Origin of the sequence: Microcoleus sp. PH2017_08_TRC_O_A (genome assembly GCF_020738665.1) — a bacterium.
Classification (GTDB): Bacteria; Cyanobacteriota; Cyanobacteriia; order Cyanobacteriales; family Microcoleaceae; genus Microcoleus.
Genome location: NZ_JAEQCE010000036.1, coordinates 1 through 57,671 on the forward strand (window position 1 = coordinate 1; position 57,671 = coordinate 57,671).

Sequence of the window (57,671 nt, forward strand, 5' to 3'; positions counted from 1 at the left end):
GACATCCAGGTAAGTGTCTTTTAAACCAGTAATTGCTGGTGCGGCGTAGGGGTCGATGATTTCTAAGTCTTGAATTGTCGGCTCTGCGTTGTAGAGCATGGCATTCAGGAAGCTAATCAAAACTTCTTTGTGCTGGGGCGATGCAAAGATTTTTTTGAAGCCAAAATCTGTTTTGGGATTGATGAAGTTCATAATTGGTAACGGGTAATTGGGAATTTGTAAACGGTGCTTAATTGTGGAATATTCATTATAATATTCCTTCCATTTCTAAGTCTTCAATAATCTGCAAACCTCGCGGATCGCCGACTCGCAACAGCGAAGATTTAGCATCGTCGCGCACGCCCATGTCTTCATCTTCTTCTAATGATTCAATTAAAGCGTCGATCGCCCCAGCGTACACTACATTATTCGGTAACTCGCGCGCCAGTTGCCCGATCGCCCAAGCGGAATTACTGCGAACGGCAGATACAGAGTCTCTTCGCAATGCTTGAATCAACGGTGGAATCCCCGCAATCACCACATAGTAACCAACTTTTGCCATTTGACCCAGAGAACTCGCCGCCCACAAACGTACCGCCGAAATATCAGTTCTCAGAGCATCAATTAAGGGCGATAAAGCGCGGTGATCTCTGCAATTTCCCAAGGCCCAAACTACCCCTTTGCGAACGTAACCGTTCCAATCGCGGTTGAGTTGCTCGATCAGCGGTTCCACAGCATCGGGACTTGGATTTCGCCCCAAAGCATAGGCCGCACTCACCCGCACCAAGGGACAACCGTCTCTTAACAAATTAATTAAATGCGAAATCGCGCGATCGTCCTGGAGTTCGCAAAAAGCCCGCGCCGCCATCATCCGGTGCTGAGGTTCCGGCGATTCCAGCAAAGGCAGCATTTCCTCTGGATCTGGTAGCGGGGGTTCGGATTCATCAAAATGATCCAAAGGGCTTTCCAGTTCCGTATCAAGATCGAGGGCGTTGGTGTAGTCGTTATTGTTCATAAAAAAACTTTACCGCAGAGAGGATGCTACGGGCGCAACTGATTCAGCGGTCAATATAAATTAGCATTTCCGGCAATAAAAGCATTCCGATTCAACTCTCAAGTCCTCCTATTGTTCGCAGTCAGGAAGAAGAGCTGGTGCATCTGGTTTTTGAAGAGGGCGAAGCATGACCGCATATAAGTTATTAGTTATAATTTTATATTGACTGCGGTCATGCTTCGCCCCTACAAACATATTTGCCTTGCACAAGCCGCTGCACCCCTGACTGCAAACAAATACCTCTGGTTTTTCAAAGAGATTTGATCATCCAGACAGAATGACTCTCATAGCCTAATTTTTGATAGAGATTCATCGCAGGCTGATTGCTCAGAAAAACTTGCAAACCAATTTGCCGATCGCCTCTTGAACGCGCCCAATTTTCTGCCTGAATAACTAAAGCTGCACCTAGTCCCTGACGGCGGTGTTCCGGTGCTATGTAGAGCAGAAAAATGTGACCGTGGCGTTCTCCAGTGGTTTGGTCGATCGCATTTCCCAACCACAAACATCCGACAACTGATGTGGGATTTGCCGGCTGCGAGGGGATCCCGGAAAAACTTTCTCCCTCGAACGGGCTGTTTTTCAGGCACTCTACCCACCAAAGCGGCGTCTGTTTAGAAAAATACTGCTCGACAGTTTGAGCCAAATGTCCCAATTCGCGATCGGGGTAAAGCTCTCGGTAAGTATGGTGCAGGAACTTTAGCAGTTTTGCGCGATCGAGTCCAGAACCCGATCGCAGCCTGTAGCCCGGTATCAACTGAGCAGACATCAGCGAATTTGGACAGGGAGAGAGGAATAATTGAGCCCCAAGAAAATAGGATTCAGAGATACCGCTTGATGGAGCGGGATCGGTTCCTCAATCGGTGCCGGGGCAGCCATGTCAGCCGGCAAAAAGATGCGAGCGCTGACTGCTACCAGAGCCACGAAAAATACTAATATTGCGATCAATGGAGCAATGTATTGACGAATGATAGTCATAACCGCAAAAAATGATTCTTGAGTAGATATTATCAAGTGTACCATACAAATCTTGTCAGTTATAATGGCTGACAGTGGAAAATTAGCTCAAAACCAGAGCGATCGCAAATACCAACAAACACCAAATAAAATATTATGAGTGCCTCGCCTGCTGTTTATGAAGCTCTGGCTAAGTCAATTGTTTTTTTGAATCAAAAGCCGAACGCGCAAAATCAAGTTTCGCGCTTCCTGGACACTAACGGCTACTATATCGATCGCATATTGGACGACAAAGAAACCGGATTTTACGCGATCGGCTTCGGTTCCTCTGACCCCACCAAACCGCCAGTCCTCGTATTTCGAGGTACCGACTTCATCGACGGCGACGCTATGTTTTCTGCCTCCCGCGACATAGGCTTACCAGAATTTGAAAAAAACAAAGATAGTATCAAAAACTGGCTCGCAGAAATCGGTCAAGATACTGCCAAAAACCCCAGCAAATTATTGCCCGATGTCGTCGGGCACAGTTGGGGCGGAGCGATCGCTCAAATTGTAGCCAGCGAATACACATCTCTGAGCGGCGATATCTTGACTTTCAACTCTCCCGGAGTCTCAGCGAGTATCGCCAGCAATTTTCGGAAAAATCTCAGTAGGGCAGGCAACAAAAATGTCAGTCACTACATTGTCAGCGGAGATATTGTCAGTTTGTTTGGCGAAGCATTTATCCAGGGAAAAGTATTTCTCCAAACTTTCACAGACCCGACTATTAATCCCTTAAGTGTTTTAGCCAAACATCGCAGAGAAAACTTGTTAACTGCTCCACCCGCAGATTTTTTCCAGAGGCAATTTTCCCTCGAAAACTTAAACAGTCCCGAATTTACTTATAGTAACAACGACTCAGATTTTAACGAGTTTATTGCTGCACTAAATTTTCCCCTAGCAAATGTGTCAGTGGCAATCAGAAACCGAGCCGGTGCAGAGAGTTTGAGAACAGCCTCAGAATTTTCGTTTGTGGACTTAATCAGACAAATGCAATTCGGTTTAGCTCCCCTGCAAGCAAATTATTTATTAGGCGACGCTCGCAACAATACTGCTAGCGGTGGCCCTGGAGAGGATACAATTATCGGCAACGCCGGTAACGACACTCTCAGAGGCAATCGAGATAATGACAGCCTCAGTGGCGACAGTGGTGACGACTTCTTGTACGGTGGCAGAAACAACGATTTTTTGGATGGTGGCGACGGAAACGACCTCATTTCCGGCGAATTTGGCAACGATTTTTTAATTGGCGGTGCAGGGCGCGATCGCTTTGTATTAGAATCAGGTGGCGGAGCAGATGTGATTGTCGATTTTAAAAAGGGTGAAGATTTAATTGGCCTATCACGGGGTCTAACTTACCCTCAAATTATTGTTACCCCAAGTGCTGACGGAGCTGTAATTACTATCCCGATTACTGGGGAAATTATTGCTACCGTCAGAGGCGTGTCCGCTAACGACCTCACGCGACCGGATTTCGTGCAGATTTAATGGATCAAAATAGTAGTTTGGGTAGCGCAACAACTGCAAGTTATTGCGCGTAAATCTTTTTTTGTGTGTTTTTTGCTATTGCGAAATCCGCTGCCACAAGCCGACTATTGGGTGATTTAGGAACGCGCAATAGGAGAAACAAATATTGTTTATTAACCTAATTTACTGTAAAATGAGTTGACTAGCTTAAAAAGCCAATCCCAATCAAACGACAGGAAATAACAAAAATATGCCATCCTCCCCCGCCGCTTACGAAACTATAGCCAAGCAGCTTGTTTACATAGATAACAACCCCCAGTTACAAACTGTAGTTCAAGCTGGTTTGACGGCTGTCGGCTACCGAATCGATCGCACTTTTGACGATCCCCTAACGGGATTTCACGCGATCGGCTTAATCTCCACCACCCCAGACAAACCGCCAGTTCTAGTATTTCGCGGCACCGACTCCCTCGTAGACGATCTTGCCAACGCAGACAAGCGAAGCGTCGGCTTCAACCAATTTGAAGCCAACAAACAAGCCTTAGGAACTTGGCTGACACAAATCGGTCAAGACACAACAAAAAACCCCCGCCGCTTGCCACCAGACCTTCTCGGGCACAGCTTGGGCGGCGCCATAACGCAACTAGCCGCCACAGAATTCACATCTGCGATCGGAGATATTGTTACCTTTAATTCTCCCGGAATTGCTCAAAGTATAGTCAATACATTTAAGCAGAAAGCGAGTGCAGGCAAAAATGTAACTCACTATATAGTTAGTGGCGATTTTGTTAGTTTGGGAGGAGAAGCTTTTCTTCCCGGAAAAGTAGTTCTTGAAACATTTACTAACCCGATTATTAACCCGCTACTTGTCTTGGACAAGCACACCCAAAGTGGTTTGTTAAGCTCTCCTCCTCCCGGTTTGACCAAGACAGAGATATCTGTAGACCAGTTGAACCGCCCGGATTTCAATTTTACAGATTCAGATTATTTAGAGCTGTTAGCAGGCTTAAACTTTGCGCTGCCACCCTTAGGAAAAGCCCTGGCTTCCCGCAGCAGTTTAGAGCAATTGAGAACCACTCCGGGAACCTCTTTTCTCGGAAACGTTCTTGCAATGAAAACTGCTCTCGACCTCTCCCAAATTAATAATTTAGTAGGCGACGATGCCAACAATACAACCTCAGGTTTGGCCGGGGACGATATTATAACTGGTAATGGGGGAAACGATACTCTCAGCGGCAATAAAGGTAACGATATTATCAGCGGTGGCCTCGGCAACGATCAGTTATTCGGCGGCAAAGGAGATGACAATTTGAGCGGGGGAGACGGCGACGATACCCTCGTTGGCGGAGTGGGTGCGGATCTGTTAATTAGTGGCGCTGGACGCGACGTATTTGTGTTAGGAGCAGGGGCAGGTACAGATACACTTCTAGACTTTCAACAGGGTCAAGATTCAATTGGTTTGACCAGAGGTTTGAGCTTCAACCAACTGAGAATTACTCAAGCCGATATTTCAACAACCATCGAAATTGCCAGCAGTGGTGAAGTTCTTGCCAGTTTCTTCGGCGTACTAAGCAGTCCGCTAACAGCCAGGGATTTTATTTCGATTTAGTTGGCGACTATAGCAATCCTAAAGGTACGTAGTTGCGCTTCAGCGCTCTTAGCTTATATTATGAAGAGCGCACTTTGCCCAACTAAGTACCTAATTTTAGGATTGCTATATGGGGTAGGGATACAACATTGTTGTGTCCTATATTTTGTGGAGTAAATTATAGTATTCCTAAAATATTCATGAAGATTTGTAGGGGTAGTGTCCCGTGCCTACCCCTTATCTATCGGGGCAATCCAGGGTGGAGCAATTGTCAGGATAGGAGATATAAAACTATCAAAAGTATCGATCAAAGGTTGCGTTGCCTCCCTCTAAGGTACGTAGTTGCGCTTCAGCGCTCTTAGCTTATATTCACCAAGAGCGCGCTTTCATCGCAACTACGTACCTAATTACAGATACAATTTAATTAATCTGGATCGTCCAGTCCAGGCCGGGGCATAGATTCTAATTTTTTCTCATCTTCTAGTGGCAAAAAGAAAATCGTCAGCATACCGGGAATCACAGCCAGTGAACTAAACAAGAAATAATTTTGATAGCCCAATGCAGTCTGTAAATAACCGCTAAAAACGCCCGGAATCAGCACTCCTGCGGCCATGAAAGCCGTGGTAATCGCGTAGTGGGATGCTTCGTAATCAGGGCGGACAGTCCGCATTAAGAACACTGTATAGGCAGCTACACCAAGTCCGTAAGTAAATTGCTCGATCGAATTTACAGCATAGGCCCACTCAATCCCCGGTTGATTGATTGCCAACATCCAATACAGCAAGTTAGTTGAATTTTGCATAATCGCCGTCGGCCACATCCATTTTTTCAGTCCTTGTTTCGCAATCAAATAACCGCCCAGCAACCCTCCGATTAACAGAAAAATTATCCCGACAGTACCTGATAGCAAACCCATATCTGACGTAGAAACTGCTAATCCTCCCTTCTCAACTTTATCCATTAAAAATGGAGGAGCCATTTTAAAAGTCAGGGCATCTCCCAATCGAAAAATCAAGACATAAGTCACAATCCAACCAATTTTATCTTGCTGGAAATAGGTTTTAAATGACTCAAAAAAGCTAATTTTTTGTTGGGGTGCGCCTGTTTCCGCAGCAGAATTTCTAGGATAGGGAAGATACCACCGCTGAAACAGATAAATCAGCACAAAAATCAGCGCGCAAATGCCAAAGGCTGTCGCCCATCCGTAGTTAATCGGAGACACATTATAAGACGAACCGAAAAGTGACAGCGGAATCTCCTGATATGTTTTAGTATCGCCTGCATTTACCGGGATTAAATGCTGTTCTGCTAGTTTACCGGCCAAGAAAACCAAGACACCGCTACCGACAATCACGGCACCTCTATAAGCCGTGTTGCGAACACCGACAAATAGTGCTTGTTTGTCTTTATTGAGAGTGTTTAAATAAAATCCGTCAATGGCGATGTCGTGAGTAGCTGAAACAAAGGCGATCGCTGTAAACACAACCAGCGATATAATAATAGCCAGGGGCGTCAACACACCAAAAGCTAGGAAAGCAAACAGAAAAGCACAAATGATTTCCGTTCTTAAAATCCACTTGCGTTTAGTGGAATACATATCAACAACGGGCCCCCACAAACCTTTTAATACCCAAGGAAAAGATAACAGACTTGTCAATCCGATTAGTTCGTTGCTGGTTCCCATCCCTTTCAAAAAAATCACCGACATTAAATTAACGACGGTGTACGGGAGACCCTGAGCGAAGTATAATACTGATACCCACAATCCATCGATCGGTTTTTTTTCCATTGCAGACATATTTTGCCTAACTACTGATTTGGTTTACTGAGTGCGATCGACAATTTCCGGTCAATTCAACCGCTGACATCACAGTATATGTTGTGCTGATGCCAGCACCAGCCATACAAACAGCGTATTTTAGCATCATTCTGGCTCACAAATATTTTCATCTTTTGAATAAGCCTGCAACAGATGTTGTCCGTTAAAATGAACGAAGTCAGCGCGGACATTCTGATCCCAGTCGGAAGTGCCGTAAGTTCGCAAAAGTATGTTGACTTTTCATATAGTTCTCTCAAGAGGTAGCTAACGATGACAAAAACTCAAACAAAGCATTTTCCGCGTAGCCTTGACTTGTTTTGCGGCATTGGAGGGTTAACTCTGGGTTTTAAACGTGCTGGAATTCAAGCAATCGGCGGCATAGATTACTGTCAAAACGCCAAACAAACTTTTGAACGAAACCTATCTCCACTTCCCTGTTTGCTATCTGACTTAACACAGACAACCGTTTCCGAGATAGAGGAGTTCTTTAAAATTTCGGTAGCAGAAATCGACATCATTACTGGGGGAGTACCGTGCCAAGGATTTAGCACCGTTGGCAAGCGAGAGATTACAGATCCTCGCAATTCTTTATGGTGCAATTTTCGCGACTTGGTGGCTGAAATTCGTCCGGCTTATGTGATTATCGAGAATGTTGAAGGAATGTTGGTAATGCAGGGAGGCAAAGTGCGCGATTCAGTCATCGCTAGCTTTGCTGATATCGGCTATCACATGAAATGTCGCCTTTTAAAAGCGGCTGACTACGGCGTACCACAACTGCGAAAGCGTGCTTTTTTTATAGGTTGGCTTGATGGATTGCTGCCGCCTGAGTTTCCACTGCCAAGTTCTCACTATTATGTCAATGTAGCTGATGCAATTTCAGATTTACCGCCATTAAATGCTGGAGAGATTTGTAAATTTTACCAGATTATGCCGCAAACTGAGTATCAAATAGCTAGGCGGAAAACCGCCAATATATTGCTACATCACGAGGCGGCCAATCATTCACAAAAGTTAATTGAAATTCTGAAGTATATCCCAGATGGTGGCAACAGAAAGTCAATTCCCGAGATCCTTCAACCAGCCAGCGGTTTTCACAATAGCTATGCTCGGCTAGCTAGTGATAAACCAGCTATTGCTGTAACATCTAACATGAGAAAACCTTCGTCTGCACGAGCGACTCATCCAAGTCAGCATCGGGGATTGACTGTCCGTGAAGGATTGAGGCTGCAATCTTTTGACGATGATTTTGAGGTGATTGGTTCGAGAACATCACAGTACCTTCAAGTCGGAAATGCCGTACCGCCACTACTCGGATTTGCGGTAGGAAAGGAAGTTATCAAGGCTTATCAAAGCCATTCAGATGATGAAATTGTTATAGCCCGATCGCAAAAAGTAAAGTCACTCAATTCAGAGTTGAATTTTCCGATTCAGCTTGCTCTTGAAATCACAGTTTAACTTTGATAATAAGTAAGAGAGTTGTGTTGGGGATCTCGATCGCGAATAAATGCCAGCAGTCTGCCAACAGCACTAGGATTCTGTTCAACATGAGCAAGATAGTGAAGCATCTCATGCACGGCTGCATCCTGCTTTTGCCAATCCCAGATCCTCACGGATCTAATTAACTCATCTTGTGCGAAGGAAATGATGCCACTGTCGCTAAGTATAGAACTCGCTTCGCCGTCTATGGAGAGTATAAAAGCCACACCAAGGATTTGATTACCTGTTACTTGTTTCTGGAAACTTCCCAATTGTTGCTTGACGTTTTTCATGGAAATGTGGCAGTCTTTTACTTCTATTGATATTTCTAGATCCAAGCCGTAATAACAATCAATATCTCCAAAACGCCGCTGTCTTGACGAACCTGTGCGTACCTTATCAACTACAAAGCTAAGATGAGGTCGATCTGCTTTGAAATAACCGCAAGCAATGGCTTGAAAAACTAAACCTCCATTTTCATCTGGATCGCTGCGCGGGTAATTGCTTACTATCTCGGCAAATAAGCGAATTCGCAAAGATTCTCTCGTAACAAATATGTTCTTTAGCAATCGTTCGAGACCAAAATCAATAAGTTGTTGACATAGTTGAAATCGTCCAGACTCGGATAGACTAAAACAGAGAATCAGTAGGTCTTGAAATTTTTGCCATTGACCTGTATTGTAAACATAAGCACTGGGATATTTAGAACGATTGAGACTGTGAAAAAATTGAACAATAGACTCTTCTATACGTCGGATACCTACTTGAGTTGATTGACCAAATTTTAAAGTTAGTGTATTTGCCTGTTGTTCTCCCCGTTCAGTGACAACTTGATAACGTTGAAATAATTGTTCAATTGTCAGATTTTCTCTTAATCTTTTGGCAGAGTCATCAACATTAGATAGACGCTGTGCGACGATCGCAAAATCAAGGGCAAGACCCAGGATATATTTCATCCGGGTAAATCGGCTACCTACATACTTCAATACCTGTTCGATGATTGTCTGTTCGCTATTTGTCAGTTCGTCAGGCTCAAAACCAGTTCCAAAGTGTGGCGAGAGTAGTTCTTGAATTGCTTCAATCTCACTATCAGTGCGTTCGTACATTGAAAAAATAAAGCGATTGTATAGAAAATACCAGAATCCAGTATAAGCGATCGCTATTCCAGAACACAGTTTCACGCTATCAGTTTTTTAACTCAAAGATGTGCCAAAATGTCAAGCGGACGCTCACACCAAAAGTCCGTAAAGGACAGTTAAACGCTCTCTCACACATTCCTCATGCGAAATACTAAAACACTCTTTTTGTCAAGCCTGTTCGCGATCGGCTTAACAATCAGTTTTCTGCTGACTCCCGGTTGGTTATCCAACTTGTTCCCGAATCGCGCAATCGCCATTATGCCTCCACTAACCCCAACCAGCGAATTTCGCGCCTTCTGGGTGGACGCATTCAACCCCGGTTTCAAAACGCCTCAAGAAGTAACCAAGTTGATTGCTGACGCACAGAGGGCTAATGCCAACGCGATCGTCGCCCAAGTCCGCCGCCGTGGCGATGCCTTTTACACGAGTGCGATCGAACCCCGCACCACCGATCCGAATGTTCCAGCAGGTTTCGATCCCCTCCAAGATTTGATTGACAAAGCCCACGCCGCAGGTATAGAAGTACACGCTTGGATGGTGACGCTACCAGTAGTTTCCGGTGGTAAACTTCCTGCAAATCATGTTTGGCAACAACATGGGCCCAATGCCCCAGGAAAGGACAATTGGGCGATGCTGATTTCGAGTGGCGAAGCGAAAGGTTTCCTCGATCCCGGTAATCCAGACGCCCTAGATTATACTGTTTCTGTCTATTTGGACTTGTTGAAGCGCTACGATGTGGACGGCGTACAGCTAGATTACGTGCGCTACGGCGGGCCGAATTGGGGCTACAATCCTACTTCGATCGCCCGTTTCAACCAACAAAACGGTCGATCGGGCAAACCGGCAGCCAGCGATCCTCTGTGGATGCAGTGGCGGCGCGATCAGGTGACAAATTTAGTGCGGAAGCTTTATGTAGAAGCCATGGCGATTAAACCGCGCGTTAAAATTACCGCAGCGACGATCGCCTGGGGAGACGGCCCAGCTAACGATGCAGGCTGGTATAAAACGCAGCCCTACAGAGAAGTATTGCAGGATTGGCGCGCTTGGCTGGAAGAAGGTATTCTCGACATGGCGATGCCGATGACTTACCAGCGCGAGTACAAGCCACAGCAAAAGATGGGTTACGACCACTGGATCGAGTACGCTAAAGACCACCAGTACAACCGCCAAATCGCGATCGGGCCTGGCAACTATCTCAACTACATCGAAGACACTCTAGGGCAGATTCGCCGCGCCGAAGCGCCTTCTGCGAAAGGAAATCGCGTTGCTGGTACGGTGCTTTATTCCTACGCTAGCACCAATATTTACAGTAACGTTGAATTGCGATCGGGCGGTAGTGGTGATTTGCCCCGTCAGCCTTGGAAATTCCTGTCGCAGAGTAATGATTGGTTTTATAATGCGCTGTCGCAGCCTAGTCAATACGTTGATGGTGCAACGGGTAAAACTGTTCAAACTCAGCCTGTGTGGGCCACTCCGGCGGGGATTCCTGATATGCCTTGGAAGTCGCGGCCGACTGCTGGGGCGATCGCCGGAAATTTGCAACAGTGCCAAGGAAGCTGCGACGGCGCGGGCTTGACATTGCAGGCAGTTAATGCTGGTGGCAAGGTGCGCCAACTGCGGGCGGATGGTAAAGGATGGTTTGGTGCGATCGAGCTTTCTCCGGGAACTTATCAGTTAAAAGTTGATGGAAGTCAAATTCAACAAACAGTTAATGTTGTCGCAGGTGAAGTCACAAAAGTGAATTTCGCCGCCTCTTAATCAGTCTGTAGGGTGCACAATGTGCACCTTACTTCGCTAGTTTGTAGCCACTTTTTAGGGTGTGCACTGCGCACCTTACTAATTCATGAATTATCTATTTGTAACGATTAATTTATGTAATATAGCCTTTCTCAGAAAGATGAGGTATGACTGACAGCTTATATAACCGCTTAAATCAAGAGGGCCTTCTTCCCAACAACGTCCGCGAATCTTTGTGAGAAAGGCTATAAATTTAATAATTGCAGTCGGTTTTAACCGACTTAAGCTATGAGGCAGGGGTTTAAACCCCTGCCGGACTGGGAGAAAGCGCATTAAGCTGACCGCAGGAAAACAAGTTAAGCTGAAACCCGTGCACCTTACCCAAGCTACAATCAAAACTCGCTCCAAACTAACAGCAGTGCGATCGATCGACACAAAACTAGCTGATTCTGAATTGCGTTGTATCGTTGATATTTAGGTTACTGGGTGCATCTTGAACGATCGCAATCAACTCAAGGGGCTGTAAAAATCCTTTCTTGAAAACTCCCATATCTTGAGCGACACTCCCTCCTCGCAGGGAATTGGTGATGGGTTTGAGCTCATAGCTATTGCGAGGCCCGGACAGTTGAATCAGATCGTCACCGATTCTGAAGTCTATGATGCGAGCAAAATCTCCCGTGCCATCAATGCCATTGAAAAAGTTGAGCGCATCGCCATCTGCAATGATGTTGCCATCATTATAGAAATTGTCCAGCACAAAAGTATCTCGACCTGCGCCGCCGATGAGCACATCGATCTCACCCCGTCCCAGATTGCCACTCTCGGCACCTTTAATTAAATCGTTCCCGTTACCCCCAACAATAACGTCATTTCCTCGATCGCCCGATAGCGAGTCGTTGCCGTTACCGCCGTTCAAAACATCATTACCGTTACCACCACTAGAATCGATGTTTGGCGATACACTGGAGTTCGCATTCAGGCGATCGTTGCCATCCCCCCCCGTGAATTGGATAAATCCGACACCGCTTGCCACGCCTAGATTGCTGACAGTCAAAACATCATCGCCACCTAAACCGTTAATTGCATTAAAACTTTCTATGCCTGTGGTTGTTAAGGTTACGGGGACGAGATTGGTGCGCTGCAATACAATGTTCGATCCCGATTGGGTGAGGTTAATATTATCCCCTTGCGCGATCGAACCGTTGAATAACAAATTATCGCTACCGCTGCCGCCTTGAATCAGATCGCTGCCGTCGCCATCCACCCATTGAAAGTTGTCATCGCCACTGCCGCCGATCATCGTATCGTTACCCTTGTCGCCAGCGAGGAAATCTGCCCCATCTCCACCGTCTAGCAAATCCGTATCGTTGCCACCTCGCAGGTTATCGTTGCCTAATTCTCCCCTTAAAGTATCGAATCCGTCTCCACCAATTAGGCGATCGTCCCCTGCCCGGCCCGAGATGTCGTCATTGCTAAAACTACCATCGATCAGATTGTTAAAAGCGTTGCCAGTCAAGACATCTTGATTGTTACCACCAATTAAGTTTTCAATACCGATGAAAGTTCCGCTACCTCCAAAAAAAGTTGCTTTGTTAGTCTCTAAAGACGCAATTATATTATTACCAAATCCTAGATAGGTCGCTGTATCATTTCCGTTTCCACCATCCAGAAGATCGTCCCCAAAGAAACCGCCAAACAGATTATCGTTTCCGTCCAATCCCCGCAGGGTATCGCTAGCAGCAGTACCGTTCAGATTGTCGTTGCCGTTGGTTCCATTAATTAAAGCCATGTTGGTTGCTCCTAGATATTAAGTGAATTATTGAGGCAAATCAAAACTGTTTGCTTTGGTTTGCTATGTCACAATCTTAGGAAATAAACTCGGTTCAACACATCTGAAAAACGTCTCGATCTGACATCAACGAAATGGATATTCTCGATCGCCCGCTTATCTGCCAAAAGTCGCGATCGCCCATTACTGCCGAGTGCGATGTTCGCGCTGCCTCTCCCGATCGGCTATAACTTTAGTCATAGTTCCCAGGGGTAGCATCAGCGAAAGTTAGAAAATTGCCGAGTTTTATAGACATTCAGTCTGACTTGCAGTATTTTTTGGGAATACTGAGAGCCACAACTACTGGAGGCCCCTGCCATGACTGCGATCGCATCCCTACTAAAAACCCAACCCCAACCGTTTCGCTTTTTGCTGTACACCGAATGGATCATGTTAGCCAGTTGTGGAGTGATGGCAGGCATCGAAGCGTGGCAGCGTCAAAGTATTCCCGTACAGCACATTCTGATCCTGGTATCCCTGGCCTTGATGGGATGGATCTTGCCGGCAGGCAAAACTTCGTTTCGCTATCTCTATACGGCGATCGAAATGGGTCTGATCTTCTACGGAACAACCTTGGGATACCTGCATATCCTACCGACGCTGTATTTGATCGTGTTAATTCGCAGTTGTTTTTTATTTGAATCTCCCGGTCGGTGGATAGTGGCAGGTCTTTCGCTGGTAATGTATATGTTTCATCAAGTTCAGTATCTTCAAAGAGTGATACCCCTGATGTTGCCTAATGTCGAGCAACAACAAATTTGGATGCACCAGACGGCAGAATTGTTGATGTTTGGATTGGGGCTATTTTTCGTGTCGCAGTTGGTCAGTACCTTACTAGCAGAACGTAGAACTCAGGAACAACTATCGCAAGCCCACGCGCAGCTACGAGAATATGCCCTGCAAATAGAAGATTTAGCAGCGGTTCAGGAACGCAATCGCATTGCTAGAGAGATTCACGATTCGCTGGGTCACGCCTTGACTTCGCTCAACATTCAACTGCAAACCGCCATGAAACTCTGGCAGCATGACCCAACAGAGGCACAACCGTTTTTGGAACAAGCACACCGACTCGGTAAGGTGGCGATGAAAGAAGTTCGACAATCGGTAAATGCGCTGAGGGCTGACGCAGAAGCAGAAGAAACCTTGGAACAGGGGATTTCCTCGCTGATGGAAGACTTTCGCCAGAGTATGGGCATTACTGTTACCAGCAGCATTTGCGTGGAAGTTGTATTACCACCTCAAGTTGTCAAAACGCTGTATCGCATCGTGCAAGAAGCCTTGACCAACATTTGCAAATACGCCCAAGCTACCGAGGTGCACCTGCAATTACAAACAACGCGCGATCGAGTGCACCTGACTGTTGAGGATAACGGGCGGGGGTTCAAATTAGAAAGTGGTACTGGCGGGTTTGGATTGCGAGGAATGCAAGAGCGAATTGCTTCTCTCAACGGAGAGTTTCACCTGGAAACATCACCCGCAGCGGGATGTAGAATCGATGTTAGCCTGCCGTTAAGTAGGTAGGCGAAAATAAATTACTTCATGTAACAAAATGTAAAATTAACGTAACCTCTTTTGGCGTTTTTTCTTTGTCTGTGCAATTAAGAACTATTATGGGATAAGAGATTTAGGAATTTCCCCATGATTCGTCTATTGCTAGTTGACGATCAGCAGCTTATCTGCCAAGGGCTCAAGGCTATGTTAAGCCTAGAATCAGATTTAGAAGTGATTGGAATTGCCCACAACGGTAAAGCTGCTCTAGAGCAAGTCGAAGCTCTCCAACCCGATGTTGTATTAATGGATTTAAAAATGCCCGTGATGGATGGTAGAGAAGCAACTCGCCTGATCTGCCAGTCATTTCCAAATACGAGTGTCTTGGTATTAACTACCTTTGATGACGATGGATACATTGTTGATGCGATGCGGGCCGGGGCCAAGGGCTATTTGTTGAAAGATATGCCATCGGAAGAGTTAGCACAGGCAATTCGTTTGGTGCAATCGGGTTATACTCAACTGGCTCCTGGCTTAATGGATAAGCTAATAACAGGATTTTGTGCAGCACCTACTAATTCAGAACCTACTAATCCAGCACCTACCGCTCAACCCTCGAAACTCGCTGCACTGACACAATTAACCCCGCGCGAACAAGAGGTATTGCAGTTGATTGGTAAAGGTTTAACTAACCGAGATATTGCCCAGCAGTTGTTTATTTCTGAGGGAACGGTGAAAACTCATGTTACTCATCTACTGAATCGGTTGAATTTACGAAATCGATCGCAATTGGCAATTTACGCCAATTCGGCGATCGAAACCTGAATCATTTGAATCATTTTATTGTTTTTTTATTAACCGCAGAGGGCGCAGAGGGCGCAGAGAGAGGGAATAGAGAGGCTGCACAATCCCGCTCGGATTACCGCTGCATACTTTACCTAATAAGCTACAATAAAATTATCCTGGATGGAATTGCGATATTTTTGGTGAAGCTATGCTAATAACAGAAGCCCCTTTTACGCTCCGCAAATGGACAGTTAAAGAATATCAGAAGCTGGGAGAGATGGGATTTTTTCACCCAGAGGAACGAGTCGAATTAGTTTCAGGAAATATTATCAGAATGAGTGCAAAAGGAACTGCTCACACCTCCGCTTTAGGGCGTACAGATAGATTGCTGCAAAACCTTTTTGGAAATCTGGCTTGGGTACGAATGCAAGATCCGATCGCCCTCGATGACAATTCCGAACCCGAACCGGATATCGCTGTAGTTAGAATCGATCCCTTTGACTACGCCACTCACCATCCGACGCCATCAGAAGTATATCTAATTATCGAAGTGGCAGACAGCAGCTTAGCTTACGATCGCGAAGTTAAAGCCAACATCTACGCGCGATCGGGAATTGTGGATTATTGGGTATTAAATGTGAATGACAGACAACTGCACGTTTTTCGAGAACCCGCTGATGATGGGTATCAAAGCGAAGTCATTCTTGAGGAAACTGCCAGTATTTCACCGCTGCAATTTCCCGCTTTTAATATTGCAATTGGGGAAATGCTGCCACCTATTATATCAAATTGACAACCGCTATCAAACTAATACAATAATTGCAGTCGGTTTTGATCCAATACGGTTCAGATAAAACGGCGGTTGAAATAACGGAAGACTCAGAATATCGCGTAATTTTAACCGCCTACTCTTCAACCCACGGAGGTGGGTTTTGTCTGTGTAGACGCGGTTTCAACCGCCGTCTTATTTTGAAATAACGGAAGACTCCGAAGATCGCGTAATTTTAACTGCCCACTCTTCAACCCACGGAGGTGGGTTTTGTCTGTGTAGACGCGGTTTCAACCGCCGTCTTAACCGCCGTCTTAACCGCCGTCTTATCTTATTAACCTAATCGCTTTCGAGAATGCTAGCCAGCAAAGCTTGCTGAGCGTGCATCCGATTTTCCGCTTGATCCCAAACGCGCGATCGCGAACCTTCAATCACCGCATCGGTAATCTCTTCATCCCGGTGTGCCGGCAAACAGTGCAGTACGATGGCATTGCGATCGGCCATCCCTACCAGTCGTTCATTTACCTGATAAGGTTCAAACAAAGGAATTCTGAGTTTAGCCTCCTCTTCCTGTCCCATACTTGCCCAAACATCAGTGTAAATCACTTGAGTATTCTTAGCAGCAGCTTCCGCATCAGCCGTCACAGTAACTTCGGTTTTGCCATTAGCAATCGCCTCAGCTTTTGCTACTATTTCAGGATTTGGCAGGAAATCTTTAGGACAAGCAATTCTGACATTCATCCCCATCATTGCACAGCCCAACATCAGCGAATTAGCCATGTTGTTGCCGTCACCAAAATAAGTCAGCGTCAGTCCTTCCAGCTTGCCAAAACACTCTTTAACTGTCATTAAATCCGCCAGCACTTGACATGGATGTTCGTCATCTGTCAGAGCATTAATTACAGGAATTTTGGCATAATTGGCAAAAGTTACTAAATCCTTTTGCTCGAAAGTCCGAATTGCCAAAATATCTAAATATCTGTCTAAAACTCTGGCGGTATCTACCAACGGTTCGCCACGGCTGACTTGTGTTACATTGGGATTGAGGTCGATTACTTGCCCTCCCAATTTATACATTGCCACCGTAAAACTCACCCGCGTTCGTGTCGAAGCTTTGGAAAATAACAAGCCGAGAACTTTGTTGCGTTTCAGCTTGACCATTCCCGATTTTAAACTGGTTGCGAGATCCAGTAAATAATTTAATTCGTCAATGCTTAAATCGGCCAGACTTAATAAATCTCGCCCTTTTAATGAGTCCATGCTTTCCCCTACACACAAATTTTCAACTGTTAATAAAAATGGTTCGTAGTGAGGACTTTAGTCCTCTGAATTAGAGGACTAAAGTCCTCACTACGAACCTTACTTTTTGCGAGCGATTGGACTCGCAACAGCGGGCTTTTGGCGAGTCCCTCTCCCAGGGTTTTAAACTGCTGGCAATTGCTCGATCGCGCGATCGATCGATTCGCAACCTTGCTCAACCGTTTCTACCACAGCCAACACACCCCGCAATTCCGCAGCACCGGGGAAGCCCTTAGCATACCAGGTTAAGTGCTTGCGCGCTTGAGAGACACCGCTTTCACCTTTGTATTCCCACAAAGCCCGCAGATGTTCCTTAGCACATTCGAGAAGTTCAATTGGTGTCGGAGGTATCTTTTCCACACCTGTTTTCAAGAAATAATCGACTTCTCCCACCAAGAATGGATAGCCCAAAGTTCCCCGCGAACACATCACTCCGTCGGCGCCGGTTTCTTCGAGACACCGCATCGCTGCTTCCACTGAAAAAATGTCTCCGTTACCAATCACAGGAATCGATAAAACTTCCTTAACACGGCGAATCCACTCCCATTTTGCCGGGCCGGTGTAACCTTGCGATCGCGTGCGGCCGTGCACGGTAATCATTTTTGCTCCCGCATCTTCCATCCGCTTGGCAAATTCCACAATATTAATTTCTTTGTCAGTCCAACCGATGCGAGTTTTCACTGTCACAGGAACATCTACAGCATCCACAACCGCCCGCACAATTGCCTCTGCTGTTTCGGGATCTCGCAGCAGCGAAGAACCGCCGCCGTTTTTAGTAATTTTGTTAACCGGACAGCCCATATTAATATCAACAGTATCCGCTCCTTCTGCTACAGCTTTTTGTGCCGCTTCCGCCAAAAAATTCGGCCGACAGTCAAACAATTGAATGCTAATCGGGCGCTCGTTTGGATCGATTTCCATAATTCGTGGCAGTTGCTTCACGTAGTGCAAACCCGTAGCATTGACCATTTCGGTGTACATCATCGAATCCGGGGCATAGCGGCGCACCAGGCGGCGAAATACCAAATCGGTTACGCCGGATAAGGGCGATTGCAGGACGCGGCTTTTGACTTCAAAGTCGCCGATTTTCAGCGGAGTTGCTAATCTTTCTTGTAATTCTGGAGATAGAGTAAGCATAGTCGATCGCACTTTAATTATAATATCTGTATATTCCAATACGTTTCTGTTCGCGCTGTTTATTGCCCGGAGATCCCCCTCGCATCCCTTGATAGTCGGGGGACTTTGAAAATACTCTTGTCTCCCCCTGATAGTCGGGGGGCTAGGGGGAGCATTCTTAAGTGAAGCACTATTGCTGTATATTATACTACAATTTTGGTATTTGACAGTTGTTCATTATATTTTTAGCCGATGATTGAGTGACCGCAAAAAGTATATTTAACCAGACTGCAATGCCTATTTTAAAGGGACTTGCCAAAATTTAACTGTTGTCAAACTAAAATCCCAAGCCGAACCCTGACAACATTTAAATCTATCTGTCGCTTTCACTTTACTTTTGATGTATCTATGGGGCCTTGCCACTAATGGGCGTTCTACCTACTCAGACTGTTGGGCTAGTCACATTTTTATTCTCTAATTCTGCCAGACTCTTCTGCCTGTCGGAGGGTTTCGCCTTCAGACGACTAATGCTTAAATTTATTGGGATTCTGCAAAAGCCATACATAACATCGTTTTAAACTACAATTGGTTGATTCCCGACTAGCCCGATCGAACATTATAAGAATCGTAGAGAATTATATGGACGCCGCAGCACTCTGGCAACGCTATCAAGACTGGCTTTACTATCACTCTGGATTGGGACTTTATCTCGATATCAGCCGGATGGGATTCGACGACGATGCGGTAGCAGCACTGAAGCCCAAATTTGACAAAGCTTTCAAAGATATGACAGCTTTGGAAGCAGGCGCGATCGCCAATCCCGACGAAAACCGCATGGTGGGCCACTACTGGCTGCGAAACCCCGATTTAGCTCCCACTCCAGAATTAAAACAAGAAATAGTCGAAGGCATATCACAAGTCGAAGAATTTGTCAAAAAAGTTCAAAGTCGCGATATTAAACCGCCATTTGCTCCGCAATTTACCGATATTATCTCGATCGGCATTGGCGGTTCTGCCCTCGGGCCTCAATTCGTCGCCGAAGCCCTATCCCCAGACATTCCACCCCTAGCAATTCATTTTATTGACAACACAGATCCGGCTGGGATCGATCGCATCCTCAACAAAATCAAAGACAAACTCAGCAGCACCTTAGTAATTACTATCTCCAAATCCGGCGGCACCCCCGAACCCCGCAACGGCATGATCGAAGTTCAAAAAGCCTTCGCAGCCCAAAAACTCGACTTCGCCAAACAGGCAGTTGCCATCACCGGCACAGACAGCCAACTAGACAAATTAGCCAAAGCACAAGGCTGGATAGCCAGCTTCCCCATGTCAGACTGGGTGGGAGGACGCACTTCGGAACTCTCAGCAGTCGGACTTTTACCAGCAGCTTTGCAAGGCATCGACATTCGGGCGATGCTCGATGGCGCTAAAGTCATGGACGAAGCTACCAGAATTCCCGACATTAAAAACAATCCCGCAGCCCTTTTAGCCCTGTCCTGGTATTTTGCCTGCAACGGACGCGGCGAGAAAGACATGGTAGTTTTGCCATACAAAGATTCCCTGCTATTGTTCAGCCGCTATTTGCAGCAATTAGTCATGGAATCGATCGGCAAAGAAAAAGATTTAGACGGCAACACAGTTTATCAAGGAATCTCAGTCTACGGCAACAAAGGCAGCACCGACCAACACGCCTACGTCCAGCAACTCCGAGAAGGCGTGCCGAATTTCTTCCTAACATTTATCGAAGTTTTGGAAGACAGGCAAGGAATTTCTCCAGAAGTAGAACCGGGCGTCACCTCGGGAGATTATTTATCTGGTTTGTTGCAGGGAACTCGACAAGCTTTGTACGAAAATCATCGAGATTCAATCACCGTCACAATTACAAAAGTCAACCCTCGGACAGTAGGAGCATTAATCGCCCTCTACGAAAGAGCCGTAGGTTTTTACGGTTCCTTGGTAAATGTCAATGCCTATCACCAGCCAGGGGTTGAAGCCGGTAAAAAAGCGGCCGCTGCTGTGTTGGATTTGCAGCAACTGGTGCTGCAAGTCATCAAAGACGCTCCAACACCTCTGTCTGTATCAGAAATAGCAAAAAAAGCAGGAAGACCAGAGCAAATCGAGACAATTTACAAAACTCTGCGGCATTTGGCAGCCAACGGGCGCGGCGTAGCTTTGCAGGGAACATTAGCGCAACCTGGTACTTTAACTGCAACTTATCAGAGAGATGGGTCTAAAACCCCTTCTTGAGTGGCCGGCTTTTCGCCATTGTTCAGTAAAATAACAAATCCATCTTCACAAATGAATATGGTAAAATAAACACATCAGACAAGATTAAAAAACCAACCCCCTGCCGGTGGGAAAGTCTACGCCCAAAACATTTTGAGGAGACATGACTACGCACTTAAGCGTGTAAACGTAGTCAGCGAAAGGAACCTTAACAAAAGGGATATTTTGACAGAAATGTCTTAAGAATCCCGGTACCTTGATATTCGGGGAGTGTCAACAACAGAATTAAACAGTAGAATTAAAAATTAAAAGTGAAATTAATCACTTTTAATTTTTAATGTTTAATTTTTAATGTCCGCCCATGCCCTTGACGATTCTGGTTGCTGACGACGATTTCGCGACGCGCTTGTCGATTACCGATTATCTGGAAATTACGGGATACTCTGTAATCGCTGCTGAGAACGGCAAAGATGCTTTAGGCTTGGTAGAGGAATTTCAGCCACATTTGATTGTTACCGACATTACAATGCCCGAGATGGATGGCTACGAATTCGTGCGTCGAGTTCGGACTCGTCCCGCCTTCCGATTGCTACCGGTGATTTTTTTGACGGAACGGACGAGTACGCAGGAACGGATTCGCGGCTATCAGATGGGGTGCGACAATTTTCTGGCTAAGCCTTTTGAACTCCCGGAATTGGGCGCGGTAATTCGCTCTTTGCTCGATCGCTACGCTCTAATTGCTCAGGCACCGTCTCGTTCCCCCGAACCCGAACAGATGCCAACAGCGACAGGTATCATCGCCAATGACCAGCCTCAAACTGATTTTTTAACTCAAAAACCAGAAACGCGCGATTCTTTACGGGATAGCTCGTTCGCGCGGGTATATGGCAGTGGCGATGCTCCGAATTTGACGCAACGAGAGCAGGAAGTGCTAGATTTGCTGACAGAAGGTCTTTCTAATATTCAAATCGGCGATCGGCTCCACCTCAGTCCTCGCACCATCGAAAAGCACGTCAGCAGCTTGTTCAGAAAAACTGAAAGCAACAACCGGGCAGAACTGGTTCGCTTTGCGATGGAACACCATTTGGTCGGTAATTGGTAATTGTTCAGTTGACAGTTGACAGTTGACAATTGACAGCGACCTCTACCTAGAAGGAAGAGGATTTGAGTAATGAATAGTCTGATTTTAATTTCTCCCGAAAAAGCTTGGAGCTTTCAACCAATTCTTTCTGGTATGGCGGTTCTCAAGCGTAGTGAGGTATGCCTGCGTGCCCACGGAGCCCAGTGCGTACCTCATAGGGGAGATCGAAATGCTATAATTGGTAATTGTTAATTGGTAATTGGTAATTGGTAATTGTTAATTGTTAATTGTTAATTGTTCCTGACTGATAACGTATTCCAACAAACCCTCCGAAGCGTCCAGCAGTAAATCAATTACCCGATCGAATCCCTCCGGCCCACCGTAGTAAGGATCGGGAACTTCCTTCAAGTCGTGCGATCGGCAAAAATCGCACATCAAGCGCACTTTATCTTTATATTTTCCCGCAGTATCAACAGCAAGAATATTGCGATAATTGTCGCGATCCATCGCCAAAATCAAATCAAAATTTTCAAAATCTTTCCTGTTAAATTGGCGGGCTTCGCCTAACAATTCAATCTTGCGCTTCCTCGCCGCCAACGCCATGCGGTTGTCAGGGGGGCTGCCAATGTGATACCCGCCAGTTCCGGCTGAATCGCAGGTGATGCGATCGCTCAAACCAGCTTGTTTAATTAAGTGATTCATAATATTTTCTGCTGAGGGCGATCGGCAGATATTTCCCAGGCAGACAAACAATAATTTAGTCATTAGTTATTAGTCATTAGTTATTAGTTATTAGTTATTAGTCATTAGTCATTAGCGCTGTCCCCGCTCGCGAACGTTATTAGTCATTAGTCATTTGTTGCTCGCTTGGGGCTGCTAATAACCAATAACCAATAACATTAGTCAACAGTCAACTAATGACTAATGACTGATGACTAATGACTGATGACTAATGACTAGCCGAACCCAGGGAGATTCAGTCCGCCGGTCAGTTCTTCCATTTTCTCCCGCATCGTTGCCGTAGACTTAGTGTAGGCATCCTGCATCGCCACCGTGACGAGTTCAGAAACCACATCAGCACCTTCACCGATCGCATCCGGTGAGATTTCGACGCGGCGGGGTTCTTGGTTGCCGCTGAGAAAAACCTTAACCAAGCCGCCGCCGGCAGTTCCCTCAATTTCCATTACATCCAACTCTTCTTGGAGCTTTTTAGCTCCTTCTTGAACCTGCTGAGCTTTTTTGAAAGCTTCAGTCAGTTCTTTCATTTTGCCCAGGCCGAAGCCAAATCCTTGTCCTGATTTTGTCATAACTACTTTGTGATGATGTGTGCGCTGGCAGTCTGCCGTTTCCGTATTACTTCAATCATGCCTTAGAAGGGGAACTCTCCCAGTATTCTAACTTCTGGCTCCAACAACAGCGACCACCGCTGCTCGACTTGCTGTTGAACGTGGCGGATCACTTGAAAAATATCATTGGCCGTTGCTGACCCGCAGTTAAGAATAAAATTAGCATGGCGCTGAGCTACTTGCGCGCCACCGATCTGGTATCCCTTCAGTCCCGCTTGTTCGATTAACCAGCCTGCTGCCTTGGGGCTGGGGTTGCGGAAAACAGAGCCGCAGCTAGGCAGGTGGTAGGGTTGACTCGTCCGCCGCTGGCTGAAATTGTTATTAGTTTCTGCCATGACGATCGATCGATCGAATCCCGGCTGCAACTGGAAAGTCGCTTCTGTTACCAGTCGATCGCCCCCTTGCAACACTGAAGTCCGGTAACGATAGCCCAAAGCTTCTGGTGTGAGAATTTCCACCTTACCATTAGGGGATAGCAGGCGAGCGTTGACTAGAATATCAGCAGCACAGCCCCTGTGAGCGCCTGCATTCATCACCACAGCGCCTCCCACAGTGCCCGGTATGCCAACTGCCCATTCCAGGCCTTTCCAGCCCCGCTTAGCCGCCAACCAAGCGAGGCGGGGGATTGACTCCCCCGCCCCGGCTGTAACTTGACCTGTTTCTGCATTAAAGTTTACCTGTTTCAGGTAGCGAGTGGCGACGACCAAACCGGACAAACCCCGATCGCTCACCAACAAATTAGAACCCGCGCCTAGGAGAGTCACCGGTATCCCTTCATCGTGCGCCCAGGCAAAACTCGCTTGCAAAGCCTCCAGACTGCGGGGAGCGACGTACCACTCAGCCGGGCCGCCGACTCGGAAAGAAGTCAGACCCGCCAAAGAAACTTGAGAATTAATTTTACAGTCAGTTCCCCGCAAAGAAATAGGAGAATACACTCGCCGATTTTCCTTCACACAGGAGTCATTCGATATAGTCACCATCTTGAAAATCCTTAAAAATACATTCGCTTGAAGAGGTGGTAGCAAATTCTGTTTGCGTAACTTATGCGACTGTTTTGAGAGAGTCGCCAGACAGCAGTGTCGGTACAACCTGCACCGCCATCATGTCGATCGACTTGGGGCGGGCGAGAGCTAATCCGGGCGATCGGCTTGTTGATAAAAAGCCATCACCTCTGGAATAATCTGATTCAGATTGCCAGCACCCAAAAACAGAGCCAAATCCCCCGGTTGCAGATTTTCGGTTAAAAACTTACTTACCGACTCCAGAGAAGATTGAAACTCAACCTCTCGGCCTTCTTTAGCAATCAAATCAGCAACCTGCTGCCCGCTAATCTCTCCTAAATTCGGTTCCCCAGCACTATAAATATCGCAAGCGACAACCAAATCTGCATCCCCAAAAGATTGAGCAAATTCTGGCAAAAATGTCAGAGTTCGGCTGTAACGGTGCGGTTGAAAAATAGCAACTACTCTTCGGGATTTGGAATTCTTTTCGTTACCTTCGATGCGTAAGCGAGCAGCGGCCAAGGTAACGCGAATTTCGCTGGGATGGTGGGCGTAGTCGTCCACAAACAGGATGTCATTGTGAAAACCCCGCACTTCAAAACGGCGGCGAGCGCCTTCAAAGCCAGCAATCGATGAAGCGATCGCCGAAAACTCCAACCCCAACAATCGACCAACTGCTACGGCTGCTAGTGAATTGCTAAGATTGTGTTTGCCCAACAACTTCAACTCCATTTCCCCCAGGAAAGCTCCTCGCTCCCAAATGCCAGCCTTGGTGCTGGCGGCGCCGTATTCCACATCGGAAACCGTGTAGTCAGCACCGCTGTCCGGATTCAAGCTGTAGCTGACATTCGGTGCAAGGCAGTCTTTGACGATTTCGTCGTCAATGCAGCCCACCAACGTTTGACAGTTTTTGGCAAACACTTTAAATGTGTCTATTACCTGTTCGAGGGTATCGTAATGGTCTGGATGATCCAGTTCCACATTCGTCACTATGCCAATTTTGGCTGCGAGCTTGACGAGGGAACCGTCGGATTCATCAGCCTCGGCGACCAAGTAGGGGCCTTCCCCTAAACGGGCATTCCCTTCCCAAGCATTTACCTCGCCTCCTACTACGATCGTCGGATCCAGACCCGCAGCCATCAGCATAAAGCCGATTAAGCTGCTAGTGGTAGTTTTGCCGTGAGTCCCTGCTACGGCTATGCTTTGGTAATCTTGAATTAACGCTGCCAACACATCCGATCGATGAAAAATCGGACATTCCAAATCTAGGGCAGCTCGATATTCGGCATTTGCCGGGTGAATTGCCGTCGAACATACTACTTGAGGCAATCCCACAATTGCTTGGGGGCCAGAACCCTTGCCGTTCAATTTGAGAGATTCGGCTGTCGCCACGGAAGTCCCTACCGTGCCAGCGACTGCCGAGGATACGGCCTTTTCGGCTGCCCCGCGATCGGGACTGCTACCGTTGAGGGCCGTTTGAAATATTTCAAAATTGCTGGCGTCTTGACGCCAAAAAATGTGAGCTCCCATTTCTTGCAAGCGCTCGGTTATGTGACTCGATTTAATATCGGAGCCGTACACAGGCAACTTGCGTTTCGCTAGAATGTAGGCAAGGGCTGACATCCCAATTCCACCAATGCCGATGAAATGAAATGGTCTCCCGCTGAAATCAACAGAACTCGGCATCTTCGCTCCTCACACACCACACCACGCCAATAACACGCGATATCATATCAAGAATTGTTTTTTCAGGATACAGTTCGCTAGAGATTTTGTACAAAATTCTCTGCGCGTCCCTAGAATTGTGGGACTTGTAGAGATGTTTGTCTTGTATCCTATATGACTTAGTACCGAGTAGTTTTCCGGAACAGTCACAGCTCGAAAATTGCAGGTCAGAGAGAATGGGGTCTGGGGTCGGGGCTAACTGACTAATTGTGGGCGGTTGCATATCTCCTGCATTCTTTCTCTTTCTACCCGCCTGCTGTGCTGGGATACGGCAGCAAAAGCCCCACAACCTTTGTACGAAGATTGAGGGTAAAACCCATCAGGATTTACAAACACTACCACGTATCACAAAAGTTCGCTCATTTTCTAGTTATTTATCTGCGGGTACGGTCATTTTTTCCTGAAAATCAGAGATTGACTCGATCGCCACCACAGTAGCTTCTCACATATTTGTATACATTTTCTCACTTAATAAAGGTACGTTGTTGGGCTTCAGCCCTCTTACGCTCTTTTATACATTACATCAAGGTACAGCCCAACAATTTAAATCACAGTCATACCTCACCTATTTGAGAATAAGTTATATACAAAATATACATTCGATCGCAACCGTCAAACAGTGACTGAGCTTAGTGGTAAAAGCGCACAAACATGAAATTTGGGCGATGTCTGTCTGTATTAATCCTAATTAATCCTAATTTTTGGGAATTATGGGGAAAATAGCGATTTTTGGGGGTACTTTTGACCCGGTGCACTGGGGTCACTTGTTGGTAGCCCAGGCGGCTGTGAGTCAATTTAATCTCGATCGAGTGATTTGGGTACCCGATCGCGCTCCTCCTCACAAGTGGCGATCGGATTTGGCAAGTTTTGAGCGGCGGCGCTCCATGCTCGCTCTGGCGCTCGGCGATCGCCCAGACTTCCTACTAGCTCCGTTGGAGGCAAATCCCTCGGGCAGTTCTTTTGCGATCGACACTTTGCTGTATTTGCAAAAAATGTATCCAGGCGATCGGCTGCACTGGATTATTGGCAGCGATGCTTTCAGAACTCTTCCCAAATGGCACCGATCGGCCGAAATCGGGCGGTTGTGCCACTGGTTGGTGGGCCCGCGTCCGAGTCAGGTAGATCCGCAGACAGCAGAAAGCGGGGACATAGGGGCAGCATCTGAGTGGGGCGATAGTTTGAGCGATGTGTCCATTGATGCTGACGACAGGATGCAGGTTGAGACAAATGCTGTTTGCTGCAAAGTTGCCGAACAGATGGCTCTGCTAGATGTGGAAATTTGTTGGGAGGTGCTGTCCATGCGCGCGATCGAGATTTCGTCGAGCCACATCCGCCGCTGCTGGGCCCAAAATCGCGAGCTGGGCGACTTAGTACCGGAAGTTGTCGGGAGTTATATTGCGGCCCATCAGCTTTACCAGCAACCAGCAGCCGAAAGCTGAATGCCTTGAGCCTTCGGATTTCTGCCTTCTCAAAAATTTCAGATTTTTTCGATACAGACGAAAAGTTAGAAAGGATCAGCCTTTGCGATATGATCTGGTGTCAGAAGTCAATTATTAAATTTTTCCAAAAATTCAGCCTGAGTTAAGGGCTGCCATCATTAGGAGGTACTAGGTGATTAGAGTCGCGATCAATGGTTTTGGACGTATTGGGCGCAGTTTTACGCGCTGCTTGCTGGGCCGAGAAAATAGCCAGCTTGAGCTGGTAGCAATTAATGACACTTCCGATCCGAAAACTAATGCTCACTTGCTGAGATACGATTCCATGATGGGAACGTTGAAGGGTGTGGACATCAGTACGGATGAAAATTCGATTATTCTCAATGGCAAGACAGTTAAATGCGTGAGCGATCGCAATCCGCTCAACCTGCCTTGGAAAGATTGGGGTATTGATCTGATTATTGAAGCAACCGGCGTCTTCGTTGACCAAGCTGGTGCCTCGAAGCATATCACTGCCGGCGCTAAAAAAGTGCTGATTACTGCTCCCGGTAAGGGGCCAGAAGTTGGCACCTATGTGATGGGAGTCAACCACCACAACTACAAGCACAGTGACTACACTGTCATCAGCAATGCTAGCTGTACTACTAACTGTCTAGCTCCCGTACTGAAAGTGCTTCACGAAAATTTTGGCATCGTCAAAGGCATGATGACCACTACCCACAGCTATACTGGCGACCAGCGCTTGCTGGATGCCAGCCACCGGGATTTGCGACGGGCGCGGGCTGCTGCGATGAATATTGTGCCTACTTCTACTGGTGCTGCTCAAGCTGTGGCTTTGGTGATTCCAGAATTGAAGGGTAAGTTAAATGGCATCGCCATGCGGGTTCCGACTCCTAATGTGTCGGTCGTTGATTTTGTGGCTCAGGTAGAGAAAAAGACTTTTACCGAGCAAGTAAATCAAGTTTTCAAAGAAGCAGCCGAAGGCCCGATGAAGGGGATTTTGGAGTACAACGATTTGCCTCTGGTTTCTTGCGACTATCGCGGAAACGATTCTTCTTCCATCCTAGATTCTAGCTTGACACTGGTGATGGACGGCGACATGGTAAAGGTGTTGGCTTGGTACGACAACGAGTGGGGCTACAGCCAGCGCGTAGTTGACTTGGCTGAATTGGTCGCCCAACGGTGGGAAGGCTAGTATCTGAAGAAGGCATTGGTCAGTAGGCAAAAGGTAAAAATAACGAATAAAGCAATATTGGTCTACTGTTTGATGCTATAACCCAGATCCCCCCTAACCCCCCTAAAAAAGGGGGGGACATGAGCCTTCTCTAAAAAAGGGGGGACAAGAGTCTTCTCAAAGTCTCCTTTTTAAGGGGGATTTAGGGGGATCTCGTCTCGGCTATAAGGGAGATTTCAGGACTTACGCACGGGTAGCCAGAAACCGGGTTTTTTCACCCAAATATTTGGTTCAAACCCTTAATATCGGTAAAAAACCCGGTTTCTTTAGTCCTCCGGCGTAAGTCCTGAAATTTGTTTGTAAATCGGACGTACGGTTGAAACCGCGTCTACACTACACAAACGATGTCCGCCGGACGCCGACGGAAAAATAACCGAATTGTAAGTGCCACGTCTTCAACCCACGGAGGTGGGTTTTGTCTATATAGACGCGGTTTCAACCGCCCGGTCTTCTCTGGTAACTCCTCGAAAAATCCCAAATATTAAAAATAATAAAAATTCTGACGGTAAAAGTTAAATAACGGGAAAAATAGCAATCGTTAAGCTAGAGTTTGGTTGTCAAAATTTATATGAAAAAAGCGTTAATTTGTGGTATATCAGGTCAAGATGGAGCTTATTTAGCTAAACTGCTGCTCGATCGAGGTTATGAAGTTTGCGGCACTTCGAGAGACGCCCAAATGTCTAGTTTCGGAAACCTGGCTCGTTTGGGCATCCGAGACAGAGTAAAACTAGAATCCATGTCTCTCAACGATTTTCGCAGCGTCTTGCAAGTATTAGCAAAAATTGCACCCGACGAAGTGTACAATCTAGCGGGTCAAAGTTCCGTCGCTCTGTCTTTTGAACAACCGGTAGAAACCCTCGAAAGTATTGCCACAGGTACATTAAATCTGTTAGAAGCAATTCGGTTTGCAGGCGGTAAAATTAAACTTTACAATGCCAGTTCTAGCGAATGTTTTGGGGATACCGGAGGTTGTGCAGCGGATGAAAACACGCCCTTTCGCCCCAGAAGTCCTTACGCAGTGGCGAAGGCTACAGCATTTTGGGAAGTAGCAAATTATCGGGAAGCGTACAATTTGTTTGCGTGTTCTGGTATTTTGTTCAATCACGAGTCGCCACTGCGCCCGGAGAGGTTCGTCACCCAAAAGATTGTATCTGTTGTGTGCCGAATTGCTGCGGGAAGTTCCGAAAAACTCCACTTAGGCAACATTTCAGTGCAGCGGGACTGGGGTTGGGCGCCGGAATATGTAGAGGCGATGTATTTGATGTTGCAGCAGTCTGAACCGGATGATTATGTAATTGCTACTGGTGTAAGTTATCCTTTGGAGGAGTTTGTGCAGACAGCGTTTATTGCTGCTGGTTTGGATTGGCGGGAACATTTGGTAACTGATGTGAGTCTCTACAGACCGACGGAGATTGGAGTTGGGAGGGGAAATCCGGGTAAGGCAAAAGAAAAGTTGGGATGGGAGGCGAAGTACAAGATGCCGGATGTAGTGCGGATGATGGTGGAGGCGAGGATGGTTTGAGGGAAAATTATGAGGTGAAAATATGGCGGCAGAATATGCAACGGCTAATGAGTGGTATAAGGCCAATCGCCGTGAATTGAAAAAATATCGGGGCCAGTGGATCGCTTATAGTAACGAAGGTGTAATTAGTGGCGATGGCGATTATGACAAAATGAAGGACGGGATAGATCCAAGTTTGTCAAGTTTAGATTATGTGATTGAACGCATATTTGAAAGCGAATTTCTAGATACTGTCCGGTTCTCAGGATTCCATTGTAACTAGAGATTAGTTGATGACGTTAAAACTGTTATATAAGAACTACAAGAGGAAAACAAGTCAAATGCAAACAAGCGAATTAGTTCAAATAAAGAAATCAATTCACGAAGAAAGTTGGAAGCCAGCCTACAAATTTTTACCAGAGCTGATACAGAAATTCAATTTAAAAGTAGGTGCAGAGATCGGCGTGGCGTTTGGAGGTCATTCAGAAGCTATGCTCAGCAATACAAATATTGAACTACTGTACGGGATTGACAGCTATCAACATAGTGACTCTTACGACGACCCGATGAACCTCCCGCAGGCAGATTTTGACATACTCTGTGAAACAACGAAAAATCGCCTAGCTGTCTTTGGAGATAGATTTAGGCTGATTCGTTCAAATTCACAGCAAGCTATGGGGCAAATTGATGGCTTGCTTGATTTTGTCTACATAGATGCAGAGCATTCCTACCAAGGCGTTTGGCAAGACCTCTGCACTTGGTACAGCAAAATTAGAGTGGGGGGTTTAATTAGCGGCCATGATTATGGGCATATCGCTTTTCCGGGCGTGAAACAAGCTATTGATGAGTTTTTTAGAAGGTTAGACTGGCAAGTCAACCTTGAGGGCGAGGGAGTTTGGTGGGTACAAAAGCAATCGGTGAATATCAGTTTTTTCATCCCCGCCTACAACTGCGAACAAACGATTGAAGAGTCAGTTTATTCTATATTAGAGGGTAATTTTGAAGACGACGACGAGTTAATTATTGTAAATGACGGCTCCACCGATCAGACAGAAAGCCTAATTCAGATTATTAAAAATAAATTTCCCTTCATTAAGTATTTTAGTCATGAAACCAACCGGGGTGGTGCCGCAGCAAGAAATACCGCTGTAAAAAATGCTACGCACCACCTTTCTTTCTGCTTAGATTCGGATAATATACTAGCTCCGAAAAGCATTTATAAACTAAAAGAATTCCTCCTGAATTCAGGAGCAGATATAGCCGCCTTCCAAGAAATTCACTTTTTTGAAGGTAACAAAGAAAATATTATCAGTAAATGGATATATCAAGATACAGTTACTTTGGCTGACGCTCTTTGTAGACATGAGGTGCCAGGAGCGAGTGGCAACTATTTGTTTACTAAAGAAAGTTGGCTCAGAGCCGATGGATACCCAGAGTTTGCCGGAGCTCTAGATACTTACGGGTTTGGTTTTCGGCAATTGGCTACAAACTCCAAGATGTACACATTGCCAAATTCATATTATTACCATAGACAGGGTATTGAATCTTACTGGATTAGGTTCACAAGAGCTAATAATAACTGGTCATTAATATTGACTGAAATTTTAGCTCCCTATGCACATTTGATTGCTGAGTTAGATTGGCAATATATTTGTGGGGAAGGCAAAGATAATTGGTGTTTAGAGCTTCCCCGCCGACCTATTTCTTTGAGAACTCAAGTAAAGAGTATACAAACAGATGCAGAGTTGCAGTCAATTGCGATCGCACAGAAACCGCAAGAAAATATAGAGTCACCCAGCCCTCTCGTGTTTACGGGCGAGAGCCAAGTGATTGCCAAATATATCAAAGCTGGCGATATAGTTTTTGACGTAGGGGCGAATGCCGGGGATTGGACACAGGAAGTGTTAAATCAAGGGCATGATGTAGAAATTCACTTGTTTGAACCAATCCCTAATGTATATCAAAGACTCTTGCAAAATCTGGTCAACAAAATTCCCAGCGGAAAAATCAGGGCTTTCAATCTTGCTTTAGGGAATAAAGAAGAAGTAAAGACTTTTTATCACTACGAAGATCTGTCTGTTTTAAGTACCTTTTACCGTAGGGTAGAAGTAGAGAAGCAAGGAAATTTCAATCCTCCAAAATCTTTTCCAGTCGTAACAACAACTATCGATATTTACTGCCAGAAACAAGAAATCAAAAGAATTAATTTTTTAAAAGTAGATGTTGAAGGGGGTGAGTTAGACGTACTATATGGAGCTAAATATTTTTTAGAAACAGGTCGAATAGATTATCTGCAATTTGAATATGGGGGGACTTACCTCGATTCTCAAAGAACTTTAAAAGAAGCATTTGAGTATTTACAAAATTTTCGGTACTCAATATTTAAAATTTTACCCAGCGGATTAGAGTACAAGCCAAGTTTTGTGCCAGAATATGAAGACTTTGAGTACAGTAATTTTTTGGCAGTAAACGAGCGATTCAGAACAAATGTCTTGGGTGAATTAACCGACGGAAAATTGGATTTGCTGCAACTTTGCCTAGAACATTCCGTTACACCCCGCGGCGTTGTTCACGTTGGTGCCCATGAAGGCACAGAAATTAGCGCTTACCAACAAATGGGCGTACAAAATGTGCTGTTCGTAGAAGCAAACCCAATTGTGTTTGAACGCTTGCAGGCAAATTTAGCTGCTGTTCCCAATGTTCTAGTAGCGAATTGTGCGATTAGCGATCGCAATGGTACGGTGGATTTGCACGTTACTTCTTTCGATCAAAGCAGTTCTATTTTGCAATTGAAGCACCATCAGGAGATTTATCCCCACATTACAGAAACTCATCAAGTAACGGTACCGTCAAAAAAGCTTGATACGTTGTTACAAGAACTAGAAATTAATCCCTCTGACTTTAATATCTTAAATATAGATATCCAAGGGGCAGAACTTTTGGCTTTGCAAGGGTCAATCAACTGGCTGAAATATGTTGATCTTATTAATACTGAAGTCAATTACGAAGAACTTTATGAAGGTTGTGTTTTAATTGATCAACTTGATGAATTTTTAGAGGCGCAGGGTTTTCATCGGGTAGCAACAACAACGCCACACCCGTCTTGGGGGGATGCAGTTTATGTGAAAAAACCCGTTATTACTTCATCCGTACTTGGCATGGAGAATATGGGTAGGTTGGGGAATCAAATATTTTTGTATGGGTTCCTGAAAATCTACGCACTGGAACACAATCTCAGGGTTGAAACGCCAACTTGGATTGGTCAGTGTCTATTCGGTCACAGCAACCCGCCAATTTCTCGGTCATTACCTCTAGTGGGAGAGGAATCGCAGCCTTATAAACTTTCCGATTCAGCAATTCTCAATGCACCGGAACCGTTTAAAAATGTAGACTTCCACGGCTATTTTCAGTTTCATACGCAGTATCACGCAAGACATAAAGAGTATTTTAGCTCGCTGTTCAAGCCTGTACCGACAGTCGAAGCAAGAATGGCGGAAGCTATGAACCGCTTGCGTGCTAAAGGTAAAACAGTTGTAGGATTGCATTTGCGTCGCGGTGATTACAAAAGCGTTCATACAGTAGTTCCATATCTGACTATTGCGCCTAGTGGATGGTACAAAGAGTGGCTGAACGGTTTTTGGGAAACTCTTGATGAGCCGGTATTGTTTATAGCTAGCGATGAAATTGAAGATGTAATCGCAGATTTTGCAGAATATCACCCAATAACAGTCAAAGATTTGGGTGTTGAACTGCCGGAAGCACCGTTCTATCCTGATTTTTATATTTTGAGTCAATGCGATGTTTTGGCTATCTCAAATAGCACATTTTCATTTGCAGCAGCCATGCTGAACGAACGGTGCAAATTTTTCTTCCGTCCTAACTTGCTACAGGAAAAATTGATTGCGTTCGATCCTTGGAATAGCGAGCCACTACTGCGGGAAAATCCTAATGAGTTGGGATTGAAAATGCTTCAAAACCCAGTAAAAATCATCCAAATTCAGGAGGTTACATTAATGCCTCCCGATCATCCGGAGTTGCTGTGGGGATTTAATATAGAGGCTCCGGCGATCGGCACTAAGGTAAGTTCAGGTAATCTTTTGATTGGAGGTTGGGTATTAGGTAAGAATTCCAGGGCTATTAAAGTTGAGTTGATTCGCGATGGCGAAATTATCCATGAAATTCCTGTGAATCAGTACCGTCCGGATGTTGCTGCTGTTTTTTCGCAAGTACCCTTAGCAGAAAATAGTGGTTATGCGATCGAATGGGAAGTAAAATTAACGCCGCCTGAATCTCAACTTTTGCTCCAAGCTGTACTCGCAGATAACACCCGTGTCAAAATGGGGTTAATTAGGTTGCAAGAAATTGTTTATCCAACTCCCAAAGTCAAGCCTAGGAAAAAGTGCAAACTGAGCCTGTGTGCCATTATGAAAGATGAGGCTCCATATCTTATAGAGTGGTTGGAGTTTCATAAATTAGTTGGTGTTGAAAGATTTTATTTGTACAATAATAACAGTACGGATAACACTCTTGACATTGTTCAATCCTACGTGGAATCGGGTGAAGTTGTTTTGCACGACTGGCCATTTAGTGCTAAACAACAAGCTTCAGCATACGAATATTGTCTGGAAGCATACAGACAAGAATCGGAGTGGATAACTTTTCTGGACTTGGATGAATTTTTGTTTCCCACAGAAAAGGAAAACTTAATAGAAGTATTAGAGGAATTTGATTCTGTTCCAGCAGTAGGAGTTAATACCTTAATTTTTGGCTCTTCCGGTCATAAAACTAGACCCGGAGGGCTACAGATAGAAAATTTTACTCAGCGATCCCAAGATGATTTTGAATCCAATAGGTATATAAAGAGTATTGTTCGTCCAGCACAAATCCTGCGCTCTAACTGTCCTCACTTTTTCATACCCATTAATAATGATTTATTTACGGTCACAGAAAACAAAGAACCGTTATCCTCTTCTATATCTGAAAGACTTTCTGTGGAAAAACTGCGGGTTAATCATTACTATACTAGGTCGAAACAGGAAATGAAACAAAAGGTTATGCGTGGGGATGCTTTTTTCTCTTGGGGCAAAGCTTTATCTGTTTTAGAAGCCTGGGATAGAAATGAGGTAGAAGATTTAACGATTCAACGTTTTGTTCCTCAGTTGAAGCAAGCTGTTGATTCAGTTAAGTCTAAATCTCGAATAGCACAGATTTTGACTGAACATTGGCATTTGCAGTCTAAGCTGTACCAGATGCAAATGGAATTAGAGGAATCTCAGACAAAACAGCAGCAAACTCCCGGAGAATTTGAGCAATTTTTAACTCAACAGCGAGAACTTCAAGAGGAACTTCAACCAATTAAAAAGGATCTTGAAATCAGGCAGCCTCAATACCACAAAACTCAGGAAGAACTAGAACAAACTAAGTCTCAGCTAATGGCAATTCAGGCTAAAATGCAAGAGATTGAGACCGCAGCGGTTCCGTTAGGTCAACTGGCAGAGTTGTATTTAGCTCAAGGAAAACTAGAAGAAGCGATCGCAGTTTGCGAGCAAGCCTTCAAGATCAAACCAAAATTTGCCCCGGCGTATAAGACTTTGGGGAATGTCTTCCAAGCTCAGGGTAAACTGGATGAGGCAAAGAATTGCTACATTCGCGCTCTTGAAATTCAGCCGGATTTTGCCCAAGCTTTAGCGAATCTGGGAACTATTCACGCACAGCACCAACAGTGGTCGCTGGCGATCGCCTCTTACCAAAAAGCGATCGCGATTCAACCCAACTTTGCTGGAGTTTACCGCAACTTGGCTAAGGTTTTTTCGCAAATTGGCAAGCCACATGAAGCTGTGGAGTGTTGTTATGCAGCCGTGATTTTGGAACCCAAAACAACAGCAGAGGAATACTTCAACCTGGGTAATACTCTGTTAGAGCAAGGAAAGCAGGAGCGGGCGATCGTGTGTTATCGCAGGGCGGTTTATTTAAACCCAAGTTTTTCTGATGCCCATCACAAGTTAAGTGAAGTTATGTCTGTTGTTGCGGAGTAGGATGAAGCGATCGCTTATTATCAAAAGCGATCGAACCTCCAGCACCAATCTAGAACTCACCGCCTCATCGCTACTACAGCAAAGCACGGCCCGTGAGGAGTGTGAGGCTGATCGAAGTTGATGCGGATGTCGGTTAACCCAAAATAGGTCAAACATGACATGATATCTTCACGGCTCATCCAGTTACTAAATCGACTGCTGCCACCGCAGAAACCAGTAGCTTTTACTTCACCTTTATATTCCCCATATTCCTGACGGTAAAACATATGTTTAAAGCCTTGATACTCAGCAGCAGTCTTCTCGGCAAACCTTGCGGAAAGGTAAGGAGTGCTGCGGATTATATTCTCGTCATAGTAGTGAGTCCATATAAAAACTCGGTCTGAAACTTTGGCAATCAAGCCGATCAGCTCAGCAGGGTTTGTCATGTGGTATAGTATGCCGCTGGCGAAGCAAGTATCAAACTTGCCCGGATTTAACCGCAGATATTCTACACAATCCCCGCAAAGAAAGCGAGCATTGCGAAGTCCTACAGCTTCTTTAACAATTAGGCATTTTAGATAAGCGCGAGTGCTGGCCTCAACTGCCGTAATCGATGCTGCTCCCAGTTTCTCCAACATATAGGTATGCCCCGCTTCCAGTGGCCCGAGTTCGAGGATTGTTTGACCTGTAACTCCCCCTAATTGCTCAATAGCCCAAGTGATGCGAGCATCTTCAAACAGTCCGCTTTGTCCTGCATTTAGTAATGACAAATCCCCCGGCAACTTAGATGCCCATTCACCTTGAAAAATATCCAGCGTATTCTGTACGCTAGGGGCGGACTTAACATAATAATCTAGGATTTCCATTGTTCTAAAAAATGAGAAGAGTGAATATATTCAACGCTCAGACTTGCAAAGGGTAACTTCTAAGTCTGCAAATCTATTACATAGTCAACACCCGGTTGTTGAACATAATCCAATCCAAGTGTTCCTGGTTTTTTGTTGCCACCACAGCCTATATCGAGTTTAAGATATTGCACAACCTACTCCTTTGTTATTTTTCTGAGAATACAAATAAGTTCTCCAAAATTTTCTTGGAAAAGTTGAATTTCAAAACCAAAAAATAGATTTTTTTGACAGTATTCAAGAATTTCTGGGAAAGTCTCTGCTGTCCAGACGTGAAAATGAATGCTGTAATCTATGTCAAGTAAATACTGCATCCGCTCAGCCACCTGTGCTTCTGGAAATTTGTCAACTAGCCTAACATACTCTTCATAATGAGGCAGTCTAGACCATTCTGGCCCTTCTTTGTAGTCCCGAATTAGGTGGTCGAGGGAAGTAAGGGGCCGATCGCGATCGAATGTATAACGTTTGTCCGGTACGCCCATATACACAATTCCTTCGGGTTTGACAACTCTCAAAAAGTTTTCCAAAGCGCCGATCGGGTTTTGACAGTGTTCTATCATGTGATTGGCAATGACAAAATCCCAGGAGTTATCTTGTGTGCCTGCAAGAGTTTCACCGTCATCTATAATATCAACATCTATTAGATTGACCCCAGCTAGTTCCGGGTAGTGTCTCCTTAATTCTTCTACTGACATCCGATCTATGTAATGAACTTTAACACCAGCAGGAACTTCTAGAGGAGCATTCAGCGGGCCCACCTCAATTCCCTCACCTTTCAAGTATTGAGAAGCTATTTCTCTTCTTTTTGCGTACAGATCCATAATTTATTGTCTTGTCTTTTGAGTTGGGGTTTGACTCAACGGCACGGGGGTGGGTGCGATCGACCTTTCTAGTTTACCCGATCGCGCGTATTGGTCGATCGCCTGAGTGCGATCGTCTGAGTTTATTTTTGGGATAATTTTATGGTAAATTTGGTAATATGGGGCTTGGGGGCGATCGGGCATCTATAATACCAGGGGTTTTGGCTGGAACTTTCTCAGAGGGGTTGGGGTCTGTTATGCTTGACAAGGCAACGGCTGGAGATTGGTATGGGCGATCGGGGGCCAAATTCCCCTCGTTTGTGGTATTCTTCTGAGAAACCTTTTTTAAGAGTTTGAAACGCTTGATAGCGATCACATTTGCGACGTTTGAAACAATTTGCGGCGACTTATAAAGAAGATTCTTATCACCAATTAAGTAAAGCACTCAATAAAGAAAGATGGTCAGCATTAACAAAAAAATCTTAGAATTGAAAGAGGCAGTATCACGTTTGAGTCACCAGCAGGAGTCTCTGAGCGAGAAACTATCCGCTTTCAACCCAAATCCTGACCTTCCGAAAGAGTTGAGGGAATCATTTGCTTCTGTTTTGAGTCAACAATCAGTTGACATCATCAAGGAAATTGAATTTCATGATTTTTTCAACAATCAGCCTTTTGAAAGCTTGCAAGTCTATCTTCAAGAAGAATCCAAAAATCTGCACAGGGAGGAAACAGAAAAAGATTGTGTATTTATAACAGGTCGTTATAGAACGGGTACAACCTTCTTGTATTCACTCTTTTCTTCTTTAGAAAATACGGCTGTTTTCTACGAACCTTTACACCCAAATTTACTAGAATATTTAGATAAAGAGCAAAATGTTAGCGAACAGCTAAAAGCATTAAATGGTCATACATTTAAGGGGAACTACTTTGAAGAGTATAAAGTGTTAAACAGAAAAATTTTATTTTCTACTCACCAAAGAGAATTTAGCTCCCGAAAGTTGATTATGTCAACCGTAGATTCTTATTATGACTTGAAAAATTATGTATCTTTTTTAACAAGAAGTTTGCCGGATATCCCGCTAAAAGTCCTTCAATTTAATCGGGTTGATTTTCGATTGGGGTGGTTTAAAAAGAATTTTTCCAATGCCTTAATTGTCAATTTAAGGCGTAACCCTAGAGATATTTATGCTTCTTATAGAACTGTAAATGCTAGAAATACGAGTGAAAATAATGAACAAGAGATAGGAAGTTTGTTTTATTTAGACGACTATATAAGTATTTTAGGTAGACTCTCGATTCCTCAGATCTGCGTTCAGCAAATGAATACCTATGAAAAGATTTACTTTTTAAATCAACTGAGTAACTTGTGGTCTGATTATTTTGCCGATATAATACTCGATTATGAAGAGTTAGTTGAAGATCCGGTGGGCATAGTAAGCCGGATCGCGTCCCAGGTCAAAGGCTTTGAACCTAACTGGAAAAGTGAGATTTTAGCAGCCAAAAAAGATAGAATCAACGTATGGCAAGAATATCACGAAAATTCTTGGTTTCTCAAGTGTGAATCAAAGTGCGACAATTTAATAGATCAACTGTTGTTTCCTTCTAGAACTAATAAATTTCCTATGATTATCCGATCTGAATACGAGCAAGCTCAATCGCAACTTCACCAAACTCAGGAAGAGTTAGAAGAGTCGCAATCGCAACTTCACCAGACTCAGGAAGAGTTAGAAGAGTCGCAATCGCAACTTCACCAAACTCAGACAGAGTTGGAGCAATACAAAGCCCAATTGCAATCTACTCAGGTAGAGCTGGAGCAATCCCAATCACAATTTCATCAGACCGCAGCGAGCCTAGAGGAATACTGTTCTCATCTGCATCAAGCCACAGCGATGTTAGAAGAATATCAGTCTCAGCTTCATCAGCTCGAAACCTTGTGGCAGCAGTCTCAGGCTCAATACCATCAAACTCAACGGGAATTACAGCAGTCTCAGGCTCAATACCATCAAACTCAACGGGAATTACAGCAGTCTCAGGCTAGTCTCAGGCTCAATACCATCAAACTCAACGGGAATTACAGCAGTCTCAGGCTCAATACCATCAAACTCAACAGGAATTACAGCAGTCTCAGGCTCGATGGCATGATACAGAAGCACTATTGGGTCAATTGCAGGTCGAACTATATCGTGTTCAGCGAGAATTGAAGCGATCTCACTCTCAACTACACCAAGTTCATAAGGAATTAGAAGACTCCCATACTCAACTCCAGCAGAAGGATATAGTATTGCAAAAGTTGCATTCCCAAAGACACCAAATTAAGGGGGAATTAAAGCACTCACAATTTCAGATATACCAAGTTCAAGGAGAATTACAACAGTACCAGTCCCAACTGCATCAGACCGAGACTGTCTTGCAACAGTACCAGTCCCAACTGCATCAGACTGAGACTGTCTTGCAACAGTACCAGTCCCAACTTCACCAGGCTCAGGCGGAGAAGCAACAGTACCAATCCCAACTCCACCAAGCTCAAGCGGAGAAGGAAGAGTACCAATCCCAACTCCACCAAGCTCAAGCGGAGAAGGAAGAGTACCAATCCCAACTAGGAGTGTGGTAAAGTTGAGCTTAGAGCAAATTGTAGCTAGTCCTACAGATAGTCACAATCATACACACTACACACTTTTAGTCTGGGATGCCTGGTATGCTTATAAAAAAGGCGACTTAGCTAAAATGCGAGAGTTTTTACAGTCGTCTTTGAAATATACACATCTCTCTCGAACAGAAACTGTAGTAAGCTGGTTAGAGCAACTCGCAAGGCTTTCAGGGGAACAGGGTGAAGTTCTAAATACTGATTTCCTGACCAACTCAAACGATTGGAAACAATTAATGAGCCAAGCCGTAACATTTAAACACATACTAAAACGGAACTGATTGAAACAATGACTGAAGATGAGCTGAAAGCAAAAGTAGCAGAAATACCTTTCTGGTTTCATTGCATTAACTTGGGGAATGGAATAATTACTCCTGGTTGGTCTAAAACATCTTCTCCCGCAAATGAACGATTTATTGGTCTTCCTGAAAACTTAGAAGGGGTAACTGTATTAGATATAGGTGCTTTTGATGGTTTTTACTCATTCGCTGCAGAGCGTCGAGGAGCTAGTCGTGTTCTTGCAACTGATGATTTTGCTTGGAAAGCAGGCCACAAAAGAGGCTTTAACTTGGCGCGGCAAGTTCTTGGTTCTCAAGTAGAAGATCAACAAATAGACGTGCTTGAACATTCACCCGATAAGATTGGTGTTTTTGATTTGGTTTTATTTTTGGGAGTTCTATACCATATGCGTCATCCTCTATTGGCTTTGGAACGAGTTGCCAGCGTTTGCAAAAACCAATTAATCCTAGAAACACATGTGGATATGCTAGATTGTGAAAAACCAGCAATGGCATTTTATCCTGGCACTGAACTTGGTGAAGATCCGACAAGTTGGTGTGGACCTAATCCTCCTATGGTCAAGGGCATGCTTGAAACTGTAGGATTTCAGAAGGTTGAAGTGGTTTCTACTTCACCATCATTTTTGTGTGGATCTTCTGTCAGCACTAGGATGGTCTTTCACGCATGGCGTTAAGCTCTGTTACGAGCGGAAAACTACTGAACATGGAAGTTGCCCTTAACAAAAACATCGCGTTTCTCAATTATATGGAGAAAGAAAACTATCCCATAAATCACTAAAAAAGAGGGGCGGGAAAATTCGCTTTTTTTTAAGGAGGTTGGGAGGATCATGCTATTGTACCTCAGTAAACAAAAAAATGCTCTAAAAAAGATGTTGGGGTAATCTGAATGTTTAAAAAAATCATTGAATTTCCAATTTCAGGAAAAAATTATATGGAATTTATTAATCCGTCTTCTGAAGATTCTTTATCTTTGATAAAGCCACCTCAAGATTATATTCATATTTATGCTTCTCGTTTGAGTGATTTAGACTGGTTAAATCTCTTAATCAAGAGTATTAATGAACCCTTTATCGATGGTATTGAACTACCAAGATTCCCTTCCGATGACATTCAACGTCAGTTTGTTGGTAAATCAGGTGAAAGCACTCTTCAAGAAGCTTTCAATTTTTATTGTATACTCAAAAAATATTTGTCTGATTTTGATCGAACTTTAATGCCTGATAGCCAGATTCTGGACTTTGGTTGTGGCTGGGGCAGAATTATTCGTTTTTTTATAAAGGATGTCCGAGGCGAGAATCTCTATGGCGTGGATATCGATCCTGAAATGATTAGCTTGTGTCAGGAAACTGTTCGTTATGGAAATTACAACCTAGTGCACCCCTTACCCCCATCAGAGTTACCCTGCGAAAGTTTCGATGTTATCTATGCCTATTCAGTCTTTTCACACCTAAACGAACAGGCATCCTTTCAATGGGTAGAAGAATTTTATCGCATTTTGAAGCCAGGTGGATTGCTTTTTGTTACAACTCAAGGTCGTTCATTCATAGATGATTGCCGTTACTGCCGTGAACACCCCAATCTTGAAAGCCCTTGGCATCAAGCATTAGCTACCGCCTTTGTAGATAGCGAGGCAGTTTACCAGGCTTATGATAGGGGAGAATTTTTACACCATCCGACTGGTGGTGGTTCAGCACAAAGTTCATCATTTTATGGAGAAACCTTGATTCCTCCGGGATATGTAGAGCGAGAATGGACACGTTTTTTCAGTTTTCGGGATTTCGTAGATGATAGATCTATTCTTGGGCAAGCACTTATTGTGATGCAAAAACCACTATCCTACCTCTCAGAAATTGATCCAGAGTTAGAGATTTCACATTCCTTACTTGTTGAGCAAACTCAAAAAAATATGATAAAATGGCTTGACAATAAAACTTTAGAGATCGATGAAGTTCGTTTTCTGGTAACATCTGACACACAGGAAATGTTGGAAAACAACTCACAAGGCAGTTTGTTTGTACTTGTCAAAGCACAAACAATGATATCCAAATATTTAAGTTTAAAAGCTGAAAATCCTAAAAAAATATTTGAGATAGGAATCTTTAAAGGTGGAAGTTGCGTTTTTTTTCATAAATCGTTTAATCCTGAGAAGCTGGTCGCAGTTGACTACAATCAAAATCCAGTAGCAGCTCTCGATAAGTATATTGAAGAATCCAATATTAGCGATAAAGTAAAGCCATATTATGGTGTAGATCAATCTGACCCTCAAAAAATGTTAGAAATTCTTGAAAGTGAGTTTCCGAAAAAAGATATTGATTTGGTTATTGATGACGGGTCGCATTTCCTCATGGAAACGAAGGCTTCATTTAATCTGATATTTCCTTACTTACGTACTGAAGGAATCTACATAATAGAAGATTGGGGATGGGCTCATTATCCTTCTGAAATATGGCAAGAGGGAGGTGGTGTTTGGCGCGATAAACCAGCTCTTACTAACTTAGTTATAGAACTAATGATGCTAAGCGTATCACGGTCTGATATAGTGTCGGAGATTGTTATCGAAGCTAACATGATTTTTGTAAAAAGAGGAGGTGCAATTCTGAACCCAAAAAAATTTGATATTTCTAATTTTTACTTGTGTCGCGGCAAGCATTTTTGTGAACAGCCTTTGAATAGGCAGCCAGTAGATCATGAATCAGGAGAGTCAGAATCCCAATTAAAACCCAGTTCAAACTTAACAAGTACCAAAGCCAATGTTTTATCTAACCCGATGAATAAAACAGATACAAAAGTCACAATTTTGACTGAGGCTTTAGAACTTCATAAAATTCAAGCAGATTTGGAACGCTCTCGAATATGGTTAGAGCAAGTTCAGCAAGAATTGTTTCCACACCCCTAGAATTCTATACTAAATCAAAGTATTTATTCTTAATGATCGACCAAGAAAGGAAGCTTAAAAACATGATAAATTTTTCCGAAATAGAACATCAGGTAGAGCTTGAGCGCTTACAATCCAAACTTGAAGCACATAAGGCGGATATTGAACGCTCACAGTCCGAAATTATAAAATTTCACAGCGAAGAAACTCAGCAAATAGAAGATAAGGCTGATGAGATAGGTGTCAGATTAATAGCTTTTTATCTCCCACAATACCATCCAATTCCCGAAAACGACGAATGGTGGGGCAAAGGTTTTACCGAGTGGACAAACGTGCTAAAAGCCCGATCCAATTTTGAAGGTCACTACCAACCCCATCTGCCGGCAGACTTAGGTTTTTATGACTTAAGACTTCCAGAAACAAGAATAGAACAGGCAAAGCTTGCTAATCAATACGGAATAGGAGGATTTTGCTACTATTACTATTGGTTTGGTGGTAAGAAGTTATTGAATCGACCTCTTGAAGATATGCTGGCCAGCCAGCAACCAGACTTTCCATTTTGCATCTGTTGGGCAAATGAAAACTGGACGAGGAGATGGGACGGCTTAGATAATGAGATTTTGATAGCCCAAAATCATTCTTTAGAAGATGATAAAAATTTCATTCACAGTTTAATACCTGCTTTTCGCGATTCCAGATACATTCGAGTTAACGGCAAGCCACTTTTGTTAGTTTATAGAGTTAGCCTTCTGCCAAATCCAGCCCAAACAGCAGAAGTGTGGCGGGAAGAGTCTATAAAATCAGGGATAGGAGACATTTACTTGTGTGCTGTACAGAGCTTTGACATTCGCGATCCCCGCCCCTATGGGTTCGATGCTGTTCTTGAGTTCCCCCCACATGGTGGAATTGCAGTTGAAGCTACTAATCCAGTGCAGATCACAAACCCCCAATTTCAGGGGAGTATTTTTGACTATAAGCAAACTAGCCAAAATTTTATTGACAAGCCTACAACGGACTACAAACTTTTTAGAGGAGTCATGCCTTCGTGGGATAATACCGCGAGAAGGCAAGACAACAGCCATTTGTTCGTTAATTCAAGTCCAGAAAACTACGAATTTTGGCTGACGCAAGCAATTCAATTAACTGAACGAAACCACCAGGGAGATGAAAAATTAGTTTTCATCAATGCTTGGAATGAATGGGGAGAAGGCTGCCACCTGGAACCAGATCAGAAATATGGTCATCAATTTCTGGAGGCTACGAGGAAGGCATTAAATTCAACAAGCCAAGAAGTTGTGGTGAATCAAGATAAGTGTTCCAACAAATTGGATAAATTTATCAACGAACCAGATTCAGATGCCAATACGCCAACCATCTGTACGATTGTTACTAAAAACTATTTAGCTCAAGCTCGATGCTTAGTTGATTCTTTCCTAGAGCATCATCCTCAAGGACGAGCTTTTGTATTACTGGTGGATCAAATTGATGGTCGCTTTGAAACCGCGCAGGAAAAATTTACCACAGTTCTAGTTGAGGAACTTGGTATTCCTGAATTTGAATCTATGCTCTCTCGATATAAAGTTCTTGAACTATGTACGGCTGTTAAACCATTTTTTCTTGAATATTTATTCAAAAACTATGATTATAACAAAATTTGCTACTTTGATCCTGATATCTACTTTTACCAGCCCGTAGATGAAATCTGGGAACTCCTAAATGATTATGGTATTATTTTAACGCCCCACCTTCTAGAGCCTATAGATGACGAGTTTTATCCATCAGAAGTAAATATTATTTTAGCTGGTATTTACAACCTAGGATTCATTGGTCTATCTCGACATCCCGAATTAGAAAAACTTCTTCAATGGTGGCACAGCAGATTAGTTAAGTATTGCTACATGAAACCCGAAGAAGGGATGCACGTAGATCAAAATTGGATAGACTTTGTGCCTAGTCGCTTTGAAAGCGTTTATATTAGTCGCGATCCGGGTTTTAATGCCGCGTATTGGGATTTATCTAATCGCCACATAGAAAGTAGTTCTGATGGATATCTAGTCAACGGAGTCCCATTAAAGTTTTTCCACTTTAGTGGTTATTCTCCAGAACATCCTGAATTAATTTCTCGTTACCAAAATCGTTTTTATTTTCAAGACCTCCCACACCTAAATACTCTATTTGACAATTACCGCAATTGTTTATATGCAAACGGTTACAGTACAGTAAAGCGTTGGCATTGCGCGTATTACACTACTGCTGAATTATCAAAACAAGCTGAAGAATATCCGGGTATATTTGTCCCCAGCAGCTCATCAGGGATGGTTGCAAATGAAGAGGCATCTCAGAAATCCCAGCAGTTAGAAGCAGTCAATAAGGGTCAATTTTCTTGGGGAATTAATGTAGCAGGTCATGTGAGTGGGGGCTTGGGCATAGGAGAGGCTGTGAGAGCTAATATTAAAGCTTGTCAGAGTGCCGACATTCCCTTTGTTATTAACAATTTAGATATCCCTGGCGAGGAGTATCCAGACTATACTCACATAGATTTTTTTTCGGGAGACAATCCCTATCCCATCAATCTCATCCAATTGAATGCCGATCAAGTTGAGAGTTTTGTAAATTACGCTGGTTCTAAGTATTTTCAAAATCGATACAATATTGGATTTTGGTACTGGGAAATGTTGACTTTTCCCAAGGAGTGGCTATCAGCTTTTGACGTATTTGATGAAATCTGGGTTGGCAGTAGTTATGGTGCTGAAGCTATTGCAGCACTGTCTCCCATTCCCGTGATCAAGATAAACCCGAGTCTTTCTCTTTTACGACCTTCTGCCGACAGGGAAGAACTGGAACTACCAGAAGATAAATTTATATTTCTCTTCATTTTTGATTTTACGAGCATCTTTGAACGCAAAAATCCTCTGGCCACGATTGAAGCCTTTAAAAAAGCATTTAACTCCCATAATAATGAAGATGTTCTCCTCATTATTAAGTTTAAAAATGCTGAGCATTTCCCCACCCAACGAGATAAACTTTTATCGGCAATAGGGAGTGAACCATCCATTAAAGTTATTGATAGTTTTTTAACAAAAGATGCCCTCTACGGATTAATTTACAGTTGTGATTGCTATGTATCTTTACATCGATCAGAAGGCTTTGGTCTAACAATGGCAGAAGCAATGTTTTATGGCAAACCTGTTATCGCAACAGGCTACTCCTCCAACCTAGAGTTTATGAATGTAGGTAATAGCTTTCTGGTGAAATACAATCTCATAACACTAAGAGAAGATTTTGGTCCTTACAAAAAAGGGAATATATGGGCAGATCCAGATGTAGACCATGCTGCACAATTAATGCGCTATGTTTTTGAAAATTATGAGCAAGCTTTGAAACTAGGAGCGAGAGCTGCTTATGAAGTTAAGTCTTTATTGAGTCCGCAAGCTATTGGCTATAAGATTAAAAATAGACTTGAATTTATAATGCAAAGTAGGATGAGTTTACCACGCTCCTCTACACATAAAATTGAAAAAGTAGATAGTGACTCTTCACTTCAACTGCAAGCTTGGATACAAACAGCACAACAACTTCAGAAAGACCTGGAACGCGCTAAGTTCAAATCAGAGAGAATAAAGTAAAATTATAACCAATCATCGTTATAATATACTTTTTGAGTTGATGTAACTTTATAACTTAGTGTTTGTTAGTCCCAGTAAAGTTTTCTGCCTAGATACTCTTCTAAAAGCTGGTTGTGAGGTAGAAAAAACTCACATAGCCTCCTACGAAGGTGATCATTGATAGGCAGATAATTCCCTTTATTTTCATCAATAGAGAAATTATTTATATTATGCTCGTGTGTGCCTAAGAACTTAAATACTTTATTTAAGTTCTTTTGAGGATATGCAAATAAATCCTCGCTTTTTAAAATCAAAATCTGTTCTTCAGAAAATATTTTCATCCATTTTTGTAAAAAATAAACATATAAGCCTATTTGCAAAACGCCTAATTCGCCGTTATATAATTTTGTATAATCTTCGCTCATGTTTTCTGTTTTTTCTATTTCTAAATTCATAAAATCTTCAAAGGGAAGCATTCTATAGCCGAGTCTAATTGCGTGCTGATAATGAGAAATAGTTTTCTCAATAGGATTTCTTAATAAAAGGATTAGCTTGATGCCGGGATTGAAATCAAAAACTCGTTTTTCTACCATATCTGTATAAAAAAAATAATCAGGCGTTGCCTCCCCTGTAAAAAAAAATAATTCTGGATGATCAATAGGAGGAAAATGAGCTACATACCAATCCAATCCTTGAGAAAAGTGCCAATTAAAAAACGATAATTCTTTGTGGGTGGCCGGTAGAATCCGTGGGTGAAGAACCAGATTATTATATAGTGACGTTGTGCCACACTTAGCAGCACCTATAACAAGAAAATTGGGACCAGTCGCTTTACTTTGATTCCAATATTTATCGACAAATTCAGGATGAGAAGCTAAAGTTTTATGATAACAGCCTTTCTGGTAAGTAGTAATTGCTTGCTCCGTTTTACCTTGTGCAGTCAGGATATGAGCTAAATTAATGTAACAGTCAGGATTGTTGGAGTACGATGAATTAATGGCATTTGAATAAATTGCAGCCAACTCACCTAAGTGACTGGAACTTAGCTGGAATTTACCACTAAAACTTAACTGCAATAACTGATAATAAGCTTGCGAGTTATTTGGTTCAAGATGGGTGGCTTTAATGTAACAGCTAACTGCGGCTTCTAACAGTGTTATCTTAGTCAGAGCATCCCCCAATCTATAATAAAATAAGGATTGGTCTTCTTTCGACAATTCTTTTCTAAACTTGAGGTTGAACACAAAGTCTGGGTTATGATTTAACTCAAATAGTTTTACAAAACAGATAATTACTCGATCAAAATCTTTATTCTTAACTAAATTGTTGACTAAAGCTAACCCTAAACTTTCGTAAAATTTATGGAAGTGGGGAATAATTTCAATGGCTTTTTGAAAATGGATGATGGCTTCATCCTGCGTCCCTTGCAAAATAAGAATTTCTCCTAATTTATAATGAGACCAAGCCGAGTTGGGATTTAAGTTACAAGCAGTACGATAACAAGCAATTGCTGCATCCCATCGACCAACTTTGCTAAAAGCTTCCGCTAAGTTGTGGTGAGACCAGGAAAAATTGGGTTTTAGTACAATGGATTTGCGGTAAGCAATAATAGCCCGCCCCCATTTACCTTCACGTTTAAATTGGTTTCCTCTATTAAAATAATGAGTAGATTTTTGGTTGTTCATTGTTGATGTGTTCTGGAGTTTATTGGTGATAGAGATTATGGATAAAATAATCTATCAGGGTGACGCGAAAGTGTAGCCCAGCGCAAAATCTTTTTTTAGATGAGCCCAAGTTATTTGGCAATCAAGAAACTTTCGCCTTTAATTCCAGCCCCCGACGATAACAAACACTCGCCTCCTTTTGTCGCCCCAGCTTAGCCAAAGTATCACCCAACTTGTCATAAACCTCAGCAAAATTAGGATTAAGATCGATCGCCTTTTGATAAAACTCGATCGCCCTCTCTGACATTCCTTTACCCAGCCAAACATCACCCAAACCAGCGTAAGACATAAAATCGTCAGGATTAACCTTCACACATCGATCGTAAGCATCGATCGCCTCATCCCACCGCCCCAGTTTTGCCAAAGCTTCCCCTAAGAAATGATGAGCGGCCCAAGAGTCAGAATTTCGATCGAGAACGCGACGGTACTGAGCGATCGCCCCATCTAACTGTCCTTGTTCTACCAAAGCCTTACCTAGCTGCAAATAAAGCTCGGAGTCGTCAGAATTAATCTCCACAGCCTTTTGAGCAGCCTCCAAATTGCTGGGATTCAATTCGATCGCCCTGCCATAACACTTTACCGCCTCATCCAAATCCAGCTCAACCTCTTTCTGAAGCGGTTGAAGGCGAGCTCGTCCTCGCAAAGCATCACCTAAATGACAGTTCACTACATCCGAATTAGGAGCAATTTCCAGCGCTCTGCGATAGGCAGAAATCGCCTCATCGTAACGCCCCAACTGATACAGAGCAAACCCCAAATGATCCTGAGCCTCTAACGAATTCCGATCGCACTCAACCGACTTACGATAAGCTCCCACAGCCTGCTCCCACTTTTGCAGCCTTGTCAACGCATCGCCCAAATGCTGGTAAATCACCGCTGCATCCGGTACAAGCTCAAGCGCTTTACCGTAAGATACGATCGCCTCATCCCAGCGCTGGACGATCGACAAAGTATGCCCCAAATAGTGATGGACGATCGCCGAACCAGGCTCCAACTCAGCCGCCTTCCGGTAAGATGTGATCGCCTCCTCCCATTTGCCCTGCGCCGATAAAGCCGTTCCCAATTTATAGTAAAGCCAATGGAAATCTGGCTTCAACTGAATCGCCTTTCGGTAATAATTGACGGCTTCTGCAAACTCATTTTTACCTTGCAAGGCCTCTGCCAACTTCAGGTACAAATCTGCCTCGCCTGGATTTAGCTCGATCGCCCTTTGCAAGCACTCAATCCCTTCATCAACCCGTCCCTGCCTTGCCAAAGCCTCCCACAAATTTTGGTAAGGTAAAGCCGATTCCGAGTCAAGCTCGATCGCTCTTCGCAAACAACTTACAGATTCATCCAATTGACCTTGCAAGCACAAACCCTTACCCAAACTATTATGAAACTCATAGAAATCAGGGTATAATTCCACAGCTTTGCGGTACGCAGCCACGGCCTCATTGATATTGCCCTGCTGTTCCAAAACCTCCCCTAAATTGTGCCAAGACCAAGCCGAATTCGGGTTGAGTTCACAAGCCCTGCGGTAACTTTTCTCAGCCCCATCCCGCTGCTCCAATTTCGCCAAAACTTCACCTAAGTTGTGGTGATACCAGGAAAAATCCGGGCTGAGTTCCGTACAGCGCTGGTACGCGGCGGCGGCTTCCTGTAATTTATCAGACTGTTTGAGGAGGTTGCCTTTGTGAAAATAATTAGAAGCAGTTTCTTCGTGGACTTGTAATGAGTTATTCATAATTTTGTACCGTAGATTTCATTTTTTTAGTTTGGTCGAGATAGGCTTTATAAGCGCCGGGTGGGGGCGGGTTTTTTAGTCTTTGGGTATCACTTGAAGCTATCGGCGAACCCGCCCCTACAGGTTGTTGACATTGGTGCCGTCTGATGAATTGTATCGGTCTTCTGTCTAAGTTACAATCCTTGCGATTCCCCCGGCATCCAGGGCGGGCACGGGGCACCGCCCCTACAGGTTGTTGATTTGTAGGGGTAGTACCCCCGTGCCTACCCCTCATGGGGATGTTCGTTCCTAATTAGTTGGCCGCCAATTCTCGTCCTCCAATCTAATACCGCTGTCTTGACACGCTCTAGTTAAATGGGGACTGTAATAAGGGTCATTGTCAATATATTTTTGCCACCTACTTTCCATCAGCTTCGATTCCTTATTCAGCCGAGCTTTCTTTTCTGGCGAATCCTCATAACCGCGACTTTTAGATTCGTGGTGATAGAGAACTACATGAGGTAAGTAAATATTGCGACAGCCCTTTTCTAACATCTTCAAACACAAATCCACATCATTGTATGCCACTGTTAGCTCTTCGTCAAACCCCCCAACACTTTCAAATACTTCGCGGCGACACATCAAACACGCAGCAGTTACCGCTGAAACATTATTCATGCCTACCACATTTCCGAAATAGCCAGGAATAGATCGCGGCATATGATAGTAACTATGACCGGCAACTCCGCCTCCGAGTCCCATCACCACTCCCGCGTGCTGGATTTTGTTATCTGAGTATATCAACAAATTGCCCACAGCCCCGATCGAACTTCTTTGAGCTTGCTCTACCATAGCGTCGATCCAGTAGGGGGTAATTACCTCTGTATCGTTATTCAAAAACAGCAAGTAATCTCCCTGAGCTTTACTCACAGCGTAGTTGTTAATCTTAGAGAAATTGAAGGGAATGTCGAGTCGGTAACTTTTAAACCTCCCTGATTCCTGATTCGTCCATTTAGCCAAAATTTCCGCCGTGTGTTTCTCTTGACTGCCGTTGTCGATGACGATAACTTCGTAGTTGGGGTAGACGCTTTTACTAAAGATAGACTCCAAGCAATTGTCCAAGACATCGCCTAAATCCCGCGTGGGAATAATGATGCTGACTCGCTTGTAATCAGCGATGGTATAGCGTGCAATAAAGTGTCCCAGAAAGTAGGGGACGCCTTCAATTTTACCCGGTTCGCCCCTGCGCTCGATCGCCTCTTGCAAAGCTTTTTGCCCTGCATCATAGGCATAGGGTTTTGCATCTACACCGCCAGCAGCCGAACCCGCGTGCATTCTCCAGTGGTAAAGAATTTTAGGGATGTGAAATATCTTGTCAGTTTTTTCGGTAAACCTCAGAACCAAATCGTAATCTTGAGCTCCCTCAAAACCTGCTCTAAAACCGCCGATTTCATCAATTAAGTTTTTCCTGTAAGTTCCCAAATGGCAGGTGTACATCCGAGACAGGAATGAATCGGGACTCCATTCTGCCTTGAAAAAAGGATTGATTAGTTCCTTGTCTTCGTAAATTTTATCTTCATCCGAATAAATCATGTCCGCTTCCGGGTGGCGGTTCAGCAGCAGCACCACTTCATACAATGCCTCTGGTGTCAGCGTATCATCGTGGTCTAGCAGAGATATAAATTCACCCGTCGCCAACTCCAAAGCAGAATTGGAACAGTGAGAAATGTGACCGTTTTTGGTTCGATAAACTACTTTTATGCGACTATCTTTAGCTGCGTACTCCTGCAAAATCCGCTTGACATGAGGCGCAGTTGATAAGTCGTCAGCAATGCACAGTTCCCAGTACGGATATATTTGATTGATAACTGAGTCTAGAGCTTCCCTGAGATAATTTTCTGGCGTATTGTACGCTGGCATCACAATGCTAATCAGTGGCTTGTAGCTAAATATTTCTAGTGTTTCCGCCATTTTCCGCAAATCAGCTTGTCTGGGGCTGTGCTTAGCGCGCCACTTGGTGTATGCAGGATCTTGACCGAGGAATAGCGAATCTCGTAGGTTTTGATAATCCAAACCAAAAAGTTTCGGATCGAGTTTACTCGCTGTTTGATAAGCTTCTAGAGCTTCGGAAAGCTTGTTTTGTTTAGCTAAAGTTTTTGCTAAATTGTGGTACGACCAACCAAATTCAGGATCGAGAGCGATCGCTTTCCGATAAGCCACCACAGCGTCATCTAGACGACCTTCTTGTTGATATAAATCTGCTAAGTTGTGGTGCGACCAAACAAAAGTTGGATTTACTTGTGTAGATTTCTGATAGCTTTTAATGGACTCATCAATTTTCCCCATCCATTTCAGAACATCTCCTAAATTGTGGTGAGTTCCAAAGTAATTAGGATTAATGGCAATTGCTTTGCGGTAGGCGGCAATAGCTTCGGTAAATTTACCTTCTTGTTGCAGAGACTCACCTAATTCGTGGTACTCCGCAGCTACTCCTGGGGTATCTTCGATCGCACTTCCCGAATGTCCGTTAATAGCGCGATCGCCTCCCGCAGCCCTAACTACCCCCTTTTTTTTTAAGACTTCATCTAGCATCCCTGAAATAGCCCGATCGCCCGGCCGAACCTGCAACGCCATCTGATAGAAGACGATCGCCCCATCAACCCAACCATGCCGCACCAAAGCATCAGCCAACCCAACATAAAGGTCAGCATCATTCGGTGCAATCTCCAGCGCCTTGTGATACAACTGCAAGTCATCAGCATTTTCCTGAATCGCGCGCTGGTACAAACGCATCGCATCCTGCAAATCCCACTGCGATCGCATCCTCAAAGCATCAGCCAACTTCTGCGAAATCCACGGCAAATCCGGCTGAATTTCCACCGCACAGCGATAAGCAACGATCGACTCATCCCACCGTTCCAACTTCTCAAAAGCCGTCCCCATGTTGTAATAAGTCCACGGAAAATCGCGATTCAACTCCGCCGCGCGACGGTAAACTGCGATCGCCTCATCCCATCTTTCCATTTCTAGCAGCGCATCGCCCAACTTGCTATGAGACCAGAAGAAACTCGGATTCAGTTCGTTAGCGCGCCGGTACGCAACCACCGCCTCATCCCAGCGTTCCAAATTCACCAGCGCTTCTGCTAAATTGTTGTGGGCCCAGAAATGATCGGGATTTAGTTCGATCGACCTTTGGTAAGCCGAAATAGCCTCTTCCCACCTTCCCAGTTTAATCAGCGCGTCTGCTAAATAGTTGTGCGACCAACTGAAATCTGGATTTAATTCTGTTGCTTTCTGGTAAGCCTCTACAGCTTCTTCCCAGCGTTCCAACTTCAGCAACACATCTGCTAAATTGTTGTGAGACCAGCTAAAATCTGGATTTAATTCGATCGCCTTGCGGTAAGCATTTATAGCTTCTTCCCAGCGTTCCAACTTAACCAGCGACTCAGCTAAATTGTTGTGCGACCAAGAAAGTTCGGGATTTGTTTTAATTGCGTTGATGTAAGCATCTACTGCCGCTTCCCACTGTTCTTGACCCTTCAGAAGTTCGCCCAATTCGTGATAAGCTGCGCCAGAATTTGGGTTTAACTCAACCGCGCGCCGGTAACAGTCGATTCCTTGCTCTACCTTACCTTGCTCGATCAAAGTTTTGGCTAAATTTTCCAAATCCTCAGCCGTGCCCGACTTCGGATCGATCGCAAATGCTCGATACCAGGCTTCGGCTGCCGCCTCCGACTTGCCTAACTGCGCTAAAAGTTTCCCAAAATTTCGTAAAGCACCAGCAAAATCCGGTTTCAGGGCGATCGCCTTTTCGTAAGCAGAAACCGCTTGCTGCCACTGTTCTTGCTGCGCGCAAATGCTGCCATAATTAGCGTAGGCTTCGGCAAAATTCGGGTTAATTTCGATTGCTTTGACATAGCAACTTTTAGCTTCATCAATTTTGCCACTTGCTTGCAGGGCGTTGCCGAGCATTTTGTAAAGTGGCGCTTCCGGCTTAATTTGTAGAGCTTTTTTGCAAGCAGAAATTGCCTGTTCCAATTTGCCCTGAGCAAAATAGCCTTCTGCGAGTATTTTGTATGCTTCTGGATCTTCTATATTAATTGTAGAATTAACTGCCGGCTTGACTGGCGGCTTGACTACCGGCTTGGCTGGGGGTGCGGCGGGTTGCTGTTTAACTGCTGCACCGTTAGTCGCCGTTGCACCCGCCAAAGTTTGCTCTCCCTCGCTGCCGTTTCTAGCATTAGCTGCGTTCAGTTCAATAGCTTTGCGATAATATACTGTTGCTTCCTGTAACTTGCCTTCTTTTTTCAGCGCTTCGCCTAAGTTTTGGTAAGCTTGAGGTAGATTAGGATTTAATTTTATGGCGCGATCGTAACAGCCGATCGCCTCCGGGAACTTTTCTTGCCGAAAGAAAGCATCACCCATACTTAAATGTTCTGCCGGAGATGCTTTTTCCGGTTCCAAACAGAATGCGCGATACCAGCATTCTTGAGCTTCTGCCGCTTTGCCAATTTGTCCGAATACTTTGGCTAAATTCCGGTATACTCCGGCGAAATTAGGCTTAAGCGCGATCGCCTTTTGGTAAAACTCGATCGCCTCCGACCATTTTTCCTGCTGCGCGCCAATGCTGCCTAAATTCGCGTATACTTCCGCAAAATTCGGTGCAATTTCAATAGCTTTAGCGTACCAGTGTCGCGCCTCTTCCATTCTGCCTTGAGCTTGCAGCGCATTGCCCAAAGTTTTGTAAGCCGGTGCAAAATTGGGGTCAATCTTTAAAGCTTGCTCGCAGGAGGCGATCGCTTCTGCTAATTTCCGTTGGGATAAGTATATTTCTCCCTGTTGGTTAAATTGAACCGCTGTTGATTCTGTATTGACTGTTGATGGCATAGGGGCGGTGGCGACTGAGGCAGCAATTAAATAGGGTAGTCGAAACGTTAAATAATTATACTTGCGTTTGACACTAACAGTAGCAGGCTTGTTCCCCTAAGTCTTATTTTTTTTCACTCGGGGTACTGGGGAGAAACTCAGCGGTTGAAACCGGGCGGTTGAAACCGGGCGGTTGAAACCGCGTCTATACAAACAAAACCCGCCGGACGCCGGTTGAAGAGCAGAACGAGTAGCACCAAAATCGATCGCACTCAGGATGCCTGCACTACAAGACTTGTTGAAGAAATATCTTATAATAAGGTTCAGAAGACGGTTCCAAACCGCGTCTATACAAGCTTGCACGCGATCGAGCGAGGAGTTGAAGAGTGGCGGTTAAAATTACGTTATCCTCTCTTAGGAATAGAAATTAAATAATTTACACTCTTGAAAGTGGGGTGGGCGGGACGCCCGCCCTTTCTGGACGGGCGGGACGCCCATCCCACAATAATTAAAATTGTAAGTTATTTAATTCGCGATCCTTAGTCCCCGGAGGCGGACATCGTTTGTGTAGAAGCGGTTTCAACCGTACATCCGATCCGATCTCAAATTGCGGTAATTTTGATGTTGTTAGAGCCGCCACCTCAACTTGTCGGAGAAAAGCGCCTCACCTTTCGCGACCTCGATTGGCAGGCCTTCAAGCAAATTCAAAGTTTGCTGGCGGATCGCACCCGCGCCCGCTTTACCTACGATAACGGAGTGTTAGAAATTACCCAGTCCCTCGAAGGACACTAACGCTCTGCTCGCTTGATCGAACGCTTGATTCAAGTCCTTGTGGTGGAGATGGGCATGAAAATCAAGACGATGGGATCGACTACGCTCGATCGCGAAGACCTACTCAAGAGCGCCGAACCCGACAATGGGTACTATATCCAGAATTATGCCTTAGTTGCCGATCGCCCGGTTAATTTGAATGTCGATCCTGCCCCGGATTTAGTCGTGGAAGTGGATATTACTCATACGGATCTCAATAAAAATACACTCTATGCGAGTATGGGAGTGCCTGAGTTTTGGCGGTTTAACGGGCGGGTATGGCGAATTCTGCAATTAGTCGATGGGGCTTATGTCGAGCGCGATCGATCTCCGACTTTTCCGATTATTGAAAAAACTGATTTATACCAGTTTCTAGAAGCTGCTTTCATTGATGAAGTTGCCGCAGAGATAGATTTTCGTCAATGGGTTCGACAGCAGATTCAAGGCTGAGTAGAGAAAGTGCGATCGCCCAAAAACTATAACTGCTTTTTTGCAAAAAACGATCGCCCTTTTTGGAGAAAGCGATCGCCTCGATGTCAACTATTAGTTAGCAAATCTTATCAATTACCGATCAAGCTGCGGCTGCTGCTTCTTCTGCTTCTTCTTCAGGGCTGGCTTTAGTTCCCAACACGGTAACAACCACCTGAGTTGGGTCGCCGAGAGCTTCTGCTCCCGCAGGTAAAACTAATTCGTGAATGTGCAGCGCATCCCCTACCTTCAAATTAGAAATATCTACTTCAATTGCATCAGGAATGCTATCAGGTTTGCACTTAACTGCGATTTGCGTCAGCACAGTTTCCAACATACCACCTTCTAACTTGACGCCGACAGATTCGCCGACAAAATGCAGAGACACTTCAACTTCCAGGCTGTCTTGAGTTGCTACGGAGAAAAAGCTCAGGTGGTAAGGAAAACCTTTCCAAGGATGGACTTGAACTTCTCTGAGCAATGTTTTTCCGCTCCAAGAGAGTTCGGGAATGCTGAGATCAATTAGGGTGTTGTTGACTGCGTGTTTTTTGAGCAGGGTTTCAACTGTTTTAGCTTTGACGGTAAGGGAAATGGATTCAGAGCCTTTGTGTCCGTAAAGGACGGCGGGAATCAATCCGGAGCGGCGGAGGGCGTTAGGTTTGCTGCCTTCTGCCCGCTTTTGACATTCTACTGCGATTTCCATTTTATGACTTTCTGTTGATTGTTTTCACATTTTACCAGAATTGTGGTAGTGCGATCGCGTTCAATTAAATTCGCTGAAGGTATTGATAATTTTCGTTTTCCACACACTTCAGCAATTCGAGCATTTTTCTCAAACGGTACGTTCCTGATTGATACTCTTCTT

43 protein-coding genes are annotated in these 57,671 nt (G+C 44.4%); 23 read left to right on the top strand and 20 right to left on the bottom strand.

What is annotated here, in order from left to right; all coding sequences use genetic code 11:
• The 4 genes from JGK22_RS14520 to JGK22_RS14535 form a co-directional block, all read right to left on the bottom strand.
• The coding region (locus JGK22_RS14520; protein ID WP_293178980.1) for a PD-(D/E)XK nuclease family transposase at positions 1-192 on the bottom strand (192 nt) is incomplete at its 3' end.
• Between the two features lie 55 nt (positions 193-247).
• On the bottom strand, positions 248-994 hold the full coding sequence (locus JGK22_RS14525) for a HEAT repeat domain-containing protein (RefSeq protein WP_293150888.1): 747 nt from the start codon (positions 992-994) through the stop codon (positions 248-250).
• Between the two features lie 289 nt (positions 995-1,283).
• Positions 1,284-1,799: a GNAT family N-acetyltransferase gene (locus JGK22_RS14530; RefSeq protein ID WP_293178977.1), complete on the bottom strand. Its 516-nt coding sequence runs from the start codon at positions 1,797-1,799 to the stop codon at positions 1,284-1,286.
• The gene (locus JGK22_RS14535) at positions 1,799-2,008 is read right to left on the bottom strand and encodes a hypothetical protein (RefSeq protein ID WP_293178989.1); all 210 of its coding nucleotides are present in this window, start codon (positions 2,006-2,008) and stop codon (positions 1,799-1,801) included. Before JGK22_RS14535 ends, JGK22_RS14530 begins: the two co-directional genes overlap by 1 nt.
• 135 nt (positions 2,009-2,143) lie before the next feature.
• Between JGK22_RS14535 and JGK22_RS14540 the strand changes: the two genes are divergently transcribed.
• Positions 2,144-3,514, top strand: a complete 1,371-nt coding sequence (locus tag JGK22_RS14540; protein WP_293178974.1) for a calcium-binding protein — start codon at positions 2,144-2,146, stop codon at positions 3,512-3,514.
• Between the two features lie 229 nt (positions 3,515-3,743).
• Positions 3,744-5,102 (top strand): calcium-binding protein, encoded by a 1,359-nt coding sequence (locus tag JGK22_RS14545; protein ID WP_293178971.1) that lies wholly within the window; start codon positions 3,744-3,746, stop codon positions 5,100-5,102.
• A 403-nt stretch (positions 5,103-5,505) separates the two neighbouring features.
• On the opposite strand, the gene JGK22_RS14550 is transcribed toward JGK22_RS14545, so the two are convergent.
• Positions 5,506-6,879 carry an MFS transporter gene (locus JGK22_RS14550; protein ID WP_293190596.1) on the bottom strand — a complete coding sequence of 458 codons (1,374 nt, stop codon included), beginning with the start codon at positions 6,877-6,879 and terminating at the stop codon, positions 5,506-5,508.
• Positions 6,880-7,170: 291 nt separating this feature from the next.
• Here JGK22_RS14550 and JGK22_RS14555 point away from each other — a divergent pair, with 291 nt between their 5' ends.
• On the top strand, positions 7,171-8,355 hold the full coding sequence (locus tag JGK22_RS14555) for a DNA cytosine methyltransferase (protein WP_293178965.1): 1,185 nt from the start codon (positions 7,171-7,173) through the stop codon (positions 8,353-8,355).
• Here the strand turns inward: JGK22_RS14555 and JGK22_RS14560 are convergent.
• Positions 8,352-9,557 carry a hypothetical protein gene (locus tag JGK22_RS14560; RefSeq protein ID WP_293178959.1) on the bottom strand — a complete coding sequence of 402 codons (1,206 nt, stop codon included), beginning with the start codon at positions 9,555-9,557 and terminating at the stop codon, positions 8,352-8,354. The genes JGK22_RS14555 and JGK22_RS14560 overlap by 4 nt on opposite strands.
• A gap of 216 nt (positions 9,558-9,773) precedes the next feature.
• Here JGK22_RS14560 and JGK22_RS14565 point away from each other — a divergent pair, with 216 nt between their 5' ends.
• A complete protein-coding gene (locus JGK22_RS14565; protein ID WP_293196791.1) occupies positions 9,774-11,273 on the top strand; it encodes a family 10 glycosylhydrolase in 1,500 nt (499 codons plus the stop codon).
• A 418-nt stretch (positions 11,274-11,691) separates the two neighbouring features.
• Here JGK22_RS14565 and JGK22_RS14570 read toward each other — a convergent pair whose 3' ends face one another.
• Positions 11,692-13,041 (bottom strand): calcium-binding protein, encoded by a 1,350-nt coding sequence (locus tag JGK22_RS14570; RefSeq protein WP_293178953.1) that lies wholly within the window; start codon positions 13,039-13,041, stop codon positions 11,692-11,694.
• Positions 13,042-13,398: 357 nt separating this feature from the next.
• On the opposite strand from JGK22_RS14570, the gene JGK22_RS14575 reads away from it, so the two are divergent.
• The 3 genes from JGK22_RS14575 (at position 13,399) to JGK22_RS14585 (ending at position 16,147) form a co-directional block, all read left to right on the top strand.
• Positions 13,399-14,601, top strand: coding sequence for a sensor histidine kinase (locus tag JGK22_RS14575; RefSeq protein WP_293233001.1), 1,203 nt, complete (start codon positions 13,399-13,401; stop codon positions 14,599-14,601).
• A gap of 117 nt (positions 14,602-14,718) precedes the next feature.
• Positions 14,719-15,393 carry a response regulator transcription factor gene (locus tag JGK22_RS14580; protein WP_293178947.1) on the top strand — a complete coding sequence of 225 codons (675 nt, stop codon included), beginning with the start codon at positions 14,719-14,721 and terminating at the stop codon, positions 15,391-15,393.
• A gap of 169 nt (positions 15,394-15,562) precedes the next feature.
• The gene (locus tag JGK22_RS14585; protein ID WP_293206016.1) at positions 15,563-16,147 is read left to right on the top strand and encodes a Uma2 family endonuclease; all 585 of its coding nucleotides are present in this window, start codon (positions 15,563-15,565) and stop codon (positions 16,145-16,147) included.
• A gap of 315 nt (positions 16,148-16,462) precedes the next feature.
• Here JGK22_RS14585 and argF read toward each other — a convergent pair whose 3' ends face one another.
• A complete protein-coding gene (gene argF, locus JGK22_RS14590) occupies positions 16,463-17,383 on the bottom strand; it encodes an ornithine carbamoyltransferase (protein WP_293178941.1) in 921 nt (306 codons plus the stop codon).
• A gap of 162 nt (positions 17,384-17,545) precedes the next feature.
• Positions 17,546-18,559, bottom strand: coding sequence for a tRNA dihydrouridine synthase DusB (gene dusB, locus JGK22_RS14595; protein ID WP_293274896.1), 1,014 nt, complete (start codon positions 18,557-18,559; stop codon positions 17,546-17,548).
• A gap of 618 nt (positions 18,560-19,177) precedes the next feature.
• Here dusB and JGK22_RS14600 point away from each other — a divergent pair.
• The 3 genes from JGK22_RS14600 (at position 19,178) to JGK22_RS14610 (ending at position 22,100) form a co-directional block, all read left to right on the top strand.
• Positions 19,178-20,788, top strand: coding sequence for a glucose-6-phosphate isomerase (locus JGK22_RS14600; RefSeq protein ID WP_293178938.1), 1,611 nt, complete (start codon positions 19,178-19,180; stop codon positions 20,786-20,788).
• A 340-nt stretch (positions 20,789-21,128) separates the two neighbouring features.
• Positions 21,129-21,869, top strand: a complete 741-nt coding sequence (locus JGK22_RS14605) for a response regulator transcription factor (RefSeq protein ID WP_293178935.1) — start codon at positions 21,129-21,131, stop codon at positions 21,867-21,869.
• A 69-nt stretch (positions 21,870-21,938) separates the two neighbouring features.
• Positions 21,939-22,100: a hypothetical protein gene (locus JGK22_RS14610; RefSeq protein WP_293178932.1), complete on the top strand. Its 162-nt coding sequence runs from the start codon at positions 21,939-21,941 to the stop codon at positions 22,098-22,100.
• Positions 22,101-22,124: 24 nt separating this feature from the next.
• On the opposite strand, the gene JGK22_RS14615 is transcribed toward JGK22_RS14610, so the two are convergent.
• The 4 genes from JGK22_RS14615 to murC form a co-directional block, all read right to left on the bottom strand.
• On the bottom strand, positions 22,125-22,613 hold the full coding sequence (locus JGK22_RS14615; protein WP_293178929.1) for a low molecular weight protein-tyrosine-phosphatase: 489 nt from the start codon (positions 22,611-22,613) through the stop codon (positions 22,125-22,127).
• A gap of 191 nt (positions 22,614-22,804) precedes the next feature.
• Positions 22,805-23,155 carry a YbaB/EbfC family nucleoid-associated protein gene (locus tag JGK22_RS14620; RefSeq protein ID WP_293178926.1) on the bottom strand — a complete coding sequence of 117 codons (351 nt, stop codon included), beginning with the start codon at positions 23,153-23,155 and terminating at the stop codon, positions 22,805-22,807.
• A 62-nt stretch (positions 23,156-23,217) separates the two neighbouring features.
• Positions 23,218-24,174, bottom strand: coding sequence for a UDP-N-acetylmuramate dehydrogenase (gene murB / locus JGK22_RS14625; RefSeq protein WP_293196793.1), 957 nt, complete (start codon positions 24,172-24,174; stop codon positions 23,218-23,220).
• Positions 24,175-24,324: 150 nt separating this feature from the next.
• Positions 24,325-25,881 (bottom strand): UDP-N-acetylmuramate--L-alanine ligase, encoded by a 1,557-nt coding sequence (gene murC / locus JGK22_RS14630; protein WP_293190588.1) that lies wholly within the window; start codon positions 25,879-25,881, stop codon positions 24,325-24,327.
• 749 nt (positions 25,882-26,630) lie between these two features.
• Between murC and nadD the strand changes: the two genes are divergently transcribed.
• The 5 genes from nadD to JGK22_RS14655 all read left to right on the top strand — a co-directional run bounded on the left by nadD (position 26,631) and on the right by JGK22_RS14655 (position 36,126).
• On the top strand, positions 26,631-27,359 hold the full coding sequence (gene nadD / locus JGK22_RS14635; RefSeq protein ID WP_293206024.1) for a nicotinate (nicotinamide) nucleotide adenylyltransferase: 729 nt from the start codon (positions 26,631-26,633) through the stop codon (positions 27,357-27,359).
• Between the two features lie 172 nt (positions 27,360-27,531).
• The gene (locus tag JGK22_RS14640; protein ID WP_293178915.1) at positions 27,532-28,551 is read left to right on the top strand and encodes a type I glyceraldehyde-3-phosphate dehydrogenase; all 1,020 of its coding nucleotides are present in this window, start codon (positions 27,532-27,534) and stop codon (positions 28,549-28,551) included.
• Positions 28,552-29,158: 607 nt separating this feature from the next.
• Entirely contained in the window at positions 29,159-30,112 is a 954-nt protein-coding gene (locus tag JGK22_RS14645) for a GDP-mannose 4,6-dehydratase (RefSeq protein WP_293190587.1), read from the top strand.
• A gap of 22 nt (positions 30,113-30,134) precedes the next feature.
• The gene (locus tag JGK22_RS14650; protein WP_293178909.1) at positions 30,135-30,374 is read left to right on the top strand and encodes a DUF5678 domain-containing protein; all 240 of its coding nucleotides are present in this window, start codon (positions 30,135-30,137) and stop codon (positions 30,372-30,374) included.
• A 58-nt stretch (positions 30,375-30,432) separates the two neighbouring features.
• Positions 30,433-36,126, top strand: a complete 5,694-nt coding sequence (locus JGK22_RS14655; RefSeq protein ID WP_293277101.1) for an FkbM family methyltransferase — start codon at positions 30,433-30,435, stop codon at positions 36,124-36,126.
• A gap of 56 nt (positions 36,127-36,182) precedes the next feature.
• Here JGK22_RS14655 and JGK22_RS14660 read toward each other — a convergent pair whose 3' ends face one another.
• From JGK22_RS14660 to JGK22_RS14670, 3 genes are all read right to left on the bottom strand, one after another.
• Positions 36,183-36,971, bottom strand: a complete 789-nt coding sequence (locus tag JGK22_RS14660) for a class I SAM-dependent methyltransferase (protein ID WP_293206034.1) — start codon at positions 36,969-36,971, stop codon at positions 36,183-36,185.
• Between the two features lie 176 nt (positions 36,972-37,147).
• Positions 37,148-37,831: a methyltransferase domain-containing protein gene (locus tag JGK22_RS14665; RefSeq protein ID WP_293206037.1), complete on the bottom strand. Its 684-nt coding sequence runs from the start codon at positions 37,829-37,831 to the stop codon at positions 37,148-37,150.
• A gap of 3 nt (positions 37,832-37,834) precedes the next feature.
• Positions 37,835-38,014, bottom strand: coding sequence for a hypothetical protein (locus tag JGK22_RS14670; RefSeq protein ID WP_293206040.1), 180 nt, complete (start codon positions 38,012-38,014; stop codon positions 37,835-37,837).
• 254 nt (positions 38,015-38,268) lie between these two features.
• Here JGK22_RS14670 and JGK22_RS14675 point away from each other — a divergent pair, with 254 nt between their 5' ends.
• The 5 genes from JGK22_RS14675 (at position 38,269) to JGK22_RS14695 (ending at position 47,254) form a co-directional block, all read left to right on the top strand.
• On the top strand, positions 38,269-40,011 hold the full coding sequence (locus tag JGK22_RS14675; protein ID WP_293313098.1) for a sulfotransferase: 1,743 nt from the start codon (positions 38,269-38,271) through the stop codon (positions 40,009-40,011).
• Positions 40,008-40,421 (top strand): hypothetical protein, encoded by a 414-nt coding sequence (locus JGK22_RS14680; protein ID WP_293313100.1) that lies wholly within the window; start codon positions 40,008-40,010, stop codon positions 40,419-40,421. Before JGK22_RS14675 ends, JGK22_RS14680 begins: the two co-directional genes overlap by 4 nt.
• Positions 40,422-40,743: 322 nt before the next feature.
• The gene (locus JGK22_RS14685; protein ID WP_293206049.1) at positions 40,744-41,427 is read left to right on the top strand and encodes a DUF1698 domain-containing protein; all 684 of its coding nucleotides are present in this window, start codon (positions 40,744-40,746) and stop codon (positions 41,425-41,427) included.
• A 212-nt stretch (positions 41,428-41,639) separates the two neighbouring features.
• A complete protein-coding gene (locus JGK22_RS14690; protein ID WP_293206051.1) occupies positions 41,640-43,649 on the top strand; it encodes a class I SAM-dependent methyltransferase in 2,010 nt (669 codons plus the stop codon).
• 32 nt (positions 43,650-43,681) lie between these two features.
• The gene (locus JGK22_RS14695; RefSeq protein WP_293206053.1) at positions 43,682-47,254 is read left to right on the top strand and encodes a glycoside hydrolase family 99-like domain-containing protein; all 3,573 of its coding nucleotides are present in this window, start codon (positions 43,682-43,684) and stop codon (positions 47,252-47,254) included.
• A gap of 65 nt (positions 47,255-47,319) precedes the next feature.
• Here JGK22_RS14695 and JGK22_RS14700 read toward each other — a convergent pair whose 3' ends face one another.
• From JGK22_RS14700 to JGK22_RS14710, 3 genes are all read right to left on the bottom strand, one after another.
• Positions 47,320-48,918 (bottom strand): tetratricopeptide repeat protein, encoded by a 1,599-nt coding sequence (locus JGK22_RS14700; protein WP_293206055.1) that lies wholly within the window; start codon positions 48,916-48,918, stop codon positions 47,320-47,322.
• 121 nt (positions 48,919-49,039) lie between these two features.
• A complete protein-coding gene (locus tag JGK22_RS14705) occupies positions 49,040-50,683 on the bottom strand; it encodes a tetratricopeptide repeat protein (protein ID WP_293206058.1) in 1,644 nt (547 codons plus the stop codon).
• Between the two features lie 288 nt (positions 50,684-50,971).
• Positions 50,972-55,549 carry a tetratricopeptide repeat protein gene (locus JGK22_RS14710; protein ID WP_293313102.1) on the bottom strand — a complete coding sequence of 1,526 codons (4,578 nt, stop codon included), beginning with the start codon at positions 55,547-55,549 and terminating at the stop codon, positions 50,972-50,974.
• A 213-nt stretch (positions 55,550-55,762) separates the two neighbouring features.
• Between JGK22_RS14710 and JGK22_RS14715 the strand changes: the two genes are divergently transcribed.
• The 3 genes from JGK22_RS14715 to JGK22_RS14725 all read left to right on the top strand — a co-directional run bounded on the left by JGK22_RS14715 (position 55,763) and on the right by JGK22_RS14725 (position 56,788).
• Positions 55,763-55,963 carry a hypothetical protein gene (locus JGK22_RS14715; protein WP_293196804.1) on the top strand — a complete coding sequence of 67 codons (201 nt, stop codon included), beginning with the start codon at positions 55,763-55,765 and terminating at the stop codon, positions 55,961-55,963.
• Positions 55,964-56,146: 183 nt separating this feature from the next.
• The gene (locus JGK22_RS14720) at positions 56,147-56,320 is read left to right on the top strand and encodes a hypothetical protein (RefSeq protein WP_293231899.1); all 174 of its coding nucleotides are present in this window, start codon (positions 56,147-56,149) and stop codon (positions 56,318-56,320) included.
• A 12-nt stretch (positions 56,321-56,332) separates the two neighbouring features.
• Positions 56,333-56,788 carry a Uma2 family endonuclease gene (locus tag JGK22_RS14725; RefSeq protein ID WP_293206062.1) on the top strand — a complete coding sequence of 152 codons (456 nt, stop codon included), beginning with the start codon at positions 56,333-56,335 and terminating at the stop codon, positions 56,786-56,788.
• A gap of 121 nt (positions 56,789-56,909) precedes the next feature.
• Here JGK22_RS14725 and JGK22_RS14730 read toward each other — a convergent pair whose 3' ends face one another.
• Complete coding sequence (locus tag JGK22_RS14730; protein ID WP_293186915.1) at positions 56,910-57,509, bottom strand: 50S ribosomal protein L25/general stress protein Ctc; 600 nt, start codon at positions 57,507-57,509, stop codon at positions 56,910-56,912.
• Between the last annotated feature and the right edge of the window lie 162 nt (positions 57,510-57,671).

What these genes read in the sequence shown, in the direction of transcription:
- JGK22_RS14540 (WP_293178974.1), top strand. Translation starts at nt 2,144, where the DNA reads ATGAGTGCCTCGCCTGCTGTTTATGAAGCTCTGGCTAAGTCAATTGTT.
- JGK22_RS14710 (WP_293313102.1), bottom strand. Translation starts at nt 55,549, where the DNA reads ATGCCATCAACAGTCAATACAGAATCAACAGCGGTTCAATTTAACCAA.
- JGK22_RS14585 (WP_293206016.1), top strand. Translation starts at nt 15,563, where the DNA reads ATGCTAATAACAGAAGCCCCTTTTACGCTCCGCAAATGGACAGTTAAA.
- JGK22_RS14530 (WP_293178977.1), bottom strand. Translation starts at nt 1,799, where the DNA reads ATGTCTGCTCAGTTGATACCGGGCTACAGGCTGCGATCGGGTTCTGGA.
- JGK22_RS14615 (WP_293178929.1), bottom strand. Translation starts at nt 22,613, where the DNA reads ATGACTAAATTATTGTTTGTCTGCCTGGGAAATATCTGCCGATCGCCC.
- JGK22_RS14570 (WP_293178953.1), bottom strand. Translation starts at nt 13,041, where the DNA reads ATGGCTTTAATTAATGGAACCAACGGCAACGACAATCTGAACGGTACT.
- JGK22_RS14580 (WP_293178947.1), top strand. Translation starts at nt 14,719, where the DNA reads ATGATTCGTCTATTGCTAGTTGACGATCAGCAGCTTATCTGCCAAGGG.
- dusB (WP_293274896.1), bottom strand. Translation starts at nt 18,559, where the DNA reads ATGCTTACTCTATCTCCAGAATTACAAGAAAGATTAGCAACTCCGCTG.
- JGK22_RS14600 (WP_293178938.1), top strand. Translation starts at nt 19,178, where the DNA reads ATGGACGCCGCAGCACTCTGGCAACGCTATCAAGACTGGCTTTACTAT.
- JGK22_RS14655 (WP_293277101.1), top strand. Translation starts at nt 30,433, where the DNA reads ATGCAAACAAGCGAATTAGTTCAAATAAAGAAATCAATTCACGAAGAA.
- murB (WP_293196793.1), bottom strand. Translation starts at nt 24,174, where the DNA reads ATGGTGACTATATCGAATGACTCCTGTGTGAAGGAAAATCGGCGAGTG.
- JGK22_RS14550 (WP_293190596.1), bottom strand. Translation starts at nt 6,879, where the DNA reads ATGTCTGCAATGGAAAAAAAACCGATCGATGGATTGTGGGTATCAGTA.
- JGK22_RS14565 (WP_293196791.1), top strand. Translation starts at nt 9,774, where the DNA reads ATGCCTCCACTAACCCCAACCAGCGAATTTCGCGCCTTCTGGGTGGAC.
- JGK22_RS14675 (WP_293313098.1), top strand. Translation starts at nt 38,269, where the DNA reads ATGGTCAGCATTAACAAAAAAATCTTAGAATTGAAAGAGGCAGTATCA.
- JGK22_RS14605 (WP_293178935.1), top strand. Translation starts at nt 21,129, where the DNA reads ATGCCCTTGACGATTCTGGTTGCTGACGACGATTTCGCGACGCGCTTG.
- JGK22_RS14535 (WP_293178989.1), bottom strand. Translation starts at nt 2,008, where the DNA reads ATGACTATCATTCGTCAATACATTGCTCCATTGATCGCAATATTAGTA.
- JGK22_RS14695 (WP_293206053.1), top strand. Translation starts at nt 43,682, where the DNA reads ATGATCGACCAAGAAAGGAAGCTTAAAAACATGATAAATTTTTCCGAA.
- JGK22_RS14650 (WP_293178909.1), top strand. Translation starts at nt 30,135, where the DNA reads ATGGCGGCAGAATATGCAACGGCTAATGAGTGGTATAAGGCCAATCGC.
- JGK22_RS14525 (WP_293150888.1), bottom strand. Translation starts at nt 994, where the DNA reads ATGAACAATAACGACTACACCAACGCCCTCGATCTTGATACGGAACTG.
- JGK22_RS14705 (WP_293206058.1), bottom strand. Translation starts at nt 50,683, where the DNA reads ATGAATAACTCATTACAAGTCCACGAAGAAACTGCTTCTAATTATTTT.
- JGK22_RS14660 (WP_293206034.1), bottom strand. Translation starts at nt 36,971, where the DNA reads ATGGAAATCCTAGATTATTATGTTAAGTCCGCCCCTAGCGTACAGAAT.
- JGK22_RS14730 (WP_293186915.1), bottom strand. Translation starts at nt 57,509, where the DNA reads ATGGAAATCGCAGTAGAATGTCAAAAGCGGGCAGAAGGCAGCAAACCT.
- JGK22_RS14645 (WP_293190587.1), top strand. Translation starts at nt 29,159, where the DNA reads ATGAAAAAAGCGTTAATTTGTGGTATATCAGGTCAAGATGGAGCTTAT.
- nadD (WP_293206024.1), top strand. Translation starts at nt 26,631, where the DNA reads ATGGGGAAAATAGCGATTTTTGGGGGTACTTTTGACCCGGTGCACTGG.
- murC (WP_293190588.1), bottom strand. Translation starts at nt 25,881, where the DNA reads ATGCCGAGTTCTGTTGATTTCAGCGGGAGACCATTTCATTTCATCGGC.
- JGK22_RS14670 (WP_293206040.1), bottom strand. Translation starts at nt 38,014, where the DNA reads ATGCCCGATCGCCCCCAAGCCCCATATTACCAAATTTACCATAAAATT.
- JGK22_RS14700 (WP_293206055.1), bottom strand. Translation starts at nt 48,918, where the DNA reads ATGAACAACCAAAAATCTACTCATTATTTTAATAGAGGAAACCAATTT.
- JGK22_RS14555 (WP_293178965.1), top strand. Translation starts at nt 7,171, where the DNA reads ATGACAAAAACTCAAACAAAGCATTTTCCGCGTAGCCTTGACTTGTTT.
- argF (WP_293178941.1), bottom strand. Translation starts at nt 17,383, where the DNA reads ATGGACTCATTAAAAGGGCGAGATTTATTAAGTCTGGCCGATTTAAGC.
- JGK22_RS14575 (WP_293233001.1), top strand. Translation starts at nt 13,399, where the DNA reads ATGACTGCGATCGCATCCCTACTAAAAACCCAACCCCAACCGTTTCGC.
- JGK22_RS14665 (WP_293206037.1), bottom strand. Translation starts at nt 37,831, where the DNA reads ATGGATCTGTACGCAAAAAGAAGAGAAATAGCTTCTCAATACTTGAAA.
- JGK22_RS14545 (WP_293178971.1), top strand. Translation starts at nt 3,744, where the DNA reads ATGCCATCCTCCCCCGCCGCTTACGAAACTATAGCCAAGCAGCTTGTT.
- JGK22_RS14690 (WP_293206051.1), top strand. Translation starts at nt 41,640, where the DNA reads ATGTTTAAAAAAATCATTGAATTTCCAATTTCAGGAAAAAATTATATG.
- JGK22_RS14685 (WP_293206049.1), top strand. Translation starts at nt 40,744, where the DNA reads ATGACTGAAGATGAGCTGAAAGCAAAAGTAGCAGAAATACCTTTCTGG.
- JGK22_RS14610 (WP_293178932.1), top strand. Translation starts at nt 21,939, where the DNA reads ATGAATAGTCTGATTTTAATTTCTCCCGAAAAAGCTTGGAGCTTTCAA.
- JGK22_RS14620 (WP_293178926.1), bottom strand. Translation starts at nt 23,155, where the DNA reads ATGACAAAATCAGGACAAGGATTTGGCTTCGGCCTGGGCAAAATGAAA.